51 protein-coding genes and 1 pseudogene (2 of these 52 cut by a window edge) are annotated in these 56,094 nt (G+C 71.3%); 29 read left to right on the top strand and 23 right to left on the bottom strand.

The genetic code is table 11. The annotated features are described in order from the left end of the window. The 3 genes in view from ACGGAQ_RS29625 to ACGGAQ_RS29615 are tightly spaced (at most 44 nt apart) and all read left to right on the top strand, a layout consistent with a single transcriptional unit that may run on beyond the window. Positions 1-592 carry the end of a sensor histidine kinase gene (locus ACGGAQ_RS29625; protein WP_393054903.1) on the top strand. 875 nt of this gene lie to the left of the window's left edge, so 592 of the gene's 1,467 nt are visible here — the last part of the coding sequence; its start codon lies off the left edge, out of view; it ends in the stop codon at positions 590-592. A 44-nt stretch (positions 593-636) separates the two neighbouring features. Further along, on the top strand, positions 637-2,877 hold the full coding sequence (locus ACGGAQ_RS29620) for a glycosyltransferase family 39 protein (protein WP_393054853.1): 2,241 nt from the start codon (positions 637-639) through the stop codon (positions 2,875-2,877). Beyond that, on the top strand, positions 2,874-4,103 hold the full coding sequence (locus tag ACGGAQ_RS29615; RefSeq protein WP_393054851.1) for a glycosyltransferase: 1,230 nt from the start codon (positions 2,874-2,876) through the stop codon (positions 4,101-4,103). Before ACGGAQ_RS29620 ends, ACGGAQ_RS29615 begins: the two co-directional genes overlap by 4 nt. A gap of 12 nt (positions 4,104-4,115) precedes the next feature. Here ACGGAQ_RS29615 and ACGGAQ_RS29610 read toward each other — a convergent pair whose 3' ends face one another. Beyond that, entirely contained in the window at positions 4,116-4,973 is an 858-nt protein-coding gene (locus ACGGAQ_RS29610) for an arginase family protein (protein ID WP_393054849.1), read from the bottom strand. Positions 4,974-5,153: 180 nt separating this feature from the next. Between ACGGAQ_RS29610 and ACGGAQ_RS29605 the strand changes: the two genes are divergently transcribed. The 4 genes from ACGGAQ_RS29605 (at position 5,154) to ACGGAQ_RS29590 (ending at position 10,242) form a co-directional block, all read left to right on the top strand. Then, entirely contained in the window at positions 5,154-5,303 is a 150-nt protein-coding gene (locus ACGGAQ_RS29605) for a hypothetical protein (protein ID WP_007459587.1), read from the top strand. Between the two features lie 14 nt (positions 5,304-5,317). Continuing rightward, positions 5,318-6,748: a methyltransferase domain-containing protein gene (locus tag ACGGAQ_RS29600; RefSeq protein ID WP_393054847.1), complete on the top strand. Its 1,431-nt coding sequence runs from the start codon at positions 5,318-5,320 to the stop codon at positions 6,746-6,748. Next, positions 6,741-8,792, top strand: a complete 2,052-nt coding sequence (locus ACGGAQ_RS29595; RefSeq protein ID WP_393054845.1) for a sulfatase-like hydrolase/transferase — start codon at positions 6,741-6,743, stop codon at positions 8,790-8,792. Before ACGGAQ_RS29600 ends, ACGGAQ_RS29595 begins: the two co-directional genes overlap by 8 nt. A 166-nt stretch (positions 8,793-8,958) precedes the next feature. Next, a complete protein-coding gene (locus ACGGAQ_RS29590; protein ID WP_354862874.1) occupies positions 8,959-10,242 on the top strand; it encodes a citrate synthase in 1,284 nt (427 codons plus the stop codon). 800 nt (positions 10,243-11,042) lie between these two features. Here the strand turns inward: ACGGAQ_RS29590 and ACGGAQ_RS29585 are convergent. Both ACGGAQ_RS29585 and ACGGAQ_RS29580 read right to left on the bottom strand, forming a co-directional pair. Further along, on the bottom strand, positions 11,043-11,687 hold the full coding sequence (locus ACGGAQ_RS29585) for a maleylpyruvate isomerase N-terminal domain-containing protein (RefSeq protein WP_393054843.1): 645 nt from the start codon (positions 11,685-11,687) through the stop codon (positions 11,043-11,045). Positions 11,688-11,834: 147 nt separating this feature from the next. Beyond that, positions 11,835-13,280, bottom strand: a complete 1,446-nt coding sequence (locus ACGGAQ_RS29580; RefSeq protein WP_393054841.1) for a glycosyltransferase family 4 protein — start codon at positions 13,278-13,280, stop codon at positions 11,835-11,837. A gap of 334 nt (positions 13,281-13,614) precedes the next feature. Here ACGGAQ_RS29580 and glgX point away from each other — a divergent pair, with 334 nt between their 5' ends. From glgX to treZ, 3 genes are read left to right on the top strand one after another with little or no spacing between them, the layout of a single operon-like run. Then, positions 13,615-15,732: a glycogen debranching protein GlgX gene (gene glgX, locus ACGGAQ_RS29575; protein ID WP_393054839.1), complete on the top strand. Its 2,118-nt coding sequence runs from the start codon at positions 13,615-13,617 to the stop codon at positions 15,730-15,732. Position 15,733: 1 nt separating this feature from the next. Continuing rightward, the gene (gene treY / locus ACGGAQ_RS29570) at positions 15,734-18,040 is read left to right on the top strand and encodes a malto-oligosyltrehalose synthase (protein WP_393054837.1); all 2,307 of its coding nucleotides are present in this window, start codon (positions 15,734-15,736) and stop codon (positions 18,038-18,040) included. Next, entirely contained in the window at positions 18,037-19,761 is a 1,725-nt protein-coding gene (treZ, locus tag ACGGAQ_RS29565; RefSeq protein ID WP_393054835.1) for a malto-oligosyltrehalose trehalohydrolase, read from the top strand. The genes treY and treZ overlap by 4 nt, the downstream gene beginning before the upstream one ends. A 61-nt stretch (positions 19,762-19,822) precedes the next feature. On the opposite strand, the gene ACGGAQ_RS29560 is transcribed toward treZ, so the two are convergent. After that, positions 19,823-20,224 (bottom strand): hypothetical protein, encoded by a 402-nt coding sequence (locus ACGGAQ_RS29560; RefSeq protein ID WP_393054833.1) that lies wholly within the window; start codon positions 20,222-20,224, stop codon positions 19,823-19,825. 692 nt (positions 20,225-20,916) lie between these two features. Here ACGGAQ_RS29560 and ACGGAQ_RS29555 point away from each other — a divergent pair. Next, positions 20,917-21,779, top strand: a pseudogene (locus tag ACGGAQ_RS29555) (IS5 family transposase). 18 nt (positions 21,780-21,797) lie between these two features. Here ACGGAQ_RS29555 and ACGGAQ_RS29550 read toward each other — a convergent pair. After that, on the bottom strand, positions 21,798-22,040 hold the full coding sequence (locus ACGGAQ_RS29550; protein ID WP_393054831.1) for a hypothetical protein: 243 nt from the start codon (positions 22,038-22,040) through the stop codon (positions 21,798-21,800). A gap of 94 nt (positions 22,041-22,134) precedes the next feature. Then, positions 22,135-26,091 (bottom strand): restriction endonuclease, encoded by a 3,957-nt coding sequence (locus tag ACGGAQ_RS29545; RefSeq protein WP_393054829.1) that lies wholly within the window; start codon positions 26,089-26,091, stop codon positions 22,135-22,137. A gap of 246 nt (positions 26,092-26,337) precedes the next feature. Between ACGGAQ_RS29545 and ACGGAQ_RS29540 the strand changes: the two genes are divergently transcribed. From ACGGAQ_RS29540 to ACGGAQ_RS29515, 6 genes are all read left to right on the top strand, one after another. Next, complete coding sequence (locus ACGGAQ_RS29540) at positions 26,338-27,528, top strand: helix-turn-helix domain-containing protein (protein WP_393054901.1); 1,191 nt, start codon at positions 26,338-26,340, stop codon at positions 27,526-27,528. A gap of 316 nt (positions 27,529-27,844) precedes the next feature. Further along, positions 27,845-29,035 (top strand): helix-turn-helix domain-containing protein, encoded by a 1,191-nt coding sequence (locus ACGGAQ_RS29535; RefSeq protein ID WP_393054827.1) that lies wholly within the window; start codon positions 27,845-27,847, stop codon positions 29,033-29,035. Between the two features lie 126 nt (positions 29,036-29,161). Next, positions 29,162-29,323, top strand: a complete 162-nt coding sequence (locus ACGGAQ_RS29530; RefSeq protein ID WP_393054825.1) for a hypothetical protein — start codon at positions 29,162-29,164, stop codon at positions 29,321-29,323. Next, positions 29,310-30,455, top strand: a complete 1,146-nt coding sequence (locus tag ACGGAQ_RS29525; protein ID WP_393054823.1) for a helix-turn-helix domain-containing protein — start codon at positions 29,310-29,312, stop codon at positions 30,453-30,455. The genes ACGGAQ_RS29530 and ACGGAQ_RS29525 overlap by 14 nt, the downstream gene beginning before the upstream one ends. Before the next feature lie 462 nt (positions 30,456-30,917). Further along, a complete protein-coding gene (locus tag ACGGAQ_RS29520; RefSeq protein WP_393054821.1) occupies positions 30,918-32,480 on the top strand; it encodes an IPT/TIG domain-containing protein in 1,563 nt (520 codons plus the stop codon). A 7-nt stretch (positions 32,481-32,487) separates the two neighbouring features. Next, a complete protein-coding gene (locus ACGGAQ_RS29515; protein WP_393054819.1) occupies positions 32,488-32,673 on the top strand; it encodes a hypothetical protein in 186 nt (61 codons plus the stop codon). A gap of 515 nt (positions 32,674-33,188) precedes the next feature. On the opposite strand, the gene ACGGAQ_RS29510 is transcribed toward ACGGAQ_RS29515, so the two are convergent. From ACGGAQ_RS29510 to ACGGAQ_RS29490, 5 genes are all read right to left on the bottom strand, one after another. Beyond that, positions 33,189-33,611 (bottom strand): hypothetical protein, encoded by a 423-nt coding sequence (locus ACGGAQ_RS29510; RefSeq protein ID WP_393054817.1) that lies wholly within the window; start codon positions 33,609-33,611, stop codon positions 33,189-33,191. A gap of 11 nt (positions 33,612-33,622) precedes the next feature. Then, a complete protein-coding gene (locus ACGGAQ_RS29505; RefSeq protein ID WP_393054815.1) occupies positions 33,623-33,883 on the bottom strand; it encodes a hypothetical protein in 261 nt (86 codons plus the stop codon). Further along, the gene (locus ACGGAQ_RS29500; protein ID WP_393054813.1) at positions 33,880-34,257 is read right to left on the bottom strand and encodes a DUF2089 domain-containing protein; all 378 of its coding nucleotides are present in this window, start codon (positions 34,255-34,257) and stop codon (positions 33,880-33,882) included. The genes ACGGAQ_RS29505 and ACGGAQ_RS29500 overlap by 4 nt, the downstream gene beginning before the upstream one ends. A gap of 196 nt (positions 34,258-34,453) precedes the next feature. After that, complete coding sequence (locus ACGGAQ_RS29495; RefSeq protein WP_393054811.1) at positions 34,454-35,338, bottom strand: S41 family peptidase; 885 nt, start codon at positions 35,336-35,338, stop codon at positions 34,454-34,456. An 89-nt stretch (positions 35,339-35,427) separates the two neighbouring features. Then, complete coding sequence (locus ACGGAQ_RS29490; protein WP_393054809.1) at positions 35,428-36,093, bottom strand: TetR family transcriptional regulator; 666 nt, start codon at positions 36,091-36,093, stop codon at positions 35,428-35,430. 100 nt (positions 36,094-36,193) lie between these two features. On the opposite strand from ACGGAQ_RS29490, the gene ACGGAQ_RS29485 reads away from it, so the two are divergent. Then, entirely contained in the window at positions 36,194-37,108 is a 915-nt protein-coding gene (locus ACGGAQ_RS29485) for an SDR family NAD(P)-dependent oxidoreductase (protein WP_393054807.1), read from the top strand. Positions 37,109-37,188: 80 nt separating this feature from the next. Here the strand turns inward: ACGGAQ_RS29485 and ACGGAQ_RS29480 are convergent, their stop codons facing one another. Together ACGGAQ_RS29480 and ACGGAQ_RS29475 are read right to left on the bottom strand one after the other, a co-directional pair. After that, the gene (locus tag ACGGAQ_RS29480; protein WP_393054805.1) at positions 37,189-37,875 is read right to left on the bottom strand and encodes a DUF4396 domain-containing protein; all 687 of its coding nucleotides are present in this window, start codon (positions 37,873-37,875) and stop codon (positions 37,189-37,191) included. A 145-nt stretch (positions 37,876-38,020) separates the two neighbouring features. After that, complete coding sequence (locus ACGGAQ_RS29475) at positions 38,021-39,112, bottom strand: winged helix DNA-binding domain-containing protein (RefSeq protein WP_393054803.1); 1,092 nt, start codon at positions 39,110-39,112, stop codon at positions 38,021-38,023. A 248-nt stretch (positions 39,113-39,360) separates the two neighbouring features. On the opposite strand from ACGGAQ_RS29475, the gene ACGGAQ_RS29470 reads away from it, so the two are divergent. After that, positions 39,361-39,756: a hypothetical protein gene (locus ACGGAQ_RS29470; protein WP_393054801.1), complete on the top strand. Its 396-nt coding sequence runs from the start codon at positions 39,361-39,363 to the stop codon at positions 39,754-39,756. Between the two features lie 13 nt (positions 39,757-39,769). Further along, positions 39,770-41,413 carry a hypothetical protein gene (locus ACGGAQ_RS29465; protein WP_393054799.1) on the top strand — a complete coding sequence of 548 codons (1,644 nt, stop codon included), beginning with the start codon at positions 39,770-39,772 and terminating at the stop codon, positions 41,411-41,413. On the opposite strand, the gene ACGGAQ_RS29460 is transcribed toward ACGGAQ_RS29465, so the two are convergent. Further along, positions 41,410-42,087: a winged helix-turn-helix transcriptional regulator gene (locus ACGGAQ_RS29460; protein ID WP_393054797.1), complete on the bottom strand. Its 678-nt coding sequence runs from the start codon at positions 42,085-42,087 to the stop codon at positions 41,410-41,412. The genes ACGGAQ_RS29465 and ACGGAQ_RS29460 overlap by 4 nt on opposite strands. Before the next feature lie 75 nt (positions 42,088-42,162). Here ACGGAQ_RS29460 and ACGGAQ_RS29455 point away from each other — a divergent pair, with 75 nt between their 5' ends. The 3 genes from ACGGAQ_RS29455 to ACGGAQ_RS29445 are packed head-to-tail and all read left to right on the top strand — an operon-like array spanning position 42,163 to position 43,845. Further along, positions 42,163-42,681, top strand: a complete 519-nt coding sequence (locus ACGGAQ_RS29455; RefSeq protein ID WP_393054795.1) for a pyridoxamine 5'-phosphate oxidase family protein — start codon at positions 42,163-42,165, stop codon at positions 42,679-42,681. A 32-nt stretch (positions 42,682-42,713) separates the two neighbouring features. Then, positions 42,714-43,313, top strand: coding sequence for a dihydrofolate reductase family protein (locus ACGGAQ_RS29450; protein ID WP_393054793.1), 600 nt, complete (start codon positions 42,714-42,716; stop codon positions 43,311-43,313). Between the two features lie 10 nt (positions 43,314-43,323). Beyond that, positions 43,324-43,845, top strand: coding sequence for a DUF5990 family protein (locus tag ACGGAQ_RS29445; protein ID WP_393054791.1), 522 nt, complete (start codon positions 43,324-43,326; stop codon positions 43,843-43,845). Here the strand turns inward: ACGGAQ_RS29445 and ACGGAQ_RS29440 are convergent. The 3 genes from ACGGAQ_RS29440 to ACGGAQ_RS29430 form a co-directional block, all read right to left on the bottom strand. After that, positions 43,831-44,541, bottom strand: coding sequence for a carbonic anhydrase (locus ACGGAQ_RS29440; protein WP_393054789.1), 711 nt, complete (start codon positions 44,539-44,541; stop codon positions 43,831-43,833). The genes ACGGAQ_RS29445 and ACGGAQ_RS29440 overlap by 15 nt on opposite strands. Before the next feature lie 170 nt (positions 44,542-44,711). After that, positions 44,712-45,530, bottom strand: coding sequence for an alpha/beta fold hydrolase (locus ACGGAQ_RS29435; protein ID WP_393054787.1), 819 nt, complete (start codon positions 45,528-45,530; stop codon positions 44,712-44,714). A 27-nt stretch (positions 45,531-45,557) separates the two neighbouring features. Continuing rightward, complete coding sequence (locus ACGGAQ_RS29430; RefSeq protein WP_393054785.1) at positions 45,558-46,223, bottom strand: DUF4097 family beta strand repeat-containing protein; 666 nt, start codon at positions 46,221-46,223, stop codon at positions 45,558-45,560. A gap of 243 nt (positions 46,224-46,466) precedes the next feature. Here ACGGAQ_RS29430 and ACGGAQ_RS29425 point away from each other — a divergent pair, with 243 nt between their 5' ends. Further along, the gene (locus tag ACGGAQ_RS29425; RefSeq protein WP_393054783.1) at positions 46,467-47,204 is read left to right on the top strand and encodes a helix-turn-helix domain-containing protein; all 738 of its coding nucleotides are present in this window, start codon (positions 46,467-46,469) and stop codon (positions 47,202-47,204) included. Here ACGGAQ_RS29425 and ACGGAQ_RS29420 read toward each other — a convergent pair. From ACGGAQ_RS29420 to ACGGAQ_RS29405, 4 genes are all read right to left on the bottom strand, one after another. Beyond that, positions 47,184-49,247, bottom strand: a complete 2,064-nt coding sequence (locus tag ACGGAQ_RS29420) for a glycogen debranching N-terminal domain-containing protein (protein WP_393054899.1) — start codon at positions 49,245-49,247, stop codon at positions 47,184-47,186. The genes ACGGAQ_RS29425 and ACGGAQ_RS29420 overlap by 21 nt on opposite strands. A 5-nt stretch (positions 49,248-49,252) precedes the next feature. Further along, entirely contained in the window at positions 49,253-49,621 is a 369-nt protein-coding gene (locus tag ACGGAQ_RS29415; protein WP_393054781.1) for an SCP2 sterol-binding domain-containing protein, read from the bottom strand. A gap of 84 nt (positions 49,622-49,705) precedes the next feature. Further along, positions 49,706-50,908 carry a WD40/YVTN/BNR-like repeat-containing protein gene (locus ACGGAQ_RS29410; RefSeq protein WP_393054779.1) on the bottom strand — a complete coding sequence of 401 codons (1,203 nt, stop codon included), beginning with the start codon at positions 50,906-50,908 and terminating at the stop codon, positions 49,706-49,708. Then, positions 50,895-51,473 (bottom strand): RNA polymerase sigma factor, encoded by a 579-nt coding sequence (locus ACGGAQ_RS29405; RefSeq protein ID WP_393054777.1) that lies wholly within the window; start codon positions 51,471-51,473, stop codon positions 50,895-50,897. Before ACGGAQ_RS29405 ends, ACGGAQ_RS29410 begins: the two co-directional genes overlap by 14 nt. A gap of 127 nt (positions 51,474-51,600) precedes the next feature. Between ACGGAQ_RS29405 and ACGGAQ_RS29400 the strand changes: the two genes are divergently transcribed. The 3 genes from ACGGAQ_RS29400 to ACGGAQ_RS29390 all read left to right on the top strand — a co-directional run bounded on the left by ACGGAQ_RS29400 (position 51,601) and on the right by ACGGAQ_RS29390 (position 53,319). Beyond that, a complete protein-coding gene (locus ACGGAQ_RS29400) occupies positions 51,601-52,107 on the top strand; it encodes a DUF6584 family protein (protein ID WP_393054775.1) in 507 nt (168 codons plus the stop codon). Between the two features lie 122 nt (positions 52,108-52,229). Continuing rightward, the gene (locus ACGGAQ_RS29395; RefSeq protein WP_393054773.1) at positions 52,230-52,799 is read left to right on the top strand and encodes a GNAT family N-acetyltransferase; all 570 of its coding nucleotides are present in this window, start codon (positions 52,230-52,232) and stop codon (positions 52,797-52,799) included. 133 nt (positions 52,800-52,932) lie between these two features. After that, complete coding sequence (locus ACGGAQ_RS29390) at positions 52,933-53,319, top strand: DUF2267 domain-containing protein (protein ID WP_393054771.1); 387 nt, start codon at positions 52,933-52,935, stop codon at positions 53,317-53,319. Between the two features lie 14 nt (positions 53,320-53,333). On the opposite strand, the gene ACGGAQ_RS29385 is transcribed toward ACGGAQ_RS29390, so the two are convergent. Continuing rightward, positions 53,334-54,812, bottom strand: a complete 1,479-nt coding sequence (locus ACGGAQ_RS29385; protein ID WP_354863078.1) for a glutamate--cysteine ligase — start codon at positions 54,810-54,812, stop codon at positions 53,334-53,336. Between the two features lie 184 nt (positions 54,813-54,996). Between ACGGAQ_RS29385 and ACGGAQ_RS29380 the strand changes: the two genes are divergently transcribed. Beyond that, complete coding sequence (locus tag ACGGAQ_RS29380) at positions 54,997-55,335, top strand: DUF3817 domain-containing protein (RefSeq protein ID WP_387182454.1); 339 nt, start codon at positions 54,997-54,999, stop codon at positions 55,333-55,335. Positions 55,336-55,364: 29 nt separating this feature from the next. Here the strand turns inward: ACGGAQ_RS29380 and ACGGAQ_RS29375 are convergent, their stop codons facing one another. Beyond that, positions 55,365-55,913 (bottom strand): hypothetical protein, encoded by a 549-nt coding sequence (locus ACGGAQ_RS29375; RefSeq protein WP_355137137.1) that lies wholly within the window; start codon positions 55,911-55,913, stop codon positions 55,365-55,367. A 142-nt stretch (positions 55,914-56,055) separates the two neighbouring features. Between ACGGAQ_RS29375 and ACGGAQ_RS29370 the strand changes: the two genes are divergently transcribed. Beyond that, positions 56,056-56,094: the beginning of a Vms1/Ankzf1 family peptidyl-tRNA hydrolase gene (locus ACGGAQ_RS29370; RefSeq protein ID WP_393054769.1), read on the top strand. The gene runs 1,086 nt beyond the window's last position; only the first 39 of its 1,125 coding nucleotides appear in the window; its start codon is at positions 56,056-56,058; its stop codon lies beyond the right edge, outside the window.

Raw genomic sequence — 56,094 nt, 5'->3', positions numbered from 1 at the left:
CGGCCGCGACGAGGTCCCCGCCGACGTGGCGCACGCGCTGCGCCGCGTCGAGTCGGAGAGCACCCGGATGACCAGTCTCGTCGACGACCTGCTGCTGCTGGCCCGGCTCGACACCGGCCGGCCGCTCGCCGTGGACCCGGTCGACCTGTCCGCCCTCGTGGTGGACGCGGTCAGCGACGCGCACGTGGCCGGCCCCGAGCACCGCTGGCAGCTCGACCTGCCCGAGGTGGTCATCCGGGTGCCCGGCGACGCCGCCCGCCTGCACCAGGTGGTCGCGAACCTGCTGGCCAACGCCCGCGTGCACACCCCGCCCGGCACGACCGTCACCACCACCCTGGCCGTCGAGGCGGACGCCGCCGTGCTCACCGTCGCGGACGACGGGCCGGGGGTGCCGAACGAGTTGCAACCGGAGATGTTCGAGCGTTTCGCCCGGGGCGACAGCTCCCGGTCCCGGGCGCACGGCAGCACCGGCCTCGGCCTGGCGATCGTGGCGGCCGTGGTGGAGGCCCACCACGGCACGGTCACCGTCGAGAGCCGGCCGGGGCGGACCGTGTTCGTCGTCCGCCTGCCGAATCCCACAGCTGACACATAGTCGGCGCACGGGGTCCCGCCAGTCCGGCCGCCGAGGCTGGCCGCATGGACAGAACAGACACCCTGCCGACGACGCCCGCCGAACCGGAGGGGCCGCCCCGCACGACCACGCGCCCCGAGGAACACTCGCCGCCGGCGGGCCGCGCGCCGACCTGGACCCGGCCCGCTCTGGTGGTCCTGCTCCTGTGCACCGGCCTGTTGTACGTCTGGGGCCTGGGCGCCTCCGGCTGGGCCAACTCGTTCTACGCGGCCGCCGTGCAGGCCGGCTCGGTGAGCGGGAAGGCGTTCTTCTACGGCTCGTCGGACGCGGCCAACTCGATCACCGTGGACAAGACGCCCGCCTCGCTGTGGTTGATGGCCCTGTCGGTGCGCGTCTTCGGGCTCAACAGCTGGGCGATGCTCGTTCCACAGGCGCTCTGCGGGGTCGCCTCCGTCGGCGTGCTGTACGCGAGCGTCAAGCGCTGGTACGGGCCGGTCGCCGGCCTGATCGCCGGTGCGGTCCTCGCCGTCACCCCGGTGGCGACGCTCATGTTCCGCTTCAACAACCCGGACGCGCTGCTCGTGCTGCTGCTGGTCGCCGGCGCGTACGCCACCGTGCGCGCGCTGGAGACGGCCAGCACCCGGTGGATCATGCTGGCCGGCGTGCTGGTCGGATTCGGCTTCCTGACCAAGATGCTCCAGGCGTTCCTGCTGGTGCCGGTGTTCGCCGGCGTCTACCTGCTGGCCGCGCCGACCGGGCTGTGGCGGCGGGTGCGGCAACTGCTGCTGGCCGGTCTCGCGGTGGTGGTGTCCGCCGGCTGGTGGGTGGCCATCGTCGAACTCGTCCCGGCCAGCGCCCGCCCGTACATCGGAGGTTCGCAGGGCAACAGCATCCTGGAGCTGACCCTCGGCTACAACGGCCTCGGCCGGATCACCGGCGACGAGGTGGGCAGCGTCGGCGGCGGCGGTGCCGGGCGCATGGGCGGTGGCGGTGGCCCGTTCTCCGGGCAGACCGGCCTGCTGCGGATGTTCGACGGCGAGGTCGGCGGTCAGATCTCCTGGCTGCTGCCGGCCGCGCTGATCCTGCTGGTCGCGGGCCTGCTGGTGGCCGGGCGGGCCGCGCGGACCGACCGCACCCGGGCCGGCCTGCTGCTGTGGGGCGGCTGGCTGCTGGTCACCGGTCTGATCTTCAGCTTCATGTCCGGGATCTTCCACGCCTACTACACCGTGGCGCTCGCACCGGCCGTCGGCGCGCTGGTCGGCATCGGCGTCACAGTGCTCTGGCGGCAGCGCCGACCGCGGCCCGCCCCGGTCGCCGGCGCGCCTGACGAACCGGTGGTGGTGTCCCGATGGCAGCGGTGGCGTCCGCTGGCCGCCACGGTGACGCTCGCCGCCACCCTCGTGGTCACCGTCTGGTGGGCGTGGGTGCTGCTCGGGCGCAGCCCCGACTGGTACCCGTGGCTGCGTACCGCCGTGCTGGTCGCCGGCCTGCTCGGCGCGGCCCTGATCCTGCTGGCCGCCCGACTGCCCCGCTGGCTGGTGCCCGTGGTGCTCGGCGTCGGCGCGGCGGCGGCCCTGGCAGGGCCGGCGGCGTACGCGGCGCAGACCGCGGCGACCCCGCACACCGGCGCGATCCCGAGCGCCGGCCCGGCGGTGGCGGGCGGTTTCGGTCGCGGTGGCTTCCCCGGCGGGCGACCGCCCGGCGGCATGGCGTTCCCCGGCGGCGAGCAGTTCCCCGGCGACGGCCGCAACGGCAACCAGAACGGCGGACAGTTCCCGGGTTTCCCGGGCGGCGGACAGTTCCCTGGCCTCCCGGGCGGCGGGCAGGTGCCCGGTGCTCCTGGCGGCGCGCAGGCGCCGGGCTTCCCGGGCGGTTTTCCCGGCGGCGGTCAGCTGCCCGGCGCCCGTGGTGGTCGGGAGGGTGGCGGCGGCATGGGCGGTCTGCTCGACGCCCGCGAGCCCAGCGCCGCGCTGCGCGAGCTGCTGGAGCGCGACAGCGACGACTACACCTGGGTGGCGGCCACCATCGGTTCCAACAACGCCTCCGGCTACCAGTTGGCCACCGGTGACCCGGTGATGCCGATCGGCGGGTTCAACGGCAGCGACCCGTCACCGACGCTCGCGCAGTTCCAACGTTACGTCGCCGAGCACAAGATCCACTACTTCGTGGGTGGCGGCGGCTTCCGGGCCAACGGTGGCAGCTCCGCCGCGCAGGAGATCTCCACCTGGGTCGCGGAGACCTTCACGGCGCAGACCGTGGACGGGGTCACCGTCTACGACCTGAGCACCGGCGCGGACGCGTCGTGACCGCGCTCAGCGGTCCCCGTGCCGCCGTCCAGACCCGGTCCACCACCGCCGACGCGCTGCTGGACGTGGTGATCCCGGTCTACAACGAGGAGACCGACCTCGGGCCGTGCGTACGCCGGTTGCACGCGCATCTCACCGAGCACTTCCCGTACCCGTTCCAGATCACCGTCGCCGACAACGCCAGCGTGGACGGCACCCTGGCCGTGGCCCAGGCGCTCGCCGCCGAGCTGCCCGGCGTCGGCGTACGGCACCTGGACGCCAAGGGGCGGGGGCGGGCGCTGTCCGCCGCGTGGTCCGCGTCGCCGGCGCCGGTGCTGGCGTACATGGACGTGGACCTGTCCACCGATCTGGCGGCGCTGCTGCCACTGGTCGCGCCGCTCATCTCCGGCCACTCCGACCTGGCGATCGGCACCCGGCTGGCGCGCACGTCCCGGGTGGTGCGCGGCGCCAAGCGGGAGGTGATCTCCCGGGCCTACAACCTGCTGCTGCGGGGCGCGCTGGCGGCGCGGTTCTCCGACGCGCAGTGCGGGTTCAAGGCCATCCGCGCGGACGTGGCCGCCGGGCTGCTCCCGCACGTACGCGACACCGGTTGGTTCTTCGACACCGAGCTGCTGGTGCTCGCTCAACGGGCCGGGCTGCGCATCCACGAGGTGCCGGTGGACTGGGTCGACGACCCGGACAGCCGCGTCGACATCGTCGCCACCGCCCTGGCCGACCTGCGGGGGATGGGCCGCCTCGGTCGGGCGCTGGTGACCGGCGCGCTGCCGCTGGCCGAGCTGCGCGCGCAGCTCGGCCGGGCGCCGCTGGCCGCGCCGCCGGCGCAGGTGCCGGTCGGACTGCCCCGGCAGCTGACCCGGTTCGCCGCCGTCGGGGTGGCCAGCACGCTGGCGTACCTGCTGCTCTTCGTGGCCACCCGGGGCGCGCTCGGGGCGCAGCCGGCGAACCTGCTGGCCCTGCTGGTGACGGCGGTGGCGAACACGGCCGCGAACCGGCGGCTGACGTTCGGCATCACCGGCAGCCGGCACGCCGGTCGCCACCACGCGCAGGGGCTGCTGGCGTTCGCGCTCGGCCTGGCGCTGACCAGCGGGGCGCTGGCGGTGCTGCACGCGCTCATCGCCGTGCCCGCCCGGCCGGTGGAGCTGGCCGTCCTGGTGGCGGCGAACCTGGCCGCGACCGTGCTGCGCTTCGTGCTGCTGCGCCTCGGCATGCACCACCGGCGGGGCTGAGACAGCCGTCGGTCAGCCGTTCAGCACGTCCGCGAGGACCTCGACGACGCGTCGCGCGTGGCGCCCGTCGGGGTCCTCGTCGGCGTTCAGGTCGGTCACGCTCATCCCGAGCAGCCGGTCGGCGCGGGCCAGCGGGGTGACCAGCGCCGCCAGGTCGGGCCAGCGCAGCCCGTCCGGCTCGGGGTAGGTCACCGCCGGCAGGTCGCGCGGGTCCACCGCGTCCAGGTCGAGGTGCAGCCAGGCCGGCCCGTCGCCGCCGGCTGCCAGGGCCGCCCCGACCGCCCCCGCGCCCCGGCGCACCAGGTCGGCGGCGGGCACCTGGTGGATCGCCGCGTCGATCCGGGCCGCCTCGATCCGGCCGTCGTCGTCGGACGGCGGGCGGTGCCCGAGCAGGTGGACCCGTCCGGGGTCGAGCAGGGCCTCGTCGACGCCGATCGCGGCGGTCGGGCCGTGCCCGGTGACCACCGAGAGGTCCATGTCGGCGGCCTCGCCGGTCGGCGAGGTCGCGCCGTCGAGGAAGTCGGGATGAGCGTCGACGAACCACAGCTCGGTCGTACGCGGCAGGCCCCGGCAGATGCCGGGCAGGATCGCGCAGTCCCCACCGAGCACGAGCGGCCGACGCCCGTCGGAGATCAGCGCGGCGACCCGGCTGCTGAGCGCCGCGCCGGCCCGGACCAGGCCGGCGGCGCCGATCACCCCGCTCGCCGAATCACGGGCCGCGTCGCGAAGCCACGCCTCGTCCACCTGCCCGTCGTCGTCCGCGGCGAGCGCGTCCAGCAGGCCGGCCGCGCGCAGGGCGGCCGGGGCCCGCTCCTCGCCGCGGCGAGCGCCGGAGGAGTCCAGTGGCGCGTCCACGACTGTCCAGCGCACCTTCGCAGCGTACCGACGAGGGCGGCTTCCTGTGGCCAGGCTGGGAGTCCTCCGATGTCGCCGCGACGGCGCAGACGAGCAGCGTACGGTGATGGACAAGTCCGGCTTTCTGGGTTAAAAGCCTCACCGCTGTATCCCCGGGACGCCGGCGTCGAGACGGGCGAGGGGAAGGAGCGGTCGGTGATCCATCTGGCCTACCTGGACGCGGGATCCGGCAGCCTGATCGTGCAGGCCGTCGTCGGCGGGGTGGCCGGCGCCGCGGTCGCCGCCAAGCTCTACTGGCGACGGCTTGTCGACCGGTTCCGTCGGCAACCCACCGACCAGCGGTAGCGGTCGCCGCGACCATGACGACCTCGCCCACCGGGGTACGCCCCGAGCCCGCCTCCTTCCGCGACCCCGCCAACCGGGTGTTCCACGTCGGCGACGAGGTGCTGCGCGGGCTCGACGCCCAGGCCGCCGAGCACTGGCGGACCCTCGCGGCCAGCCCGTTCTTTCCCACGCTCGTCTCGGCGGGCAAGGTCTGCGCCACCGAGGACGCCCCGCCGACGCTGGTGCCCGCCGCGGCCGGCACCCCGTGGGCGACGGTGCTGCGCCACGAGCGCATCCCGTTCGTCTCCCACCCGTACGAGTGGTCCTTCGGCATGCTGCGCGACGCCGCGCTGCTGCACCTGGAGATCCTGCGTACCGCCCTCGCCAACGGCTTCACCACCAAGGACGGCTCCGCCTACAACCTGCAGTGGCGCGGCGCGAAGCCGGTCTTCATCGACATCGGCTCCTTCGAGCCGCTGCGCGACGGGGAGCCGTGGGCGGGCTACCGGCAGTTCTGCCAGACCGTGCTCTACCCGCTGCTGCTCACCGCCCACCTGGGCGTGGACTTCCAGCCCTGGCTGCGCGCCCAGGTCGACGGCATCGAGGCCGATCAGCTGCGCCCCCTCTTCGGCGGCGCCCGCCGGCTGCGCCCCGGCGTCCTGGCCCACCTGCACCTGCACGGCGCCATGCAGCAACGCAACGCCGACGCCAGCACCAGGGACGTCAAGGCCCAACTACGCGCCGCCGGCTACTCCCGGGACCTGCAGGCGGCCACCGTACGCGGCATCGAGAAGCTCGTCCGCCGGCTGGAGCACCGTCCGTCGCGCAGCCACTGGTCGGACTACCAGCGCACCTGCGGCTATTCGGCGCGCGACCGGGTCGCCAAGGAGCAGTTCGTGGTCACCGCGGTGGCCGCCGCCGCCCGCCCGCGCCTGGTGCTCGACCTGGGCGCCAACGACGGCCGGTACGCCCGCCTGGCCGCCGGGCACGCCGACTACGTGGTCGCGGTCGAGCAGGACCCGGCCGTGGTCGACGAGCTGTACCGGGCGCTGCGCTCCGAGGGCCAGCAACGGATCCTGCCGCTGGTTGTCGACCTGGCCGACCCGTCGCCCGGTGGCGGCTGGCGCGGCGTCGAGCGCGCCAGCTTCGCGCAGCGCGCGTCGGCGGACGTCGTGCTCGCCCTGGCCCTGGTTCACCACCTGGCGATCGGCCGCAACGTGCCGCTGCCGGAGGTCGTCGACTGGCTGGCCGGGCTGAGCGCACCCGGCGGCACGGTGGTGGTGGAGTTCGTCCACCCGGACGACCCGATGGCCACCCGGCTGCTGGCCAACAAGCCCGACGGCCTCTTCCCGGACTACCGGCGCGACACCTTCGAACGGCTCCTCGCGGCCCGGGGCCGGATCACCGACCGACTGGAACTGCCCTCGGGCACCCGCACGCTCTACCGGGCGGTGATGGGTGGCTGAACCGGCAGTCGCCGACCCGCCGGGACCCGTCGCCGGTCCGCCGACGCCCGGCCGCTGGGACCAGGGCTGGCGCGGCGAGCTGGGCCGGCTGCTGGAGATCGTGGCGCTGGTCGGGCTGGTCGTCACCCAGCCGCTGTTGGACGTACTCGGCCGCAGCCCCGACTTCTTCCTCTTCCACCGTGCCGACCCCGGCCAGATCCTGCTGCTGGTCGCCCTGGTGGCCCTCGCGCCAACCGTGCCCGTGGCGCTGCTCGGCGCACTGAGCCGACTGGCCGGCCGCACCGCCCGCGCGCTCACCCACACGACGCTGGTCGGGCTGCTGCTCGCCGCCCTCGCCGTGCAGGTGGGCCGGCACACGACGCCGCTTCGGGGCGTACCCCTGCTGGTGCTTGCCGGTCTGGCCGGTCTGGGCGGCGCGGCCGCGCACCGGCGGTGGCGGTCGCCGGGCCGGGCGCTGCGACTGGCCGCCGCCGGGCCGGTGGCCTTCGTGGCGCTGTTCCTGTTCGTCTCGCCCACCTCGGCGGTCGTGCTGCCGCGCGGCGACGGCGGCGCGGTCGGCACCGCGCAGGGCGTGGCCGTGCACCCGCCGGTGGTCATGCTGATCCTCGACGAGCTGCCGCTGGTCAGCCTCCTCGGCGGCGACGGCCGGATCGACGCCGCGCGGTTCCCGCACTTCGCCGAGCTGGCTGAAGGCTCGACCTGGTACCGCAACGCCACCGGGGTCAGCGGCTGGACGCCGAACGCGCTGCCGGCGATGCTCACCGGCCGCTACCCGGCGCGGGCGGTCGCGCCGCACTACTCGCAGTACCCGGACAACCTCTTCACCGCCTTCGGCGGCCTGTACGACATCCAGGCCCAGGAGAGCATCACCCGGCTCTGCCCACCCAGCCGGTGCGAGCAGCCCGTCGCCCCCGAACAGGGCCTCGGTGTGCTGGTCCGGGAGACCGGCAAGCTGCTCGGTCAGGTCGCCGGGCCGACGAACGCCCGCGTCGACCCGGAGGACTCCTACCGGGAGCAGACCCGCGTCGAGGCCGGCCTGGACGCCGCCGAGCCGGTCCCGGCCGACCCGAAGTTCCGCTGGGACAGCCTCGACGACAACCAGCCCGCCCGGTTCACCAGCTTCCTGGCCGGGCTGAAGCCGCAACCCCGACCCGCCCTGCACTTCCTGCACCTGCTGATGCCGCACTCCCCGTGGGCGTACCTGCCGTCCGGCGCCCGCTACGACGCCCCGGAGGACCTGCCCAACGACGGCACGGGCTGGGTCGAGCTGGCCCGCCAGCGTCACCTCGCCCAACTCGGCTACACCGACCGGCTGATCGGGGAGACCCTGCGGACGCTGCGCGCCAGCGGCCTCTACGACAAGGCCCTCGTCGTCGTCACCGCCGACCACGGGGTGAGCTTCCATCCGGGCGCGCAGGGCCGGGGCATGGACGCCATCAAGGCCGCTCCCGGCGAGGTCGCCTGGGTGCCCATGTTCGTCAAGGAACCCGGGCAGCAGACGGGCCGGGTGGACGACCGCAACTGGGAACATGTCGACCTGCTGCCGACCGTCGCCGACGAAGCCGGCATCCGCTTGCCCTGGCACGTCGACGGCCGCTCCGCCCGGCAGGCTCCCCGCGCCGACGCCACGAAGCACTTCTACGACACCCCCGGGCAGGTGGTCACCTTCGGAGGCGGGGTGCCCACCGCGCCGCCGCTGCCGCCACCGCACCCCCTGGTGGGCACCGAGGTCCGCGCCGGCCCGACCGGAGGCAGCGCCCAGGTCGCCGACCTGGCCGCCTTCCGGGCGACCGACCCGGACACCGGCACCCTTCCGGCGCTGGTCTGGGGTGACGTGCCGGACGCGGTACCGGACGGCACGCTGCTGGCCGTCGCCGTCAACGGCCGGATCGGCGCGGTCGTCCCGGTGGTGCCGGCCGACCCGGGCGGCCGCCGCTTCGCCGCACTGCTCACCGACGACCGGCTGTTCCGCGCCGGGACGAATCAGCTCGACGTCTACCAGGTCGCGGCGGACGGTACGCTACGGCGCCTCACGTTGTCCTGATCTCCTGTCCTCCGCTGGCGGGAGGGCGGGTTTCCCGGCTGCCCAGTCGGGAATCGGGTGACGCATACCTCACCGCCGAACCACGGCGGGCAGTGTCCCCCGAGCCGCAATTACGGTAGAAGCGAAGGCAATTCAACGTAGATCTGCCGGCGAAGCGAGGAACCACATGACGGAAGTCAAGCTCGATCACCCCGGTGGGCAGCTGTCGATGCCGGTACATCCCGCGGTCGAGGGCCCCGCCGGTATCGGGGTGAGCAAGCTGCTGAAGGAAACCGGGATGACGACGTACGACCCCGGTTTCGTCAACACCGCAGCGGCCTCATCCGCGATCACCTACATCGATGGCGACGCGGGGATCCTGCGTTACCGGGGATACCCGATCGAGCAGCTGGCCGAGAAGTCCTCCTTCCTGGAGGTCTCGTACCTGCTCATCTACGGTGAGCTGCCCACCGAGCAGCAGCTGACCGAGTTCACCGAGTGGATCCGGCGGCACTCGCTGCTGCACGAGGAGATGCGCCGCTTCTTCGACGGCTTCCCCCGCGACGCGCACCCGATGGCGGTGCTGTCGTCGGCGGTGAGCGCCCTGTCGACCTTCTACCAGGACAGCCTGGACCCGTTCGACTCCGAGCACGTGGAGATCTCCACGGTCCGGCTCATGGCGAAGGTCCCCACCATCGCCTCGTACGCGTACAAGAAGTCCATCGGGCAGCCGCTGCTCTACCCGGACAACTCCCTGGGGTACGTGGACAACCTGCTGCGCATGACCTTCGGCGTGCCGGCGGAGCCGTACGTGGTCGACCCGGTGATGTCGAAGGTGCTGGACATGCTCTTCGTCCTGCACGCCGACCACGAGCAGAACTGCTCGACGTCGACCGTCCGGCTGGTCGGCTCCAGCAACGCCAACCTGTTCGCCTCCGTCTCGGCGGGCGTGAACGCGCTGTTCGGCCCGCTGCACGGCGGCGCCAACCAGGCGGTGCTGGAGATGCTCCAGCAGATCCACGCCGGCGACGGCGACGTCCGGTCCTTCGTCCGCAAGGTCAAGGACAAGCAGGACGGCGTCAAGCTCATGGGCTTCGGCCACCGGGTCTACAAGAACTACGACCCGCGGGCGGCGATCGTCAAGAAGGCCGCGCAGGACGTGCTGGGCCGGATGGCCAAGCCGGACCCGCTGCTGGACATCGCCATGGAGCTGGAGGAGATCGCGCTCGCCGACGACTTCTTCGTCTCCCGCCGGCTCTACCCGAACGTGGACTTCTACACCGGCCTGATCTACAAGGCCATGGGCTTCCCCACGAAGATGTTCACGGTGCTGTTCGCGCTCGGCCGGCTGCCCGGCTGGATCGCCCAGTGGCGCGAGATGATCAACGACCCGGAGACCAAGATCGGCCGTCCGCGGCAGGTCTACGTCGGTGCCGCCGAGCGGGACTACCTCCCCTTCGCCGAGCGCTGACCTCCGCTCTTCGCACCACCCGCACCACCGCATCACCCGCAGGCCGCCGACCCGATCCGGGCCGGCGGCCTGCGCCGTACCCACCCGCCCTTTCGCGTGGCGGCCCGGGCGCTTCGGCCGGATCTTCCGCTGGGCCTCGCAGGGCGGTCTGCGGCCCTTCCGCTGGCCTTTCCGGTGGGCTTTCCGGCTTGCGGGTCGGCCGGTCTGCCCCGGCCGGTGGCCCCGCGGGCCGTACCCCGAGTCCCTGGTTCGGCCCCTGTCGAGCTGCCCCACATATGGGGCGTGGCGGGGCGGGGGCGAGGCGGGCCGGCGGCGGGGCGAGGCGGAGGCGTGGCGATGCGGGGCGGGGCGGGGCGGAGGCGGGGCGGGCGTGGCGTGGCGGGGGCGTGGCGTGGCGGGGGCGTGGCGTGGCGCCGGGTTTCAAGCGATCGATTTCCGGCCTGCCACGCCGACGGATGGCTTCGCGGGTTGGGCTGGCTGGACTCACCCCTGATCGACTCCAGTTCGCCGATATCGCGGCATCCACAGCGTTGGGACACCACAAGGTCGGCGAACTGGAGTCGATCAAGGGGCGGTCCCGGCCCCGGGGCTTCTCGGTGACGCTGATCCGCGCTTCGGCGGCGCTGGTCCGCGCTTCGGCGGCGCTGGTCCGCGCTTCGGCGGCGCTGGTCCGCGCTTCTCGCTTCCGGCGGCCCGCCCCATATCTGGGGCAGCTCGACAGGGGACGAACAAGGGACCCAGGGGGCAGGGGGACACCGGGCCCGAGGCGGCGCGGGGTGTCGGGCGCGGCGGACGTCGGGTCAGAAGGCGGAGATGTCCTGGGCTCGCTCGCTGCGACTCAGCGCGCCGATCAGCGCGGACTGGCCGTGCCGGCGGACGGCCAGGCGGACCAGCAGGTCGCGTACGGGGTCGAAGATCTCCGCCGGGAATTCCGGCGTGGGCATGCCGACGCTGACCGCGAGGTCGTCGGAGTGCACGACGATCTCCAGCTGGCGCGTGAGCAGGAAGTCGGCGCGGCGCAGGGACCAGCCCTGCCACGGGATCGGCACGACGTCGACGGCGGCTCCCCGCGACAGCAGGTCAGTGACCTTCGCCAGCGCCGCGCCGGAGCGGGCGTGCAGGTCTGCCGGGCCGCGGAGCGCGTCGGCCTCGTCCGAGCCCGCGGCGACCGTGTCGGCGTCCGGGGTGCCTTCGGTGACCCAGGCGGCCCGCTCGTAATGGCTGTCGGCCGAATCCAGCGTGGGCAGGTCGGCGGGTGTCGGCAGCAGCTCCGCAGCCCGTAGGGCCTGCCGGCCGAGGTGGCACGCCAGGGCGCCTACGGACATGTGCGGCAGGGCGCTCGGCTTCGACCACTGCCCGGAAACCTCGGGGCGCCGGATCAGGTCCAGCGCGATGGAGGCGGCGACCGGAAAGGCGGAATCGAGGGCGTCAACAGGACGAGACATCCGCACATTCTGGCAGGCCCGGCCGACCGGCGCTGAGCAGCGAGACGCGGCCAGCGCGGCTTGATCGACTCGCTTTACGGGAAGTCGGGGCGTCCCCGGCACAGGGACACCCCGACTTCAAGGAAACCGAGTCGATCAAGAGGCAGCTCAGCGCAGGCCGGCGGCGGCGAGCAGGTTGCCCTGGGGCAGCGCCGGGAGGGTCCGGCCCTGGGACATGCGCTGCTCGGCGCGTTCGGCCGTGAACGCGGCGTCGTTGGCGATGGCGGCGGCGTAGCTGGCGGCGGTGCGCTGGGCGATCGCGGTCCAGCCGTACTGGTCGTGGACCATCCGGCGGGCGCGGCGGGCCATGGCGCGGGCCCGCTCGCGGTCGGACAGCAGCTCGTCGACGGCGTCGGCGAGCCCGTCCGGGTCGTGCGGGCGGAACGTCATCCCGGTCGCTCCCGGCTCCACGATCTCGGCGAGACCGCCGGTGGCGGCGACGGCCAGGGGCGCTCCGGCGGCGGCGCCCTCCAGGGCCACCATGCCGAACGGCTCGTAGATGCTCGGCACCGCGAAGCAGTCCGACGCCGCCATCAGCGCCGGCAGGTCGTTGCCGCCCAGGAAGCCCGGCATGGTGATCATGTCGCCCAGGCCGCGGCGGTGCACCTCGGCCTCCAACTCGGCGCGGTACGGGCCGTCGCCGGCGATCACCGCGCGCAGCCCGGGGTGCCGCTCGCGCAGCCGGGGGAGGGCGGCGATCAGGTGCTGCACGCCCTTCTCGTAGACGAGCCGGCCGGCGAAGGTGACCAGTGGGCCGTCCCCCGCGAACCGGGCCCGCGCCCCGGCCACGTCCCGCGCCGGCACCTTCCAGCGGTGCGACTCGACGCCGTTGGCGACCACGTCGACGCGCTCGGCCGGTACGCCGAACAGCGCGCCCACCTCGTCGCGCATGTAGCCGGAGCAGACGATCACCCGGCCGGACTCGCTGCTGAGCCACTGCTCGACGCCGTGGATGGTGCGGTTCATCTCCTCGGGCAGCCAGCCCTGGTGCCGGCCTGCCTCGGTCGCGTGGATGGTGCTCACGAGGGGGATGTCCAGGTGGTCGCGCAACGTCATCGCGGTGTGGGCGACGAGCCAGTCGTGGGCGTGGATGACGTCGTAGGCGCCGGCCTGGGTGGCGCGCAGGGCGGTGCGGGTGAGGGTGTGGTTGAAGGCCATCGTCCAGGCCAGGAGGGAGCTGGTGGCGAGGGGGAAGGTGACGGGGTCTTCGGGGGCGCGCAGGATGCGCACGCCGTCGGCGTATTCCTCCAGGGGTGCGCCCTCGGCGTGGCGGGTGACGACGGTGACCTCGTGGCCGGCGGCGGCGAGGGCGACGGAGAGGGCGTGCACGTGTCGGCCGAGGCCGCCGACGAGCACCGGCGGGTACTCCCACGACAGCATGAGGATGCGACGGGTCTGCGGCGGCACCCCGGGGCCGGAGTGCGCGGGCACGATCGCGCCGGGCTGCGCGGACGGGCCGGGCTGCGCGGGAAGCTGCGGCCGGGAGGTCAGGGTGGGCCGGTGGGTCCGGTCCTTGGTGGCAGCGAGCTGCTCATCGACCCGCAGGGTCGTCACATCAATCTCCGTCCGTGCATGGTGGTGCGCGCCGGCATCAGTGGCGGCGGAGTGAGAGGTGGAAAGGGTGGCCGAGGGCCGAGTGAGGCGCGCGCGGACGCGTGTCCCCCGACAAGCAAAAGGCATCGGGCCCCGGAACGCACCTTGAAAGCGTCCATGGTGACGGACAACACCTGAGGGTGTAGCGCGCATCAGACAGGTGGATTCCGGTCATCGCCTGAAAGGATGGATTGGCGCACCGGGGCGCAGGGCAATACCGGCGTGCGCGCGGGCGGCTCTGTCGTCGGCGCGTTCGTGGCGCGGTGCGCACATGACCATGGTCTGAAGGAGCGACATGCAGGTCTGGCCGGGCGAGCGGTATCCCCTGGGCGCCACCTACGACGGGATGGGCACCAACTTCGCCATCTTCTCCGAGGTGGCCGAGCGGATCGAGCTGTGCCTGTTCGACGAGTGGGACACCGGCGCCGAGCGCCGCGTCGAGCTGCGCGAGGTGGACGCCTACGTCTGGCACGCGTACCTGCCGGGCATCGAGCCGGGGCAGCGCTACGGCTACCGGGTGTACGGGCCGTACGACCCGGCGAACGGGCTGCGCTGCAACCCGCACAAGCTGCTGCTCGACCCGTACGCCAAGGCCATCGACGGTGACGTGACGTGGGACCCGGCGGTGTACGACTACGACATGGCCGACCCGGAGCGGATGAACGAGAGCGACTCGGCGCCGTTCATGCCGAAGTCGGTGGTGGTCAACCCGTACTTCGACTGGGGCAACGACAAGCCGCCGCGTACGCCGTACCACCACTCGGTGATCTACGAGGCGCACGTGCGCGGGCTGACCATGCGTCACCCGGACATCCCGGAGGAGCTGCGCGGCACGTACGCGGGCATCGCCTCCCCGCCGATGATCGAGCACCTGACCCGGCTCGGGGTGACGGCGATCGAGCTGATGCCGGTGCACGAGTTCGTGCACGACCACCGCCTCGTCGACCTGGGCCTGCGCAACTACTGGGGTTACAACACGATCGGCTTCTTCGCACCGCACCACGGCTACTCGGCGCTGGGCCACCTCGGGCAGCAGGTGCAGGAGTTCCGGGGCATGGTCAAGGCGCTGCACGCGGCGGGCATCGAGGTCATCCTCGACGTGGTCTACAACCACACCGCCGAGGGCAACCACCTCGGGCCGACGCTGAGCTTCAAGGGCGTGGACGCGCCCAGCTACTACCGGCTCAGCGAGGAGGACCGGCGCTACTTCGTCGACTACACGGGCACCGGCAACAGCCTCAACGTCCGCAGCCCGCACTCGCTGCAACTGATCATGGATTCGTTGCGGTACTGGGTGACCGAGATGCACGTCGACGGGTTCCGGTTCGACCTGGCGGCCACCCTGGCCCGCGAGTTCTACGAGGTGGACCGGCTCTCCACCTTCTTCGAGGTGGTGCAGCAGGACCCGGTGGTCAGCCAGGTCAAGCTGATCGCCGAGCCGTGGGACGTCGGCCCCGGCGGCTACCAGGTGGGCAACTTCCCGCCGCTGTGGACCGAGTGGAACGGCAAGTACCGCGACACCGTGCGGGACTTCTGGCGCGGCGAGCCCGCCACCCTCGCCGAGTTCGCCTCGCGGATCTCCGGCTCGGCCGACCTCTACCAGGACGACGGCCGCCGCCCGTTCCACAGCATCAACTTCGTCACCGTCCACGACGGGTTCACGCTCAACGACCTGGTGTCGTACAACGACAAGCACAACGAGGCCAACGGCGAGGAGAACCGGGACGGCGAGAGCCACAACCGGTCCTGGAACTGCGGCGTGGAGGGCGACACCGACGACGACGCGGTGCTCGCCCTGCGGGCCAAGCAACGGCGCAACTTCCTGGCCACCCTGATGCTCTCGCAGGGCGTGCCGATGATCGGCCACGGCGACGAGCTGGGCCGCACCCAGCACGGCAACAACAACGCCTACTGCCAGGACAGCGAGCTGGCCTGGATCGACTGGGACAACGTCGACGAGCAGCTGCTGGACTTCGTCCGTACGCTCACCGAGTTCCGCAAGCGGCACCAGGTGTTCCGCCGCCGCCGGTTCTTCACCGGCCTGCCGGTGGGTGGGCGCGGCAGCGACGAGCCGCTGCCCGACCTGGCCTGGCACACCCCCGACGGGCGGGAGATGACCGGCGAGGACTGGGGCAACGACTTCGGCCGCTCGGTGGCGCTGTTCGTCAACGGTGAGGGCATTCGCGAGCGCGGCCAGTACGGCCAGAGACACCACGACGCCTCGTTCCTGCTCTGCTTCAACGCCCACGACGCGCCGCTGGACTTCACGATGCCCGGCAGCGAGTACGGCCAGAAGTGGGAACGGGTGATCAGCACGGCCGAACCCGAGCCCGACGACGCCACGGTGATCAGCGCGGGCGGCACCATCCGGGTGCCGGACCGCTCCCTCGTCGTGTTGGAGAGGATGATCTGACATGCCGGCCACCCCTCCCGAGGCCACCTACCGAATCCAGGTCCGTCCCGGCTACGACCTGGACGCCACCGCCGGCATCCTCGACTACCTCGCCGACCTGGGCGTCAGCCACCTCTACAGCGCCCCGCTGCTGGCCGCGACGCCCGGTTCCGCGCACGGCTACGACGTGGTCGACCACCGCACGGTCAACCCGGAGCTGGGCGGTGAGGCCGCCCGGCAGCGGCTGCTGCGGGCACTGCGCGAGAAGCGGCTCGGCCTGGTCGTCGACATCGTGCCCAACCACGCCGGGGTCGCCGTGCCGCCGGCCAACCCGGCCTGGTGGGACGTGCTGCGCCGGGGGCGCGACTCGTCGTACGCCGACTGGTTCGACATCGACTGGAACCGGGGCCGGCTGCTGCTGCCGGTGCTGGCCGACGACCCGGCCGCCCTGGACGACCTGAAGCTCGTCGACGGCGAGCTGCGCTACCACGAGCACCGCTTCCCGGTCGCCGACGGCACCGGCGACGGCAGCGCGACCGAGGTGCACGACCGGCAGCACTACGAGCTGATCTCCTGGCGGCGCGGGGACGCCGAGCTGACGTACCGCCGGTTCTTCGCCATCGCGGGCCTGGCGGGTCTGCGCGTGGAGGACCCGGCGGTGTTCGCTGCCACCCACGAGCTGATCCTGCGCTGGGCCGCCGCGGGGGAGGTCGACGGCATCCGCGTCGACCACCCGGACGGCCTGCGCGACCCCGGCGGCTATCTCGCGCGGCTGCGCGAAGCCGCGCCGGACGCCTGGCTCGTGGTGGAGAAGATCCTGGAGTACGGCGAGGAGCTGCCGGACTGGCCGGTGGACGGCACCACAGGCTACGACGCCCTCGCCGCGGTCAACGGCCTGTTCGTCGACCCGGACACCGAGGGAGACTTCACGGCGCTGGACACCCGCCTCGCCGGGCGCCACACCTCGTGGCAGGACCTGACCCACACCACGAAGCTGGCCGCCGCCACCACGCTGCTCGCCGCCGAGCTGACCCGCCTCGCCGCGCTCGCGCCCGAGGTGCCGACCGAGCAGGCCCGCGCGGCGCTCGCCGAGCTGGCCGCTGCCTTCCCGGTCTATCGCGGCTACCCGCCGCACGGCGCCCGCTACCTGGCCGTCGCCCGCTCCGAGGCCGGCCGCCGCCGCCCCGACCTGACCGGCGCCCTGGACGCGGTCACCCGCCGGCTGCGCGACCCCGACGACGAGCTGGCCATGCGTTTCCCGCAGCTCACCGGCGCGGTGATGGCCAAGGGCGTGGAGGACACCGCGTTCTACCGCTGGACCCGGTTCGTGGCGCTCAACGAGGTCGGCGGCAGCCCCGCCCACTTCGGCGTGCCACCGGCGGAGTTCCACCGCTTCGCCGCCGCCCGGCAGGTCCGCTGGCCCGCCAGCATGACCACCCTCTCCACCCACGACACCAAGCGCGGCGAGGACGTCCGCGCCCGCCTCGCCGTGCTCAGCGAGCTGCCGGACCGCTGGGCCGAGCAGGTCCAAACCTGGATGGCGTACGCCCCGCTGCCCGACCCGTCGTTCGCCCACCTGCTCTGGCAGACCGCCGTCGGCGCGTGGCCGATCGAGCGGGAGCGGCTGCACGCGTACGCCGAGAAGGCCGCCCGGGAGGCCGCGGCCTCGACCAGTTGGGCGGACCCGGACCCGGTCTTCGAGCAGGCCATGCACGCGGTCATCGACCGGATGTACGACGACCCGAGCCTGCACGACGAGCTGACCGAACTCGCCGCCGCCATCACCCCGGCCGGCTGGTGCAACTCGCTCGGGCAGAAGATGATCCAGCTCACCATGCCCGGCGTGCCGGACACCTACCAGGGCACCGAGCTGTGGGACAACTCCCTGGTCGACCCGGACAATCGCCGGCCGGTCGACTTCGACGTACGCCGGGAGATGCTGGCACGGCTCGACGGCGGCTGGCGTCCCCCGGTCGACACCGACGGCGCGGCGAAGCTGCTCGTCGTGTCGCGGACGCTGCGGCTGCGGCGGGCGCACCCGGAGCTGTTCACCGGCTACCGGCCGGTGCCCGCGCACGGGCCGGCGGGCCGGCACGTGGTGGCGTTCGACAGGGGCGGCGCGATCACCGTGGCGACCCGCCTGCCGCTGGGGCTGGCGCGCGCCGGCGGCTGGCGCGACACAGCCCTGTCGCTTGGTGTTAACGAGGTGAAGGACCTGTTCACCGGCCGGGTCTACAGTGGCGGGGAGACATCGCTGGACACTCTTCTGGCGGACTACCCCGTCGCTCTGCTGGCTCCTCTCACCGCTGCCGAGGAGGCCGTTTCATGACCGAATTCTCCGTCTGGGCGCCGGACGCCAGCCGGGTGCGGCTGCGCCTGGCCGGCGACACCGACCACGAGATGCGCGCCGCCGCCGACGGCTGGTGGCAGGTCGAGGTGCCCGACGCCGGCCTCGACTACTCCTTTCTGCTGAACGACGACGAAACCGCACTGCCCGACCCCCGCTCGCCGTGGCAGCCTGCGGGGGTGCACGGGCCGAGCCGCCGCTACGACCACTCCGCCTTCGAGTGGTCTGACAGCGCGTGGACGGGCCGCCAACTGCCCGGCAGCATCCTCTACGAGCTGCACATCGGCACCTTCACCCCGGAGGGCACCTTCGACGCGGCCATCGACCGCCTCGACCACCTGGTGAACCTCGGTGTCGACCTGATCGAACTGCTCCCGGTCAACGCCTTCAACGGCGAACACAACTGGGGGTACGACGGCGTCTGCTGGTTTGCCCCACACCAGCCCTACGGCGGCCCTGACGGCCTGAAACGGTTCGTCGACGCCGCCCACGCTCGTGGGTTGGGGGTGATCCTCGACGTCGTCTACAACCATTTCGGGCCCTCCGGGGCCTACGCGCCGCAGTTCGGGCCCTACCTCGCCGAGCAGAGCAACACGTGGGGCCGCTCGGTCAACCTGGACGGCCCGCACTCCGACGAGGTACGCCGCTACATCATCGACAGCGTGCACATGTGGCTGCGCGACTACCACGTCGACGGCCTGCGCCTGGACGCCGTGCACGCCCTGCCCGACACCCGCGCGATCCCGCTGCTCGAAGAGCTGGCCATCGAGGTCGAGTCGTTGTCGACGCACCTGGGCCGGCCGTTGTCCCTGATCGCCGAATCCGACCTGAACGACCCGCGGCTGATCACCCCTCGGGAGGCGGGCGGGTACGGGCTGCACGCCCAGTGGAACGACGACGCCCACCACGCGCTGCACACGTTGCTGACGGGGGAGCGGCAGGGGTACTACGGGGACTTCGGCTCCCTGGAGACGCTCTCGGATGTGCTGACGGGCGGGTTCTTCCACGCGGGGACATGGTCCAGCTTCCGCAACCGTCACCACGGGCGACCTCTCGATTCGCGTATCCCCGGTCATCGGCTGGTCGCCTACCTCCAGAACCACGACCAGATTGGGAACCGGGCTACCGGGGACCGGATGTCGGCCTCGTTGTCGCCTGCGCTGCTGCGGGTCGGGGCCACGTTGCTGATGACCGCGCCGTTCACGCCGATGCTGTTCATGGGGGAGGAGTGGGCTGCCTCTACGCCGTGGCAGTTCTTCACGTCGCATCCTGAGCCGGAGTTGGCTTTTGCGGTGCGGACCGGGCGGCGGCGGGAGTTCGCGGCGCACGGGTGGCCCGAGGGGGACGTGCCCGATCCGCAGGACCCGCAGACGTTCGTACGGTCGCGGTTGGACTGGGCGGAGCTGGACAAGCCGGAGCATGCTTCGATGCTGTCGTTTTATCAGCGGTTGATTGGGCTGCGGCGGTCGGTGGCTGACCTGTCGGATCCTCGGATGCACGAGGTTTCTGTGCAGCACGGGGACCAGTACCTGCTGATGCGGCGGGGGGAGACGTTGGTTGTCGCCAACTTCGCTGGGCGGGGGCAGGGGGTGTCGCTGCCTGGGGTGGCGCGGCGGGTGCTCCTGGCCACGGGCGAGGGGGTTACCGTGATGCGGGATCGGATCGAGCTGCCGGCAGAGACTGCGGCGATCGTGGCGCTGTGAAGTTGATGTCAATTCGCTCGAGAAAAAATATACGCGGATTGTGGCAGAAGCGGACGTTCGGTCAGCGACCTCCACGGCACGCCGTGAGGGGCACGAGGACCAGGACGGCAACGCCAAGTGCGGTGGCGCCGACAGCCCACCACCAGAAGAATCCCGAAAAGACCGAGGCGATCAGGAGCCCCATGCCGAGGCCGGCCAGCAGGCCGAGTCCGAACAAGGCCCGTGGGGGCAGGGCGAGGGACGGTAGGCGCCGTACCACGAGCACCTCCAGCCAGGTGCCGCCCAACGCCAGCAGTGTCGCGCCGACCCCGTCTACGGCGGATAGTCCGTGACCTTCGCTGATCGGCACGAGGACCCGGCCCTCGTCACCGGCGGGGACGAAGAGGATGAGCACGCCGACGGCGATGAGCAGAGCGGTGACTGCTACCTGGGTTCGTGGCGCACCCCCGACATCGTGAGACATCGCTCCAGTCTCGGTCATCCGCCATGGTCTCGGCAGGAGCCGAATCGCCGAACATCGAGAAGGCCTGCATAATCGTCGCGTCGTGAGCCCGCCTTCCTCGCCCGACACGGCGCGATCCCTGGCACCGATCAGCGGCAGATCAGTGCACCCGTGCAGCGCTCGTCAACACAGCGGGGTTGGCGACTTGATGTAGCAGGCTAATATGGTCGCCGGACGTTGGGAGCGTCCACTGCGGTAGACACACGCTCGGGTGCGGAGGCATACGTAACTCGACGAAAGGTGCGTATGCCGTGTACCTACGTGAGATCTTGCTGTGGGTTGTCCTAAGCGCCGCCGCTGGCGTGGTAGGCAACTTCGCGTATTACCTCCTCAGCCGGGCTTCGAGCCACTGGCGGAGGAAGTAGCCAGCGCTGCATAGCGCGCGCCTCTTGGCTGCAGCGTGCGATTGGTAACTAGGTGTGGCCAATCGTCGCCGCCCTTGGCCGGCAGGCGCGCGCTACGCGGCAAGGTCCTGCCTCGAGCGTCGCCTGTTACTCAACGTAACGCCCGATCGGCGGGAGATGAGTTCGCCGCTATGCCGTCGCGTTGAAGACTTGGTGCAGGATCCATAGAGACTGGTTGGCTTTGTACCAGTTCGGCTAGGGCGTGTCCTGCCGATCTTGTAGCGGTTGATCGTTGACGATGTGCCGGTGGTGCGTCGTGGCGAGTTAACCGATGAGGCGTGGGCGGTGATCGCGCCGCTGCTGCCGGAGCCGGGTGCTGCTCGGGGGCGGTGGCGGGATCACCGTCAGGTCATCAATGGGATTTTGTGGAAGCTGCGCACGGGTGCACCGTGGCGTGACCTGCCGGAACGGTTCGGGCCGTGGACGACCTGCCACGAGCGGCTGCGTCGGTGGACGGCGGACGGCACGTGGGATCGGATCCTCGCGGCGGCGCAGGTGCATGACGATGGCGCACCGGTGCAGTGGACGATCAGCATCGACTCGTCGATCGTGCGGGCGCACCAGCATGCCGCTGGCGCCCGCAAAAAGGGGGCTCCCCGACAAGTCCGGCGACGCCTGGTACGCAAGATGGCGAGGCCATCGGCCGATCCCGCGGCGAACTGAGCACGAAGATCCACCTCGCCGTCGACGGACGTGGCCGGCCGTTGTCGATCCTGCTCACCCCAGGTCAGGCCGGCGACAACCCTCAACTATTGGCGCTACTGGACGCGATCCGCGTCAACGAGCCCGGCCCCGGTCGACCCCGCAAGCGACCCGATGTGCTGATCGCCGACAAGGGCTAAGCGCACGACTCCACCAGACGTGCGCTACGGCAACGGGGAATCCGGCACGTCATCCCGGAACGCTCGGACCAGGTCGCCCGCCGGGCCGCCAGAGGCAGCACCGGCGGGCGACCACCGGCCTTCGACAAGGCGACCCACCGCAAGCGCAACGTCGTGGAACGCTGCTTCAACCGCCTCAAGCAGTGGCGTGACCTGGCCACCCGATACGCCAAACGCGCATCCCTCTACCGAGCGAGCCTTGTCCTCATCGCCGCCATCATCTGGCTCTGATGACACCGATGACTCGCCTCAAGCAGCGACTTGGGCAGAGCTGACGAACCAGGAACCCGACTCGACATCGATGGGCTCATCGACCCAGGGCTGCACGATGACGGCGAGCTGCCCCGTCATGGGCCACACGTCCACGACCCACCCGTCGGGCGTCACCTCGACAAGCGCGCGCAGCGGCTCGATGACCTCTGACGGCAGGTCCCATGAGCGTTCGAGGAAATCGTCCACGCCGAACTTCTCAACCGTGTTGACCACAACCACGGCGAGACTCTAGCCAAGACGTCCTGCCTCACCGTTCCATGATCGGCAGGACAGGCCCTAGTCGACGTCCAGCCAGCCTGACACCTCACGCTGATCAGTCATCGTTCTCGTCACCTTCGGCAAGAAGCTGCTCGGCATGGGTAGCCGACCACAACTCGGCAGCGGTGAAAGCTGCTTTGAGGTCCGGATCTGTCTCAGTGGCCGCTGCCTGTGCGGCGGCCGCGCGAGCCTTGTTGAGCTCGTCGGACATGCCGTTCGAGAAGCCCCACGAGCGGAGCGTCATGGCGACCGAGATGTCGGCGAGCACGCGCGTCGCCATGTTGCCGTTCAACAGGCGTGCCCTGACGAGTATGTTCCTGGCCAGGTCGGGGTGGCGCAGAGGCCACGTGCCGACGTCTCGGAGCGCCGACACCGTGTCCTCGAGCGCGGCACCGTCGAGCTCATCGACGGCTGCGGCGAGATGTTGGGCCTGAGTAGTCGTCATGCCGCTCCCCATGGCGATCGAGACGACGACCGATGCGTTCGCGGCTTCGCCGTGATGAGCGCGGCCGACCACCCAGTGCGCGAGCGCCTCGGCGTTTCGGTCGAAGGCGTCCGCGAAGCCATCGACGTCTGTCGGCAAGCGGCCGCCGTCGCCGTGCAGGTTCTGGAGATGGTCAAGGACTAGGCGTGGGTAAGTGAGTGCTATGCCGGCGGCGATCTGCTGGACGGCGTAGTCGTCCCATCCTGCGTAGTTGATCAAGTCGAGGATCGCCGAGGCGTCTTCGTCGCTCTGGGTCTGGCCCCAGCTGAGCCCGTCGTAGCCGCATGCGCTCTCGAGTGCATGCGTCAGCGCGTGCGGTGAAGCTTGTTCGCTGAGCAGAAGGCGGGCCGTCGCCGCGGGCGCGGTGGCGAGCAACTTGTGGCTGCCCATGATGAAACGGTTGCGTAGTTCAGGCTCGGCTTCCGCTATGCCCTCGCGGTGGATCTGCTCGAAGGGTGCCCCCCGGTCCGTCCAGGCATACGTGGCGAAGGCGTTGCCGATGGCTAGACGCACGTCCATGCGGCAGCTGGAAGCGTCAGCCAGCCAAGCGAGTAGACCGGTCGCGTCGTAGTCGGCCCAGGCATCCAGCAGCTGATGCAGACTCTGGTCGAGGACAGACGCAGGTCCGTCGGCGATCTCCCGAACCACGTGAGGTATGAGATCGGATCTCTGCTTGGCGAACTCCCGCCAGACGCCCCACAGCGTAGGTGGCCTAGGTGCGGCCAGCTCGGCCTCTACCGCGGAGGTGCGGAGCGCTCGCACCAACTCAGGGATGCTGTCGGACGTAAGCCGCGTGACGACCTGCGCGACTGTGCGCTCCTGCATCGCCGTCCGCTCCTCAATCCTGACTCGGCGCTGCTCGCTGTGTTCTGCATCGATCTCGTCCTGCGGCATGCCGGCTTCACGGGCGGCTCGCGCTGCTTCCGCTGCCCGTAGCTCATCGAGCGTTGCAACCGTCACTCCGCGCCGGGTCGGGAAGCCTCGGAACGTGCTCAGAAGGACCTCTGCCAGGTCGTCGTCCCGGTTGTCGAGCGACGTCACGAGACTCAGAGCAGCATGGCGAACACGTACCGATCGAGCGTGCTCGGCTGTCCAACCGATCTCGTGGCGGATCAGTCGGCGGATCACGGCGCTGCCGGTGGAAACAGCCGCCGTCTCCAAAGTCGTCAGCGTGGCGAGATCGTCCTCTTCCCAACCGAGAACCTCTTCCATGGTCACTTCCCGGTTGGCCGAACCTGCCGGTTGACGGACCGCTGTGCCGAGGAGGCGAACAGCCTCCCCGGCTCGGCGCAGGTCGGTCCCGCTCGCTTGCCGGAGAAGCGTTGATCGGATCGCGTCTCGGATCGGGCGTGCCCATGTCGCCGATACGGCGTACGGGCGGAGTGAAATGCGTCGGCGGGTTTCCGCGACGGTCCGGGTGCCATCCTTCGCGAGCAGGGGACGTAGCGCGAACATCGGCGTCGCGTGCCGCGGGTCGGTCGCCTGGGCGAGCTGCTTGTCGACCCACGCCACGATCCGCGGAGGGAACGACGGGTCCAGCATGTCGCCGATGCTCGCGAGCCGGTCCTCGATGACCCGGACAGCATGGCCCGGGTACTGGTTCGGTGGCCGTGAGTCATCGCGGTACAGCGACCACAGCGCGTCGAGGACCGTCTCGAGTGTCGCTGGGGCGCTGGCGGCGCACTGCCCGTACAGCTCGGGCATGAGCCAGAGAACGTCCCTTGAGTTCTCAGTTCCGTCGAAGAACGGGTGCGCGGCTGCAGCATCGCCGACTGTTCGGTCATGTTCCTGCAGTCGGACCCGGAGTTCCTCGAGCACTGTCAGGAACGGAACTGGCAGAGTGCTCGCCAAGTTGCGAAGCCCACGAAGCGCTCGATGCAACTCGACGGGTTCGGCATTGCGGAGCCGGTCCGCCACCGACTCCCAAATCGGCCCGATGACCGATGGCCCGTGCCGTCGAACGAGCCGCCAGTCGAGTTCCGCGAGCGTGGTCACGAGCCGGTCGTCGGAAGGGCTGCCGAAGGCCTCCCACAGCTGCTGAGCGAAGCCGGTCGCGTGGCGCCCGACTGCGGCCTCGGTCTCCAAGATTTCGTCCGCGAGCACGTCGGGGACTACGCGGGTCAGTCCGCTGCGCGTGACTAGGACACCGCGATCTTGCAAGCTCTGGCAGAGGCGCAGCAGGTCGCCCATGTCCAAGTCGACAAATCGGGCGATGTCTGTGCGGAGTCTGTCGTCGGTGTCGTCGATGGGGCCGAGAGCCGCGATGACGGCGAGTGCTCGTCGCACGGTGCGGTTCGGTACGCCTTCCAGCTCGCCGGTGGCAACCTCCTGGTACCGGGCGAGAACCTGCTGGCGAAGGGCGTCATCGGCCTTCAGGGGCGCTGTCAACCGGCCGCTACGGATCAGGTTGACGCCGATGACCGCCACGTGAGGCGAGTCAACGGCTTGGCCGGCGAAGTACTCCTGCGCCGCCAAGGTCAGATCGAGGCCGTCGGCGATGCTGGCGACCAGCTTGCGTGCGTCCCGCCGGCTCAGCTCCTCGACCGGGATCGTCTCGACCTGAGCCGGCGCAAACCGGGCGTTGATGATCTCGGCCTGCACGGCGGCGACCCCGGACGTCCGGGAGCCGAGGACAACCTGCGTGCCCTCCGTCAGGCGCGCGTAGGTGAGCAGCGCTGCAAGGGCGGCCGGGTCCCGGTGTGCGTCGTCCGCCAGCACGACGGCCGGTGTATGCGGAAGTTCGTCGATTGCTGCTTGGTCAAGGCTGCGTCCGGGCGAAAGGCAGACCACCGGAACCTGAGGGTTGGCCTGCTCGAACTCTGCCAATGCTTCAGTGAGCAAACGCGTCTTGCCGCGGCCTCCGGGGCCGGCAACAACGATGACCGTCGGGAAGTCCGCTGATCGGTCGAGTGCAGTCCGTAGCGCGGCGAGCTCGGCGTCGCGTCCGATGCGGGGTCCACGGTCGTTGAGCGGCGCGTCTTCCTTCATGCGATCTGCAACAAAGGTGTCGAGACTGAGAAATGCGTCGGTGCCGGGAACACCAAGAAGGAACTGTCGGGTCGGCCTGTCCCACGTCGCATCAAGGACGTCCCGTCGCTTATGCAAGGGGAGATCGTCCAACATGCGTCCGAGGGCACGCTGATCAAGTAGCTGCCACTTGGGGTGCTTCTTGATCTCCTTTCTGGCGTCGCGCGATGCCTCGCCGGAGAACACCAGGTAGTACTCGTCAGCCTGAAAGGTGCAGACGCGCACGACTTCCCGGACGTCTGCCGGCGTCAGCTTGTCGTATCGCTTGCACTGCCAAGCGGCGGTCTTTCCGTCGCTGTATTCACCTTCGAAGTCGACGCCGTCCTGAGAGTCGCCTCGCCGGCCCCAACGCTCCACCCGGGTCGCCCGACGAGCCGACCCCGGGCAGAATCTACTCGCACTGAGCAGGCGCTCGGTAAAGTCCTCGAACTCGTACTCTGAAAGGCTGGGCGTCGGGGGCAACCGCGGATTCTTCCCGGGCAGCGGGCCATCCGCGGACATCGGCGCCCACCTCCACTCTGCGTGCATCATTCTCGGACAAGATCGCTATCTCATGCCCCAAGCAGGATATCCCTCATCGCCAGCGCGGCGCCGCACTCGGTGGCGGTGGCCAGGTTCTTCCCGGGGCGAGGCTTCTCGGGGCACTTAGCGCCATCACTTGGACGCTCGGTCGGTGTACCGTCCAATATGCGGGGATAGCAGGGCGTGGCGGCTGTCCCGGTCCTCTACCTGGGAGCGGGCGAAGGCATGGTGACGAAGCCAGACACTATCGGTACCAGGATCCGGTACTGGCGGATGCGCCGTGGCGGCATGACCCAGGCGGTTCTCGCGGGGCTCGCTGGTGTCACCCAGCCGTATGTGTCGCAGGTTGAGTCGGGGCGGAAGACCATCGATCGCCGGTCCACTCTGGTGGCTTTCGCTGGCGCGCTCCAGGTCACTGTGGCCGACCTGCTCGGTCAGGGCAGCGAGTCCGGTGATCCGGCCCGCGAGAGCGCCGCCGAGTGCGTGCCGGCGATCTGGTCGGCTCTGATCGAGATCGAGGACGGCGAGCGCCGCCCGTCGACCTACACGGCCGATCGCCTGGCGGCCGATATCGCCCGCGCCGAGCAACTACGCACCTCGTGCAACTACCCCGCGATGGCTCGTATGCTCCCCGGCCTGCTGCTCGAATCCGCCGCCGTAGGCGGCTCCGTCCTCGTCCAGGTTGCTTACCAAGCCGCCACCTGCCTGCGGAACCTCGGATACCGTCACCTGGCCCTCAACGCCGCCCGGCTCGCCGGAACGGTCGCCGAGGACACCGAAGACTCGGCATGGATCGCGGCCTCCCGCTTCGCCTATGCGCAAAGCCTGCCGATCGAATCCGCATCGGTCGCGGCCCGTGCCGCCGACCGCTCACTGACCGAGCTGCAAGCCGACGCCGCCGACGAGCGGGTGCGACAGATGCTCGGACAACTTCATCTCTCGGCCGCGTTGACATCGACGGTGACCGGTCGTCTGGACGTAGCTCGCGATCACCTTGCGGAGGCGGCCCGCGAGGCGGCAACGCTTGGAGATCCGGTCGACGGGGCTGGCTTTAACGGCTGCGGGTTCGGACCAACCAACGTCGGGCTCTGGAGAATGTCCATCGCCGCTGAGCAGGGCGAATCCGGACGTGTCATCGAGTTGTCTCGGACGGTCCGACCGCAGGCGCTCGCAGCCTCGATTCGCCTGCAGTCTTACTGGCTCGACCTTGGTCGCGCGCTGGCCGACGGCGGTCGGCGGGATGCCGAAGCCCTAGCCGCATTCGTGCAGGCCGAGCGAGCCGCGCCGATTCCGTTCGCTATCAACCCGCTCGCCCGCGACGCTGTGGTGACCCTGGCGCAGCGTGCCCAACGCCGCGCCGTCCCCGACGAGCTGCGCCTGCTTGCCGGCCGCATCGGCATCAACCTGGCGGCATAGCTTCAAGCATTTGCACCCATCGTCATTCAACCTGGCATCTCGGTGCCGAGTTGAAAGCAGCTCGACGCGGTGCAGTTGATGTGTCCGTCTCACGTCACGGCATCCTTCGAAGTGCGCTGAACCGCTGACCCGCCGACAAGAGGGCCAGCGTGGTGCTCACGAGCACGGCGCCGCAGATTGGGCAGCGCCGGCGCGACGAGGACAAGCTAGATGTATCCCCGGCACTCAGCGTCACCGATGCGACGCTCTACGGGTGTAGCGTCCAGCCCTGTGGAGTACGCCGCAATCCGGGCCTCTACGTGGAGGTGGGGTAAGCATGGTGAAGAAGCCGGACACCATCGGTGCCAGGATCAAGTACTGGCGGATGCGTCGTGGTGGCATGACCCAAGCCGTTCTCGCTGGCCTCGCTGGCGTTACCCAGTCGTACGTGTCGCAGGTCGAGTCGGGCCGGAAGCCGATCGATCGTCGCTCCACTCTGGTTGCTCTCGCTGCCGCACTCCAGGTCACGGTGGCCGACCTGCTAGGCCAGGGTACGGAGTCCGGCGACCCGGCTCGCGAGGGCGCCGCCGAGTGTGTGCCCGCGATCTGGTCGGCTCTGATCGAGATCGAGGACGGAGAGCGTCGCCCTTCGACCTACACAGCGGAACGCCTGGCAGCCGAGATCGCCCGAGCCGATCAGCTCCGCAATTCGTGCAACTACCCGGCTATGGCGCGGATGCTCCCGGCGCTGCTGCTCGAAGCCGCCGCCGTGGGCGGGACGACGCTCGCCCAGGTCGCCTACCTGGCCTCTACCTGCATTCGACACCTCGGCTACCGCCACCTGGCCCTCAACGCCGCTCGGGTATCCGTGTCCGCTGCCGAGGACGTCGAAGATCGAGCGTGGCTGGGTGCTTCTCGGTTCGTCTACGCGCAGAGCCTGCCAATCGAGTCCGCGCGCTTGGCGGCCAGATCCGCTGACCGATCACTGGTGGAGCTACAGGGGGACGCCTCCGACATCCGGGTGCGCCAAATGCTCGGTCAGCTTCACCTCATGGCTGCGCTGGCCTCGACCGTGGACGGACGTGCCGATGTGGCTCGGGATCACCTCGCAGAGGCCACGCGTGAGGCCGAGAGCCTGGGAGATCCAGCCGACGGTGGTGGCTTCAACGGGTGTTGCTTCGGGCCGACCAACGTCGGGCTCTGGAAGATGTCCATCGCGGCTGAGCAGGGCGAGCCGGGCAAAGTGATTGAGCTGTCCCGGACGATACGGCCGCAGGTGCTCAAGGCATCGAACCGCCAACTGTCGTACTGGCTCGACATTGGGCGAGCGCTGGCGGACGGCGGTCGCCGGGATGCTGAGGCTCTCGCCGCATTCGTGCAGGCCGAGCGAGCCGCGCCGATTCCGTTCGCCATCAACCCCCTCGCCCGGGACGCCGTGGTGACCCTAGCCCAGCGCGCCCAGCGCCGAGCCATCCCCGACGACCTGCGTCTGCTCGCCGGTCGCATCGGAATCAACCTGGCCGCATAACTGCCAGTAATCACCGCATCACCAATCCGCCCTACTGTCCGGTTTGGGACGTGACCGCGTCCCGATGACCTGGCGCGGCGGTGGTCGATCCCGAGCACGGCCGCGCCCTTACCGGATGAGGCGGGGATGAGCGGCCAGGATGACAACGCTCCGGAGAACAAGGGTGAAGCTGCCGAGCGGGAGGCGGCCAAGCAGCGCCTCCTGGCCCAGGCCGAGGCGGACCGCGTACCCGTGGAGGACACGACCCGCGCGGTCCCGGACCGGCGGTGGCGGCGTGACCAGCGATGACATCCCTATCGGCCGCCGCGTGGCGAGCTGGCGGGTGCGGCGGCAGATGACCCAGCAGATGCTGGCCGACCGGCTGCGTAGGTCGAAGAGCTGGGTCGACAAGATCGAACGGGGTGTCCGCCCCCTGGACCGGTACTCGGTGATCCAGGACCTGGCCCACGTCCTCCGGGTCGACCCGGAGGTGCTACTCGGTCAGCCGCGGAGCACCCCGGCGGGCACGCCGGACGGCGTGGACGACATCCGGGCCGCGCTCGCCCGCTACGACACCCCGCAGGCTCCACCACAGACGGACGAGCTGAGACGGCAGGTCGGGCACGCCTGGTTGACGTACCAGCACGCGCACTACGGGCAGTTGGTGCGCCTGTTGCCGGCTCTGCTCGACGCCGCCCAGGGCGCGCGATCGGCGGAGCTGCTGGTGCAGGCGTACCGGATCGCCTCGTCGCTGCTGGTGAAGCTCGGCGAGGCCGACCTCGCCTGGCTGGCCGCCGATCGGGCGATGGGCGCCGCCGCCGACGACCCAGCGCTCGCGGCGACGGCGGCCGTGTCGGTCGGCCAGGCGCTGCGCGCGTCAGGCCGCGACCGCTTCGCCCTGGCCGCGACGCTCGCCGCCGCGAACCGCGTCCGGCCGCAGCGGTCGCCGGGGGAGTGGGCCGTGGGCGGGACGCTGCTGGTCCAGGCCGCGCTCGCCGCCGGCGGCTGCGGCGAGCACCGCCGCGCCGACGAGCTGACCGAGCGGGCCGCGGGGGTCGCCACAAACCTTCGGGGGTACGACGATCAGCACCGCACCAGCTTCGGGCCGGTCGTCGTCGACCTGGCGCGGGTGCTGCTGGCGGCGCAGCGGGGTGCCTCAGACGAGGCGCTACAACGGCACTCGACTGTGGTGCGGCGGGAGGCATGGCGGCGGCTGCCTGCCGAGTATCGGGGCGCGTACCTGGTGGATGCCGCGCGGGCGTACCTCCAGATTGGCGACCTGCGCGGGGCGGCACGCGCCCTTGTCGACGCGGACAGCGTCGCACCGGCCGAGGTCCGGTGCCGGCCTCTGGCGCGTACCGTGATCGCCGAGGTTGCCCGGGGGCACCCGGCGCCGGCCGGCGTGGCGCGACTGGCGACGCTGGTCGGCCTGACCCGTTGACGGCCGGCGCTCGGCCACCACCTTGCTCGCGCCGGCCTCGCCGGCGGTGCGTGAAGGCGGCCACGCAGATCGCCGCAGCCTGACGGCAGTCGCCAGCAGCACGCAGGGACATCCGGTCCCGCCCGGGCTTGATCAACCAGATCAGACCCACGGCGGGGCCGGATGGCTACACACCGGGGAGCACTTCGGGAGCGTCCGGCTCAAGCCGGGACGGGTCACGCGGGTCCGCTGGCCCTGGCCTCACATCATCCAGCTGCGGACGACTTCGCCGTGATTTCGGTGACGAAGTGTAGTCATCCATGCGCTTTCGGTAGTTCCACCCATGCCGCGCCGCGCTCTGTCTCGTTGCGCCTATGAGTGGCGTGGATCCAGTTTCCGCGCACCGGCACCTGCTTGAGCTGAACGGGGAAAGCGATGGGATCTGTCCGGCGACGACTGTCGGTGGTATCGGTGGGGTTACTGGTGGCTGGCGCGGCCGGTCTGGGGCTGGCGCCGCCGGCGCTCGCGGCCCCGGGCGACGCCGCTGCGCGGGGCGCGGTGCTCGACCTGGTCGGAGACCCCGGCGACGAGTCAGTCCAGGCCCAGGGCACCTTCGGAAGCGTGACCGCCCCACCCAGCGGCGGTACGGACGACGAGACGTCGGTGGACATCACCCTCTCCGATCCGGAGAACGTGGTCGCCACCGGCACGGTCGCGGAGGTCACCGCCACCCGCGGGCCGATCACGTCGTCCGCCTCGTCCCAGCTCGCCAACTTCACGCTGAGCGTCCTCGGCGTCGAGGTGCTGGACGTCTCCCAGTTGGGGGTGACCGTCCAGTGCAGCGCGGGCCACACCAGCGCCGGAGCCACCGGCGAGGACATCGCGGTCTTCGGTCAGCCGATCAGCGTCCGTGACACGGCCCAGGAGTTCACCGCGAACGTCACCGTCGCCGGTCTGACCAACGCCACCTTGCGCGCCGTCGTCGACCGTCAGCTCACCGGCACGCCGAACAACTCGGTCGGGATCAACGTGCGCGCGCTGCTCTCCGTCTCCGGGTTCGATGGCGCTGAACCGGTGCAGTTCTCGCTCGGTCAGGTGATCCTCGCGGAGGCCTCCTGTCAGAGCCCGCCGGCGGTGCCGCCGACGGCGTCGGCGATCTCGCCGAATTCCGGTCCACAAGCGGGTGGTCAACCGGTGACGATCATCGGCACCGGCTTCGTGCCGAATGCCACGTTGGTGACGTTCGACGGAGTGGCGGCCACCAACGTGGTCGTGGCCGCCGACGGTACGTCGTTGACGGCCGTGACACCGCCGGGAACGGTGGGCCCGGCGGCGGTGGTGGTCACCACGGCCGGTGGCTCGACGCCCGCGTTGCCGTACACCTATCTGGCCGACGGCACCGGCGCCGAGGTAACCGGTCTGACGCCGGGCGAGGGGCCGACCGCCGGCGGTACGACGGTGACAATCACGGGTTCCGGGTTCACCGGGGCGACCGGGGCGACCTTCGCCGGGGTGGCCGGCACCGGCTTCACCGTCAACCCGGCCGGCACCACGATCACGGTGGTGACCCCGCCGAACCCGGCGGGTCCGGCGACCGTCGAGTTGGTCTTCCCGGGCGGTACCGCGAACGCCGGCACGTTCACCTACCGCGCGGTCGCGGTCGCACCGAGGATCGAGTCGCTCTCCCCGGACAATGGCAGCACCGCGGGCGGCACCGTCGTGACCGTCCGGGGCAGCGGGTTCGTCCCGGGCCAGACCACGCTCGGTATCTGCGGACGGACGATCGCCGCGAGTGAGGTCACCGTCGCGGCGAACGGCCGCTCGTTGACGTTCCGCACGCCGCCGTGCGCGGCGGGCAAGGCCGAGATCCGGGTGACCACGCCGGGTGGTACGTCGAACGAGGTCGTGTTCCATTACCAGGCGGACCTGCCGGTCACCGGTGCCTCGCTCGGCATGCCCGTCGCGGCCGGCCTCACCATGCTGCTCACCGGTGGGGTGCTGCTCCTGGTGACCCGCCGCCGCAGGCAGTGCGTCTGGCTGGCCTGACTCAGCGGTGCCCCGGCGCCGATGCCGGGGCACGGCCCGAGCCGGTCCAGGTGACCTGGCCCGCGTCCTGCGGGTCGATCCGGAGCTGCTGCTCGGTCAGCCGCGGAGCACCCCGGCGGGCACGCCGGACGGGGTAGACGACATCCGGGCGGCGCTTGCCCGCTACGACACCCCGCACGCGCCGTCGAGCTGACGCGGGTGCTGGTGGCGGCCTCGCGGGATGACGCCGTTGAGGCGCTACGACGGCACTCGACCGTGGTGCGGCGGGAGGCGTGGCGGAGGTTGCCGGCCGAATATCCGGGGCGCGTACCTGGTCGACGTCGCGCGGGCGTACCTCCACAGTGGTGATTTGCGGGGGGGCGGCACGGGCGTTGGTCGACGCGGACAGTGTCGCGCCGGCTGAGGTTCGTGGCGGCCTCTGGCGCGTACTCTCATCGCCGATGTTGCTCGCGCGCAGCCGGCGCCGGCCGGCGTGGCGCGACTGGCGACGTTGGTCGGCCTCAGCCGCTGACCAGGTCACTGCGTCGAACGACAACCACCGTGGCGCGACGCAGCGGAGGGACCGCTCGTCCGAGTGGTCCCTCCGCTGGTGTGCTGGTGAGTGGCTAGACTTCAGGTTGGCAGTTCACCTGTGCTCTGCTGCGGCGGGCGCAGACCTCGGGAGGGTGTTCCAGCACCCTCTCGAGGGGCCGTCCCATCGGACGGCGCTTACTCGCAGAAGACCCGCACGGTGGCATCGGGGGAGTCCACCTCCACGGTCATGTCGTCGAGGTGCTCCACGAGCGCCTCCAACTGCTCGGGCTTGAGCTGGGTCAGGTCGATCGGCACGCCCGACTCGCTGAGTGAGGCGTTGGCCTTGACCAGGGCCTGCGGCGGGACCAGCGCCGCCAGCCGTACGCCGGCCCGCAGCAGTTGCAGTGGCACCCGCACGTTGACCCGCGACGGCTCGCCGTTGTCGGTGGCGTCCACCACCACCCGCAGGTACTTCACCTTGCCCTTCGGCCGGGCGTCGAGACTTGCCGCCGCCGGTGCCTGGTCCCGTTCGAGTGCGGCGATGAGCTGCTCCGCCTCCTCCGCGGTGATCTTGCCGGCGGCCAGCATGTCGAGGATGTCCTTGCGTTGTTCGGTCATTCGAACCTCTCCTATCGGATGGCCACGAGCACGGCCGTGCGGCCCTGCTCGATGTCGAAGCGGGCGCCGGGCAGCGCGGAGATGAGCCGCCAACCGGCGCCGAGTGCCCGCACCGCACCGATGCGGAACACCAGGCAGGCCACGATCGCCGCGAGCACGACCAGGACCACGACCGGGAAGAGCAGCAGCGCCAGCGGGAGCACCGGAACCCAGATGCGGATGGGCCGGTGGTCCGGGCGGTTGACCTTGACGGTCACCAACTGCGGCATCATGGCCGGCCGTCCAGCTCGGCCAACGCCTGCTGGGCGGTGATCTCACCGCGGCGCAACCGGTCGATGACGTCGGCCCGCGACGGCGCCGGGTCGGTCTCGACGAAGTCGAGCATCTGCGTGATCCGGTTGAGTCGTGACTTGATCGTCGGGTAGCTCACCCCGAAGATGCGTTCCATCTCCTTGATCGAGCCGTGGCAGCGCACGAACGCCGTGACGAAGACCTGATCCTCGACGTTGAGCTGAGCCAGTTGCGGTAGCTCGAACTCGCCCTCGATCGCGACGCCGTTGCTCGCCAGGCGCACCCGCTCCACGACGAACGGCTGCCCTCGCGTCAGGCTGGTGAGTTCCTGCCAGTCCATCGCCTGCTCTGTCATACCTGAAGTCTAGGCTTAAGAATCCTCAACTTCCAAGAGCCAAACCTTAACTTTCTTAATTTCGCCTCTCCGGCTGGCGCGATCCGGCTCGCCTTCATCGAAATCGGGGTGTCCCGGCCCTGCGGACACCCCGATTTCATGGAACCCGAGTCGATCTCGCCGAGCGGCGAGACCCGGAGGTCCCGCCGCGCGCGGCCTATGCGCCCGAGCTGGCCTTGAGCGCCGTGTCGAGCGCCTGGTCGGCCGGGACGGGTACGTCGGGGACCACTCCGACGCCCTCCCAGTTGGTGCCGGTGACGCTGTTGATGGTCCGGGCGGTCGGCACGGTCACGAGGATGTGTTCGGTGACCGGGTGGCGGGCCGTCGGGTGCGCGCCGCCGCGGGTCTTCTCACCGACGACGACCGCCCGGCCGTGCGCCTGGAGGGTGTACGCCACGTCCTCGCCCCCGGAGAACGTCATCGCGCTGGTGAGGACATGGACCGGGCGGTCCGCGTAGCGCGGCGCGGGAAGGTGTGCGGTCGTCCAGAACTGACGTGTGGCGCCGGTGGACCGCTCGTAGAAGTCGTTGAGGTGCACCTGGTCGTCGCGGAAGAAGTAGCTGCACCACATCGCGGCTCCCTCCGGTGTTCCGCCGGTGCACGCGCGCAGGTCGAGGATGAGCGCGGAGCTGAGGGCGACCAGTTGCATGGCGGCGCCGATCGCGGCGGCGCCTTCGTCGGCGTACGCGATCCGCCGCACGTCGATGAGCCCGACGTTCCCGTCCAGGTGCTCGACCCGGCGGATCCCCTGGTTCTCCGCCCTGAGCAGCGCGCGGAACGCGGCCCGCCCTCCGTCCTCGTCCGCCGGATCGAGCGACTGCGGCTGGTCCGTCCAGAGCAGCCGCAGATGCTTGTCCGGGCACACCTGCTGAAGGTGAGCGGTCACCGTCGCGCAGAGCGCCGGGCCGTCCAGGTCGTCGTACTCGCCGGCCGCGAGGCGACGCCGGATCGCGGCGTCGATGTCGGCGACCTTCGCGGGAAAGACGTACCCTGCCTCGATCCGGTCCAGGGCCTGTCGGATGATCTGTTCGTTGGAGAGCATGGCGGGCCACGGTAGACCGCGAGCCGCCTCCTGGCCATCGAATTCCGCGCAGCCCCAGGCGCCGCGCTCCCCGGCCGGGCGGGTCGGGCTCAGGGGCGTGGCAGGAAGCCCACGAGCGACGTGATGATCGCGAGCCGCAGGACTGTTTGCAGATCGATGTGGTAGACCGCGAGCGCTGGTTCGGACTCGTAGACGGCGAGCAGGCTCGGCGGCGGCGAGGTGTAGGCGGACACCGCACCCGCCACGAGCAGGGCTTGCAGGCAGAACAGCTCGGCGCGGTCGCCGACCTCGGGCAGGTGCCGCCGGATGAGGTCGGCCATCCGCGCGAGGTTGGCGAGTGAGGCCCGCTTGTGTCGGCGGACCGCCTCGACCGAGACGTTGTGCTCGAGCACTCCGCCCTGCGCGCCGAAGAGATCGCAGAGGACCGTCTGGGCGGCGAGCGACCGGCTGAGCACGTCCGCCGTCTGCTCGGCCCGTTCCCGCGCGGACCGACTGGGGTCGACGCCCTGGCCAAGCTCCTGCTCCAGCTCGGTCAGCCAGGTCGCCGTCCGGTCGTCCAGCAGGTCGAGCAGCACCGCTTCGCGGGACTCGAAATACCGCAGCACCGCCGTCTTGGCCAGGCCCACCCGCCGGCTCAGCTCGTTCAGGGTCACCTCGGCCACCGGCATCTCGTCGAGCATCGCCGAGGTCGTTTCCAGGATTGCCTGGCGTCGGACCGCGCGCTGCTCCTCGCTGCGTGCCCGCTGGAACGTCATAACCCCAACCCTAGCTTAGGTACCGCCGGTCTCTTGACAGTGTACCGGCGGTACTTTACCGTTCAGGCATAACTTACCGGCGGTACATTGGGAGCCTGAGATGAACTGGACCGAGCAGCAGATTCCGCACCAGGACGGCCGGGTGGCCGTGGTCACCGGGGCCAACACCGGGCTGGGCTTCGAGACCGCCCGGCTGCTCGCCGAGCGCGGGGCATCGGTCGTGCTGGCCGTGCGCAACACCGAGAAGGGCAAGCGGGCCGCCGCCCGGATGAACGGCGACGTCTCCGTACAGGAACTGGATCTGACCTCGCTGGAATCCGTGCGCGCCGCCGCCGCCGACCTGCGCGCCGCCCACCCGCGGATCGACCTCCTGATCAACAACGCTGGCGTCATGTACACCCCGAAGCAGACCACCCGCGACGGCTTCGAGATGCAGTTCGGCACCAACCACCTGGGCCACTTCGCACTCACCGGGCTGCTGCTCGACCTGCTGCTGCCCGTGCCCGGCTCCCGGGTGGTCACGGTCAGCAGCGTCGGGCACCGCATCCGCGCCGCCATCGGATTCGACGACCTCCAGTGGGAGCGTTCGTACGGCCGGGTCGGCGCCTACGGCCAGTCGAAGCTCGCCAACCTGATGTTCACCTACGAGTTGCAGCGCCGGCTCGCCCCGCACGGCACCACCATCGCGGTGGCCGCACACCCCGGCGTCTCCAACACCGAGCTGGTCCGCAACTCCCCGGCGGTCGTCCGCGCACCGATCACCTGGCTCGCCCCGGTGATCACCCAGCCCGCAGCGGCCGGCGCGCTGCCCACCCTGCGGGCCGCCACCGACCCGTCCGTCCTCGGCGGGCAGTACTACGGCCCCGACGGCCTGGGCGAGGTGCGCGGCTACCCGAAGCTGGTCACCTCCAGCCCCGAGTCCTACGACGTGACCGTGCAACAGCGCCTCTGGGCCGTCTCGGAAGACCTCACCGGCGTGCGGTTCCCGATCGGCCAGGCGGCCTTCGCGGCGTGACCGTGCCCCGAGGCAGGTGATCGGTCGCGGCGAGACCCGGACGGGTCCCGCCGCGGCCGTCGGCGTGAGGTCTGGCGACGTCAGTGGGGCGCTGCGCGCAGCCCTCGGCCGACCTGCCAGGAGGCGGCGGGCCAGGCCGTGATGAAGCCAGCGATCAGCCCGATCTGAGCGGCGAACCAGAACGTGGGGCTGTCGGGCCGCAGGGGCACCTCCGGAAAGATCATGTGATGCGCCAGCGTCAGCCACGCGAACAGCGCCGCCTCGAACGCGGTGATGGTCACCAGTTCGACAGACACGACTGCCGTCAGCGCCCGCCAGATTCGCGCGACGCTGCGACCGGGCCCCTCCAAGACCCGAAGGAGGACGGCGATCGTCACCGCCGCCACGTAGTCGCCGGCGTAGGTGATCCACAGCGGGTGCTGGGCTGGGTCGAATCTGACGGCGTACAGGGCGACCTCGGCGACGATGAAGCCGAGAGCACAGTGCGCGCCACAACGGGACACCTTGGTCACGGTGATGCCGCGGTGGGGCCGGCGAGGCTGATCCTCCCGCCGCCGTGGCGAGAGCGCCTCGGGTCTGCCCCAGTGCCAGTAGAGGCGGACGGCTGCCGGGCCGACGTAGAGGACGGTTACCAGCCAGACGATCTCCATGACCTTGACCGGCTGGCGGTGCCCGCGGAGATAGGTGTCGGCGAGGACGATCGCGAAGCTGACGACGCCGAGCGCGAGCGAGACCCAGGAGAGCGCCACGAGCCAGGTTGGCTGCATCCCGCCCCTTCCACCTGCCGGGCGCCGGCGCGTGGCGCGGCCGAACGTGGAGGGGGCTCACTGGTGTCGACGGCCGAGGGCAGTCCACAGTCTTTCATGCCGTACTCGTCCGCACCGGCGGATCGGCCGTTCGTCGTGCTGGCCGCTAGCTGGCGAAGTCGACGCCCGCGAACCTGGTGGAGCGGTGCGCGGCGAGGTGTTCGGCCTGTGCGGTGATGGCCTCGCGCGTGCCGGCCGACAGTCTCTGCCAGGGCTGGACCGCGACCGTGAGCGTCCGGCCGGACTTGCGCGGGCGCCAGGTGCCCACCAGGTCGCCGTCGACCAGCACGGCGCCGGGGCGACCCAGCACCGGCCACAACTCCTTGGCGTGGGCGGGGTCGGGCACCAGCGTCTCCCGGTCCTTGGCCTGGAGGAACAGGTCGAACGGGCCGAGGAGGCGGGTGGTGGTCGCGTCGGCCGACTCCAGCGCCTTCTCGTCGGCGGCCAGCAGCCAACGCGCCTCGCCGTCGACCGTCACCTCGGTCACGTCGTCGGGCCAGCGCGCCTTCACATCCTTCACGGGGGCGTCGAGATAGCCGGCCACCTGTTTCGGGGTGGCCGGCCCGAGCAGGCGAAGGTACGCGCGGACCAGGTCGAACCGGTCGCCCGCGGCGGCGGCCCTCGTGAACCCGGCGATGCGGCGCAGGATCGGCGGCGAGGTGTCGAGTTGCAGTTCCAGGCCGGCCCGCGCGGCGGCGAGCCGGAACGGCATCTCGTACAGGTGGGTGGCGTCGCAGACCCGGCAGAACCGCAGGTACGGCTCGGGCAGCACCGTGGCCAGGCGACCCGAGACGTCTCCCTTGACCGTCGGCGTGGTGACGATGGCCCGCATGCGGGCGGCCACCTCGTCGAGGGCGGCGAGGTTGGCGATGCCGGCAGCCTTCAACGGCTTGGCGGCGTCGTAGATGCGCTTGCCCGCGTCGGCATCGGAGAACGGTTCGACGGCGGCCACCACGTGCCCGACGTCGGCCCGGCGGTAGAGGTGCGGGGCGCCGCGCACCGTCCACAGCAGGACCAGGTCCGCGTCGGACAGCGCGGTCACGTCGACCCCACGGATAGCGAGAGCCCACCGGGCGCCGTCCGGGCCGGTGTTCTGCACCCCGATGTCCAGGACGGCGGTGTTGGCGAGCGTGCCCTGACCCCGGTCGAGCTGCTGGGCCCGGACGCGGAAGTTCATCACCTGGCGCCGATCAACCATGTCTGCACCCTAGCCACGGCGGCTCGTGCGGTTGGGCCCAGGCGTGCGGCGCCCGTACCGGAACCGCCGCGCGGCCCACTCCATCTGGGCTTGTCGTGATCCGGACACACCAGACCCGCTCGCCCTCCACGCCCCCGGCCACCTGCGTGGACGGTGGCCGTCGCGCCCGCCGATCTCGACCGGGGAGCCGGCGCGGGTGTCCGCACACGGCGTCCGGATGGTGCAATAGGGGCACGCTGATGGCAGCAATGACGGAGGTACCCGTGGACGGTGTGGAACTGCTTCTCGCCGCCCTGACGTTCGGCGCGTCAAGCGGCGTGGCCGACGCGACCAGCGCCGCGGTCCGCGATGCCGCCGAAAGCTTCCGGGGCCTGGTGCGTCGCCGGCTGACCGGCGAGGGCCAGGAGGCGCTGCGCGCGTTCGAGGCCGGGGGCACCGACTCGGGTGTCTGGCAGGTACACCTCGCCGAGGATCTCACCCGCGCGGGCGTCGACCGGGACGAGCAGATCCTCAGCCTCGCGCGGGAGCTGCTGGCGCGGGCCGAGACGGCCGGCGTGCACACCGAGATCGGGCACGTCGACCTGCGCGGGGCGAAGGGCGTCCTGTTTGGCAACTCCAGCACCCAGCACAACACCTTCAACTGAGGCAGCCGGGCAGATGGGCGACAGCGGGCAGCCGGAGGACGACCGGTCGCGCGGCGTCGACGCCCGCCACGCCCAGGGCGTGCTGTTCGGCGACCACAGCCGCCAGTACAACAATTTCGGCCCGGTCGTACGGTCGGCGTACCTGGCGGAGGTGCACCGCATCGCCCCGGCCGACCTGCTCGACCGGGACGCCGAGCTGGCGCGGCTCGCGGCCTTCTGCACCGGTGACGGGCCGGACGCGTACCTGCGCTGGGAGGCCGCACCGGGCAGCGGGATGACCGCGCTGCTGTCCTGGTTCGTGCTCCACCCGCCGCCGGGCGTACGGGTCGTGTCGTACTTCGTCGTCGCCGGCCGCACCGAGCAGGACACCCGCGACGCGTTCGTCGACGTCGTGTTGGAGCAGTTGGTCGAGCTGACCGACGGGTCCATGCCGGGTCATCTCACCGCGGCCACCGGGCGGGCGCACCTGCTGGGCCGGTACACCGACGCGGCCCAGGCGTGCGAACGGCGGGGCGAGCGACTGGTGCTGGTCGTCGACGGCCTCGACGCCCGTCGCAACGCCTCGGGTGTCGCGACGCTCCTGCCCGACCGGCTGGTCGGTGGGATGCGGGTGGTGCTCGGCACCGACCTCGGGTGGCGGGCCCCTGCCGACCTGCCACCGCGGCACCCGCTACGGGACCGGACCCGGCCCCACCTGCTGCCGCCGTACGTCGGCCCCGAGGAGCGGGCCCGGCGGGAGGCGGACGCCCGGCGTGCCGAGGAGCGGGCCCGGCGAGAGGCGGAGGACGCTCGGCGTGCCGATGAGCGGGCCCGGCGGGCCGAGGACGCCCGGCGTGCCGACGAGCGGGCCCGGCGGGAGGCCGAGGACGCTCGGCGTGCCGACGAGCAGGCCCGGCGGGAGGCGGAGCGACACCGGGCCGCCGACGAGCGCCGCGCCGTGCAGCGGCAGATCGACAGGTGGCAGGCCGCCGAGACGGAACGGGTCAGCCCGGCGGCGCGGGCGGCAGCCGTGCGGCGGGCGCTGACGTTCGTCGCCGGGTGGACGGGGCTTCTCGTCCTTCTCACCTGGCTGGCCCGGGGCTGGCCCGATCCGCGGGTCGCGGGCATCCTGAGCGCCCAGCTCGTGGCCGGTGGGCTGGCCGCCGCGATCGTGCTCGTACCGTCGGCGTTCCGCCTCGGTGCGGCGTACGCGCCGAGGCCGGCCTCGCCGGCCGCCTGGATCGACCGATCCCGGTACGGCCTGCTGGTGCAGGTGATCGCCTACCTGATGTTCGTCGTCCTCGGCGGCGCTGGCGCCGGCGACTACCTCGACGCCCGCCACGACCGGCAGGTGGAGCGGTCCGTCAACCGGGCCGGGGCTCTGCCCTCCTTCGACGAGGTGGTGGCGTTCCTGTTCCTGCTGCTTATCGCGGTCGGCTGCGTCGCGGCCGGCCTGTATCTCGCCGCGCGAGCCGTCCGACAGTGGTACGACCAGCAGCGGGAGCGCGAACGGGCATCCCGGGCACTCATCGAGGCGGCGGCCACCGCTGCCGAGCGGGAGGCGTACGCGGGAATGAGCGCCGACGTGCTGTCCCCGCGAGCGGCCGAGCGGGCCCGGGCGTACCAGGATCTGCTGGCCCGGCTGGCGGGTCCGCGCCGGCGTCCCCCGCGCCGCTAGGCGCCGTCGTCGGCGAAGGCGCGGGGTGTGAACGGAGCCAGGAGGAGATCGGTGAGGCGCTGCGTGGCGTCCGTGTCACCGGTCAGGGTGAGCACGCCCGCGTCCGCTGCCGCCGTCATGGTGATCTGGCGCCCGCAGACGGCTCGGAGGGTGTCGACGTCGGTGGTGAGTGTCGCGTCGGGTTCGGGCGTCGTGCCGCGGCGCAGCTGCACCGAGTCGTCGGCGACCTCGGCGAGGTAGGTGTCGGCGTCGATGTGGAACGCGTAGACGCCGCGGAGGTCGGCCGCTCGCGCCGGATCGAACCCCGCCTTGATGGCGAGCAGCAGCGAGTCGATGCCGAGCGCGCCCTCGGGGAGCTGCGGGGACTGGCTTCCCCAGCGGCCGAACTCCAGCAGGATGGGCTCCAGCGCGCTACCCCATGCGGTCAGCTCGTAGAGGTGGACCCGCGCCGGCGGCCCCAGGTCCCGCCGTCGCACCACGCCGTGCTCGGTCAGCTCGCGCAGCCGCTGGCTCAGCACGTTCGGGCTCACCCCGGGGAGCCCGCCGAGCAGATCGTTGAAACGTCGGGGGCCGAGCAGCAGGTTGCGGACCACCAGCAGCGCCCAGCGCTCGCCGATGATGTCCAGTCCACGTGCGACACCGCACGGATCCCCATAGTTACGCCCGCTGCTCACGATCTCCACACTACACCGCTCCTAATTCAGGAGTAACGCTTGTTTTGTAGGAGTTGGACCTCTAGCTTGGCACTCATGAGCCTGCCCAAGACCGAAACGGCGAGCCTGCCGCAGGGTGATGTGAAGCTGCTCGACACCCCCGTGGCGCGGCGCCTGCTCGTGGCGCCAGTGGCCCGGTTCGCCTACACCAGCGGGGACGGGACGCCGCGGCTGATCCCGGTGGACTTCCTGTGGACCGGCGACGAGCTGGTCGTCGGCGCGTTCGCCGGCACGTACAAGATCCGCGACCTGCGTGCCCGACCGGACGTGGCGGTCTGCATCGACACCGCCGACGGGCTACCCGAGGTGCTCATGCTGCGCGGGAAGGTCACCCTGACGGAGGTCGAGGGCGTCCTACCGGAGTACGCCGTCATCCAGCGCGCGGGGATGGGCGACGAGGTGGGCGACGCCTACCTCGCGGCGATCGACAAGCCGGGCCTGCGGATGGTCCGGATCGGCCTGCGCCCGACGTGGGTCGGAGTCGTCGACTTCCAGGAGCGCTTTCCCGACCGGACCCCGGAACCCGTCCGAGCCGCGCTCGGCGGCGGTCGCTGACCAGCATCAACACACCATGATGGAGGACTGAGATGCCGAAGATCGTCGTGTCGATGTGGATCACCCTGGACGGATTCGTCGCCGGCCCGGACGACGAGATGGACTGGCTGCTGGCCGACGACCAGCTGCAGAAGTACGAGCGGGATCTGGTGGAGAGCGCCGGCAGCCTGATGCTGGGCCGGACCACCCACGCCGACTTCGCCAGCTACTGGCCGGTTGCCGCCCGCAATCCCGACGAACCGGCCGCCGTCCGCGGCTATGCCCAGCGACTCGACGCCCTGGAAAAGATCGTCGTCTCCGCCTCGGGAAACATCGCAGACTGGAAGGGCACCCGGAGGATCACGCGCATCGACCCCGACGAGATCGCCGAGATCAAGCGTGAATCCGGCGGGGACATCGTGGTCTACGGCAGTCTGACGGTGATCCGCTCCCTTGCCGAACTCCGGCTCATCGACGAGATCCACCTCCTGGTGCACCCCCTGTTCCTGCGCCAGGGCAAGGCGCTGTTCGACGCCGGGCGACCGCCCGCACGACTGGACCTGGTGTCCGCCGAACCCTTCGAGTCCGGCGTCGTCCTCATGACGTACCGCCCGCGGGGTGCGGCAGCCGGGCAGCGGACGCCGGGAAACTAGAGTCGGTGGCGTGCGGATCCGGATCGAGGGCAGTGACCTCCCAGGCCGTCGCGCCGGCACGGACGCCGACGCGCTGCGGCTCGGCAACGTGCACGTCGGAATCCAGCGCAAGACCGAGGTGATCGATCGCGTACGGGTCGACGCGGCCACGGCGAGCTGGAACGTCGAGGTGTCCAGCCGGGAGGTCGACGGGGTGCTGGACGTCGGCGGACCATTCGTGCACGGGCGCCCCGGAGCGCGATTTCTGTATCTGAGCTGGGGCGCGCTGACCGAGGACGGGTTCGCGATGTTCCGGCGGGCGAAGCTGATGTTCACCGACATTCCGACCGAGCTGCTGCGCGCCGCGCACGAGGGCGACGGGGTGCTGGTGGGCAGTCTGGGGCTGACCGACGCGACCGGCGGGCCGGTGTGCGCTCGGGTCCACCCACCCGCCATCACCTGGGCGGTGCGACAGCCGCCGGTCGGGACGCCCACCCGGCCGCCCGTACCGGACGGACGGCCGGGGGAGGGGACGTCGTCAGGCCACCAGTGAGACCCGCCCGTTGTCCAGGTCGTACCGGGCGCCCACGACCCGCAGGGCACCCTGGCGTACCTTTTCGGCGATGATCGGGCTACGCGCGGAGAGGGACCGCACCTGCGCCGCGATGTTGGCCCGGACCGCGTTCTCCACCGGGTCACCGGGCTCGTCCAGCACCGGCTCGACCACCGGGCGCAGGCTGTCGACGATGGTGCCGATGTGCCCGGGAGCGGTGCCGCCGGTGTGGATGGCGTCGATGGTTGCGGTGATCGCGCCACAGCGTTCGTGCCCGAGGACGACGATCAGCAGGCTGCCGAACTCCTGCACGGCGAACTCGACGCTGCCCAGCAGCAGGTCGTCGACGATGGTGCCGGCCACCCGGTTGTCGAACAGGTCACCGAGCCCCTGGTCGAAGAGCACCTCGGGCGCCACCCGGGAGTCCGCGCAGCCCACCGTGATGGCGAACGGGTGCTGACCGGCGGCGAGGCGGTGCAGGTCGTCGAGGCCCTGATGCGGATGCCGGCCGTGGCCGGTGGTGAAGCGGTGGTTGCCGGCGAGCAGCCGGCGCAGCGCCTCGGCCGGCGTACCGACCGGGTCGTCGGCCGGTTGTGCGACGGCGGCGGACGGGCTCGCCGCGGCTGCGCCGAGCGCGACGGCGGTCGCGCCACCGGCGGCCAGCAGGGTACGGCGGGACAGGTGGGAAGGTGCCACGATGATCTCCCGAGGGTGAGGCAGTTCCTTCTTCCTACCAGCCGTCCCTCCACAGTGGCGGGCGGCCACTCCGCTGGCGTGCGGCGGGGTCGACGGCCACGACCGCCACCTCGCCCACCGGGCGGCCCCGGCCGCGCGAGGCGACCGGGGACCCGGCGGGCAAAGTGGCGTCAGCGGACCTCGCGGTCGAGGGCGGCGACCTCGCGTACGGCGGTGGCGACCGCCGCGAAGTCCTTCTTGAGGATCGCGCCGTGGTTGCTGGCGACCTTCGCGCCGACCCGGATGTTCGGGTTGCGGACGGTCACCGCGTCGAGGCTGGCACGGATGCGTTCCTGCTCGTCGCCCTTGCTGCCGAAGGACGTCCCCGACGCGACCACGTACCGCACCGGAACGGTGATGGCGTCGAGCACCGGGCCCAGCTCACGCTCGGCGGAGAGCCGTCCCAGCTCGATGTTGCTCTCCGCCTGCTCGTCGGCGTTCATCCGCGGGACCAGGCCCGTCGGGCGCAGCAGCGGCATGAACCAGCGCATCCGCCGGAACAGCTTGCGGATGCGCTGCTCCATGGCCTCGTCCAGCCAATCGTGCGGGAACGCGCCGTCCACCAGCACCGCGCCGACGGTGCGCTGCGGGTTCCGGTTGGCCCAGTGCGCGCCGACGACCGCCCCGTACGACCAGCCCACGAGCACCGCCCGGTCCACGCCCCGGGCGGCGAGAACGGCGTCGACGTCCCGGACGGCTGCCTCGAACGAGTAGTCCGCCGAGCGCCCCGACTTTCTGCCGCGGGCTCGCTCGTCGTAGGTGATGTGCCGCCACCCGGTGCCCAGGTCGGTGATGACCCGTCGCCAGTACCCCTGGGTCGCGAACTGGCCGTTGAGGAAGACCACCGGGATGCCCGGACCGCCGGTGTCGGTGACGGCCAGGGCCGTGTCGTCGACCGGCACCATGCCGGTCCAGGTCGAGCTGGTCGAGGAGGGGTTGTTCGTCGTCATGGTCGTACTCCTTGAGGGGTTGGGGGTTCAGAGGCTGCGGGCGGTGATGTCGCCGTGCGAGGTGGTGGCGTGGATGTCGAGCTCGGCGCTGCCGGTGTTGGTGAGGGCGTTGCTGACGCGGCCGTGACCGGTGCCGGCGTCCAGGGCGGCCGAGACGCCGCTGGCGGCGGCGACCGAGATGTCGCCGGACTGGGTACGCAGCACGACCGCGCCGCGCCGGGCCTCGGCGACGAGGATGTCGCCCCGCGTCGTGCTGATCTCGGCCGGGCCGTTGAGCCGGCCGACCTCGACGTCGCCGTCGATCGCGGTGAGACGCACGCTCGCGGCTTCGTCGATCTTGATGTGGCGGTACGCGCCGTCGACGGTCACGTCACCGAGGCGTCCGACGCCGCGCAGCTCGGCGCTGGCGGCCCGAACCTCGACGCGGGAGTCGGCCGGCAGTTGGACGGTCACCTCCACCGAGCCGGAGGGGCCGAGGAGCTGGTTGGCGGGGGTCGCGGTCGTGACCCGCAGGACGCCGTCGGCGTACGCGACGGTGGTCCGCTCGGCGGCCCGGGTGTCGCGGCTCCGGCCGGCGTCGGTGGGCCGGACCTCGACGGTGGTGTCCGCGCGGTCGGCGGCGATGAACTGGACGCGCCCGGCGGGGATGTCCAGGACGGCGGAGATGGGCGCGGGGGTCGGGAAGCTCTGCATCACGTTCTCCTGGTGCTCGTTCCGGCGTTTCTGATATGGGAAACGCTACGTTGCTTTCCACATACCGGCAACAAGTCTGTTGCGTCAAACCAACCTATTAGCAGCTCACAGGCTTGAAAGTGTTGCAATAGGCCGAGACATAACGCAACGCTACGGCGATGAGCCATTGCAATCGAATGAGGGTGAACGCTATGGTGGGAGCGCGCGGAGGCGCTCCGAAAACCACCAACCGAGGAGATCGCGATGCCCGGAGGCAGACTCACCCAGCAGGAACGCCAGCAGATCGCGCTGGGGCTGGCCGAGAGCCTGCCGTACGCCGAGATCGCCCGGCGGCTCGACCGTCCGACCTCGACGGTCACCCGCGAGGTGCTGCGCAACGGCGGTCCGAACGCCTACCGCGCCGACCTGGCCCACCGCGCGACCGAACGCCGCGCCCGCCGACGCGCGCCCGCCTCCGCCCGAGCGGCCGAGTCGGTCCCGCAGCCGCACGGCCGGGACGCCGAGGCCGTCGCCGAATACGAGGAGACGTTCACGACCGTTCTCATGGCCTCGGGCCTGAACAAGATGTCGGCCCGGGTGCTGACCTGCCTGTTCACCACCGACACGGGCAGCCTGACCGCGTCGGAACTCGCCCAGCGCCTCCAGGTCAGCCCGGCGTCCATCTCCAAGGCGATCGCCTTCCTGGACAGCCAGAGCCTCGTGCGCCGAGAGCGCGACGAGCGCCGCCGCGACCGCTACGTCATCGACAACGAACTCTTCTACCAGGCGACGATCGCCAGCGCCCGCGCCAACGACCAACTCGTCGAAACGGCACGCCAGGGCGTCGCCGTCCTCGGTCCGCACACCCCCGCCGCGGCCCGCCTGGAGAACATCGCCCGCTTCCTGGACTTCATCAGCGAGAGCATCACCCGTGCCGCCGAACAGGCCCGCGACGTCCTGCACGCCAGTGCGGAGGGACCGTCAGGCGGTTCCACCCGTTGACGGCGGCCGGTCGGGCCGGTGGCGGGCGAACGCGTCGACCCGGCCCCACCGGCCGGGAATGTCCAGCAGCGCGACCCGGGCGAAGGCGGCCGGCAACGCGGGATTCACGGCGAGGTGGTCCTCGTGCGGGTCGATGCCGAGCATGGTGCGCAGCAGCAGCATGGGCGCCCCGCTCGACCACGCCTGCGGGCTGCCGGCGGTCGGGTACCGGACCGGGTACCGGGTGGTGCTGCGGTCGTACCCACCGAACGCCTCGGGCAGCCGGCCCTGGAAGAAGGTCGCGGCGGACAGGATGCCCTCCGCGATGCGGCCCGCCTCCGTGTCGAACCCGTACCGGCGCAGGCCCCAGGCGATGAACGAGTTGTCGAACGGCCAGACGGTGCCATTGTGGTATCCGAGCGGGTTGTAGCGGCCCTGCCCCTCCGCGAAGGTCCGCACCCCCCAGCCCGAGAAGAGCGCCGGACCCATCAGGTGCTCGACGACACGTGCGGCCCGCTCGGGTGGCACGATGCCGCTCCACAGCAGGTGCCCGATGTTCGAGGAGAGGCTGTCGACCGGCGTCCCGTCGTGGTCGAGCGCGAGGGCGTAGTAGCCGTGGTCGTCGAGCCAGAAATCGCGGTTGAAGCGGTCGTACAGCGCTGCCGCCTCGCTCTCCAGGCGGTCGGCGTAGTCGGGGTCGCCCCAGAAGGCACGCGCCAGCCGCGCCCCGCGCATCTTGGCGTCGTAGGCGTACCCCTGGGTCTCGCACGTGGCCCTCGGGAACCCGGGCAGCCGGCCGTCGACGTAGGAGATGCTGTCCCAGGAGTCCTTCCAGCACTGGTTGTCCAGGCCGGTGTCGCGGTTGCGTTTCTCGTACCAGACGTAGCCTGTCGACGTCAGATCGGCGTACGTGCCGATCCAGGTCAGGGCCGCGCGAGCCTCCTGCTCCAACTCCATCACCAGCGCGGTGTCGCCGCTCCACCGCTCGTACTCGTCCAGCAGCACCACGAACAGGGGCGACGCGTCGACGGTGCCGTAGTAGGGCGAGTGTGGCTGTTCCTCGAACGCGGCCGACTCCCCGTAGCGCAGCTCGTGCAGGATCCGGCCGGGGTCCTCCTCAAGGACGTCGTCGGTCCGGGCACCCTGCAACGACGCGAGGATCCGCAGGGTCGGTGGGGCCAACGACGGCGTGATGGGCAGGGTCTGCAGGCAGGTCAGCAGGCTGTCGCGGCCGAACAGGGTCATGAACCAGGGCAACCCGGCCGCGGGTACGGTCGCGCCGCCGAGCGAGAGCGGCGCGAAGCGCAGCGCCGCCAGGTCCACCAGGCTGCGGTGGTACACCTGCTGCAGCGCCGCGCTCTCGGTGTCCAGTGTCGGCGCCTGCGCGACCCACTCCCGCACGCTGTCCGGCAGAGTGGAGTCGTCCGGGCGCTGCGCCCGGAGGGCGTCACGCAGGTCGACGCCGTCCGGGCGCAGTGCCCGCATGGCGGCCTGCAACCGGGTGGTCCACTGCTGCCCGGGCTCCAGGCGCACGGCGAACCGGAAGCCGCCCGGGTCGATGGTGGCCGGCTCGCTCGCCGACACGACAACCTCACGCCGGTATGTACCGCGCCGATAGCCCAGCCGCAACTCGTTCGTGTCGACCTGGGTGTAGTAGCTGCCGACCTTGTCGTGGAGGTCGAACTTGATCTCGAAGATGTCGGCGAAGTCGGCCGCCACCTCCAGGCGGACGTCCAGGTCGACGACCGACTGACCGTAGTTGAAGATCGTCAGAGACTCGGTCAGGTCCGGGCCGATGTGTCGTCGCCGGATGGCGGACACGTCCGCCTCGACGTAGTCGACGGCCCCGCCCGGCACGACGAAGAACGTGACCTCGTAGTACTGGCTGTCGTCCACCGACAGGGCGGCCATGCGTTCACCATTGACGGTGAGCACCCAGCGGGACAGGAAGCGGGTGTCGGCGGCGAACAGCCCGACCGGGGTGGCCGGGGAAGAACGCACGTCGCCACTGGCGTCCGACACGATGAACGTGTTCCCGTCGATACACGACACGGTGCCGGGGATGTCCCTCATCGGCTACGTTCCGCTGGCCGGGCCGACTCGGTGGGGCGGTCGGCTGCTCGCGGAAACAGCCGTCCGAGGCGCAACGCCAGGCCGAGATCACCGTCGACCAGGATCTCGCCGCGGGTGATCGCCGCCAGCCCGTTCACCTCACCGCGCGCCATCGCGTCCGCGACCTGCGCGGACACCCTGATGACGGTGGTGGCGGGGTCGCCGCTCCTGGACACCCGCATGTCGCCGTGGTCGATGACGAGGAGCCACTGCTCCAGGTCGTCCCCGCTCCCGATGTCGAAGCGCACGCTTCCACACACCTTCTGGAAACGCGGATCCCGGCAGGCAGCGGCCAGCCGCTCGAAGAAGGCACTGGTCGCCGACATCCCACCCTCCCGGGCGCGCACTGGGTAGAAGCGGGTGGCGGCTACCCGCTGCGGGGCGCTCTTAACGCCCAGGGCGGGCGTCGTTCAGGGCGAGAGCGTGAAGCGGGTCCAGGTGGTCGCGTCCGAGGTGACGAGGAGGTGGTCCGGCTCGCTCATCGGACCGGCGCCGCGCCCGAAGAGCCAGGCGTACCCGGGTGCCACGCTGGCCGTCCCGACGACCGGGCCGTACTCCCGCGCGACAGTGAAGTGTCTCCCGTCGTCCCGGCTGACCAGGAGCCGCGCGAGCCGGTCGGGCTCGGCGCCCCCACCGGGGCTGATCGCCAGCAGGGAGCCGTCCGACCCGACCGTGAGGTCCCAGATCGCCTCATCCGGCAGGTCGGTGCCGGTGTCGGTCCAGGTCTTCGCGCCGTCCGTGGTGCGCAGGAGCCGCGTTCCGCCGCCCGTTCCCGACGGCTCGGTCAGCACGTACCCCTCCCGGTCGTCGAGCCCCACCACCGCCACCACGCTCGCGTCGTCGTCGACCTCCCAGGTGGTCCAGGTCGCACCCCGGTCGGCGCTGCGGGCGAGGGTCGATCCGGAGGCTCTCCCCATCCGGTACGCCGCCCAGATGCTGCCGTCGGCAGCCGGGTAGAGGCTGAACAGGGGACGCCACGAGGGCGCCGTGGTGAGCCGGTACACCGTCCCGCTGGACGGATCCACCGCCAGTGGCTCGGACAGTGGCTCACAACCGAACCCGCAGAAGACCGGCCGGGCCGTTGCCGGGAACGCGGGTACCGCGACGATCGCGGAGACCGCGTCCCGCCAGGTGCGACCGTAGTCGGTGGAGAGACGGGCCACCCCGACGTCGCTCACCAGGTAGGACCGGTCGCTGAGCACGGAGACCTCGATGCGACTGGCCACTGTTCCGGTGGAGGTGGCCGCACACCTGGTGCCGTCGAACACCGCCGCGTCCCAGTCCGACCAGGTCCGGCCGCGGTCGCCCGTGTACGCGAAGCGCACGACACAGCCGTCGCGCCACACGTCGACCCCGGAGTCGGGCCCGGTCAGCGTGAAGGCGTCCCCGTGCGCGGTCGACGGTTGCGTGGGGATCACCCTTTCGGCCCCGCCCGCCCCCGCCACCACCGGCACGACCGCCAGCCCGACCAGCGCGACCAGCGCGGCCGCCACCATCGTGACCGACCGGTGCCGACGGGAACGGGCAGCCGACCGCAGCTCGTCGAAGGGCGGCGGCGAAACGGCCCGGGCGAGGGTTTCCACGTCGAATCCAGAGAACTCACGACCGGACATCGATCCTCCCGGCTTCCGTAGCGTCGGCACCAGCGTCGGTGGCGTTCGACGCGGTGGCGTCGTTGTCGGCGTCGTTGTCGCTCTCGGTGTCGGTGTCGGCGAGCAGCGCGGCCAGGGCGTGTCGACCGCGCGACAGCCGGGACTTCACCGTTCCGGCCGACACGCCCAGCGTGGCCGCGACCTCGTCCACCGGCAGGTCGACGAGATAGTGCAACGCCAGGGCATGCCGCTGCCCCTCCGGCAGCACACGCAGCGCGGCGAGCAGGGCGAGGTGCTCCGGGGAGTGGTCGGCGACGGCCGGCGGCGGGCCGATCCGGCGCAGCAGCCCGTCAAGGACGCGGCGACGGCGGTACCGGCTGCGGGCCCAGTTCACGGCCACCCGACGCAACCAGGCTTCCGGATTCTCCAGCCCGGCGAAGCGCCCCGGCGACACCAGCGCTCGGGTGAACGCCTCCTGGACCGCCTCCTGCGCCTCGTTGAGGTCGCCGGTCACCGCGTACAGCTGGACCACCAGGCGCCGGTAGCAGCCGGCGTAGAGCTCGGAGATCAGATCGCCGTCCGACACCCGTCACCCCCCTTCTCCACCACTCCCACCAATGGGCCGGGAGGAAGGTTCCGGTGGCCGGCCAGAATATGTGGCTCGGCGGAATTCGGATGTCGGAGCGGCAGGCGTACCGCTCACAATGTCCGCCATGGCGAGAGAGCACGTACTGGCGAAGGTCGAGGCCGACCTGCGGCGTGGGCACGTCCACCCCGCGATGCAGCGGCTGGCGAGCCTGAACGCCGCGTACCCCGACGACCTGGAGCTGCGCTCCCGGCGTGCCGCGCTGTACCGGCAGGTGGGCCACGTGACCGAGGCCGGGCGGTGGGGATTCCTCACCGAGGACGCCAGCGCGCCGGAAATCACCGCGTTCGAGAGGTCCTACCCGGGCGCCTGGCGACGTCTGCGCGCGTTGAGGGTGATCGCCGACCCCACCGACCGGCTCGGGCCGCTGGCGGGCGCGCGGTTCGCCCAGCTGGTCCGCCAGGCCGAGCGGGAGGGCCCTGCCCCGGTCGCCTGGACCGAGGTCGGCCCCCGCTCGGGTGAGCCCGACTCATGGCGGGACATGCTGGGCTGCCTGGTGGCGATCGTGATCGGTCTGGTCCTGGTGGCGCTCACCGTCGTCGGCCTGATCACCGTGCTCCGCTGGGCGTGGTAGGAAGACCCGGGTACGCGCGCGATCGGCCGCCGCTGGGCGACCCTCCAGCGCAAGGCAGAGGCGCACTCCCGGCGCGACAGGACGACCCCACCGGGCCGGCGCCTGCGGCTAACGTGTCGACGATGGAGAGTGCGGACACGTCGACAACGACGAGCGACGACCCCACCGTCCGGCTGCGGCCCGTGGGCGAGCCCGACCTGGCGATGTTGCGGCGGTTCTGTGTCGAGCCCGGGCTGATCGGCCTGGACTGGGCGGGCTTTCGTGACCCGGGCGCACCGGCGCGGCGCTTCGCCGTCGACGGCTACCTGGGCGCCGACGACGGGCGGCTCATCGTCGAGGTGGAGCAGGACCAGGCCGCCGGCCTCGTCAGCTACACGTCCGGGCGGTATTCGGGTCTGGCGTCGTACTGGGAGATCGGGATCGTGCTGCTCCCCGAGTGGCGGGGGAGGGGCATCGGCTGGCGAGCCCAGGCGCTGCTCTGCGACTACCTGTTCACCCACACCCCGGCGCACCGCATCCAGGCCGGCACCCATCCGGAGAACGTCGCCGAGCAGCGGGCGCTGGAGAAGGCCGGATTCCAGCTGGAGGGTGTCGTGCGGGCCTGCGAGTTCCGGGCCGGCGCCTGGCGCGACGGATATCTCTACAGCCGGCTGCGCGACGATCCGCCGCCCGCAGCGCTCGTGGAGAGGTGATTTCGGTCCATGGCTACCCAGGCACCGTATGACCGGACGCCGTGCCACCCCGTTTGTGCCCGGCGAGCCGGGGAAACCGGCCCGTTCGCCCGGCGGGCCGCACGGCCGGCCGAGCAGACGGAAGGAGCGGGTCATGGAGTACGACCAGATGATCGCCACGGTGCGCCAGCGTGCGGGCCTCGGGGAGAACGAGGCCGTGCGGTCCGTACAGGCCGTCCTGTCGGTGCTCGGCGAACGGCTCGCCGGACAGGAGGCCGACCACCTGGCGGCGCAGCTACCGGATCGGCTGGACGCGTCGGTCACCCGTAATCCGCAGGGCCGCCGGTGGGACATCGGCGAGTTCCTCAAGCACGTCGGCGACCGGGAGCAGGTCGCGAACGCCGACCAGGTGCGTCTACACGCCCAGGCGGTGCTGCGTACGGTCGCCGAGGCCCTCAACGACGACGAGCGACAGGACCTGCTCGCCCAACTGCCGGGCGGCATCATCGACCTGTTCGGCGTGCCGACACCGCGCGGTTGACCGTCGCCCGCACCTCAGGGGATCGGCCACTCGTGCACCGGCCGGTTGCTGTGCATCAGCGTCACGTAGTGCCGGACCACCTCGCGCAGCGCCTCCGGCCGGTCCAGGTGATCGGCGGACTCCAACCGGTGCAGCGTCTCCACCTGCCAGGTCGCGCCGTTGCGGCTGGTCAGGCAGCGCTGTTCGATGATGCCCAGCAGCCGGTCGCGCTCGGTCGGGTCGAGGCCCCACCGGTCCAGGCCGTGGTGCGCCATCGGCAGCAGCCGGCGCAGCACCAGCTCGGTGACCGGCAGGTAACCGAGGCCGGGCCAGAAGACCTGCGCGTCGATGCCGTGCCGGGCGCAACTGGTGAAGTTCTCCTCGGCGGCGCTGAACGACATCTGTGACCACAGTGGGCGGTCCGACTCGGCCAGGGCGCGGACCAGTCCGAAGTAGAAGGCCCCGTTGGCGATGGTGTCCAGCACGGTCGGCCCGGCCGGCAGCACCCGGTTCTCGACGCGCAGGTGCGGCCGGCCGCGCGACACGTCGTACACCGGGCGGTTCCAGCGGTAGATCGTGCCGTTGTGCAGCCGCAGCTCGGCGAGGTTGGGCACCTCGCCGGCCGCGAGGGTCTGCGCCGGGTCCTGCGGGTCGCACACCGGCAGCAGCGCCGGGAAGTAGCGGACGTTCTCCTCGAACAGGTCGAACACGCTGGTGATCCACCGCTCGCCGAACCAGACTCGGGGGCGTACCCCCTGGGCTTTGATCTCTTCCGGCCGGGTGTCGGTGGCCTGCTGGAACAGCGGGATGCGGGTCTCGCGCCACAGCTCCCGGCCGAAGAACAGCGGCGCGTTCGCGCCCAACGCCACCTGGATGCCGGCGACCACCTGGGCGGCGTTCCAGTAGTCGGCGAACTGCGCCGGGCTGACCTGGAGGTGGAACTGGGTGCTCGTGCAGGCCGCCTCCGGGGTGATCGTGTCGGCGGTGACCGCCAGACGCTCCACCCCGCTGATGGCGATCGGCAGGTCCTCACCCCGGGCGGCGAAGATCTGCTCGTTGAGCAGCTTGTAGCGCGGGTTCGCCGAGAGCGTCTCGGCGGTCAGGTGCTCGGGGCGCAACGTCGGCAGGATGCCGATCATGACCATGTGCGCGCCGATCGCCCGCGCCTTCTCCTCGGCGGCGTTGAGGCTGGCCCGCACGTGCTCCTCGAAGTCGGCGGTGCCGGTGCCGGTCAGCCGCCGCGGCGGCACGTTGATCTCGATGTTGAACTGGCCCAGCTCCGTCTGGAAGCTCGGATCCTCGATGGCCGCCAACACGTCGGCGTTGCGCATCGCCGGGTTCGACGCCTCGTCGACGAGGTTCAGCTCGATCTCCAGCCCGGTCATCGGCCGGTCGATGTCGAACCGCGACTCGCGCAACATCTCGGCGAAGACGTCCAGGCAGTTGCGCACCTTCTCGCGGTACCGGGCCCGGTCCTCCCGACTGAAGGTCCGTACGCCGACATCCTCGCCCATGGTCACCACCCTGTCACCGCTGGTCCCCTCCAACCTCGCACGTGGCCGGCGGGCGGGGGAAGACCCGAGGGTTCTTTCCTACCCAGTCGCGGGCTCCGTGACCCCTGTCGCACGCTGCGTGGCCGACGAGGGTGCGAACGGCCGGCACCGTTAGCATTGCCGCCCGAGAGGTGGTGGCGTCCGGATGCGCGAGAAGGTGACCCGGCTGTTCGTCGCGGCGGCGATCGCCGAGGCCTGCTCCTGGCTGGCCCTGCTGGCCGGAATGGCGGTCAAGTACGGTCCGCCCGGCAACGAGCTGGGTGTCAAGATCTTCGGCCCGATCCACGGCGGCCTGTTCATCGCGTACGGGCTGCTGGTCCTCGCGGTGGCCCGACTGCGCCGGTGGAGCCTGCCGGTGACAGTCGTGGCGCTGGCGTGCGCCGTGCCGCCGTTCGCCACCCTGATCTTCGAGCGCTGGGCCCGTCGCAGGGGAATCCTCGGCGTGGACCGCCGCCCGGCCCGCGAGCCCGCACCCGTCGGCTGACACGCGGCCCGGCCCCCCGGCGGGGCGGGTCAGGTCAGGGCGGAGCAGGCCACCACGCCGGCGAGCAGCAGCGCGCCCAGCGCCGCCTGCAACAGCAGCGGCGGGCCGAGATGCGACCAGAGCGTCGCGGTACGCGGGGTGAGCAGCTGCCCGGTGGTGAGGTTGACGATCCGCTCGATGCGCGGCGGCAACTCCGGGTCCCGCTGCGGGCGCAGCGTGAGCTGCACCTGATCGGCCGGGTGCAGCGCACTCTGCGGCAGGTGCCCGTGCAGCTCCACCTCGCAGAGCTGACCGGCGGTGTTGCGCAGGCGCACCGGGGTGACCAGGTACTCCGGGCCCTGCTTCAGCTCCTTCCAGCGCCGCCGGGTGCCGCCGCCGCCGAACGAGAAGAGCGCGCGCAGCAGCAGGGCCGGCAGCCGGGCGAACGCCGCCGCGGCGAGCACCGCGACCAGCACCGGTTGGCCGACGCGTATCTCGCGGGTGTAGCCGTCGAGCAGGCGGACCAGCCGCCCGGTGACGATCCGCTCCGTCGGGTGCACGATCCGTCGGGTATCGAGTCCGCTGTCCATCCCCACCACCGAGAGTCCGCTTGTGTTCACTGATCGTATCGATGTCCCCGGTTGAACGACGTGAATGAAACCGGGTCACGGGCTCACGGCCACGAGGTGACATCCCGGGCGAGCAGGGTAAGCGGGGGGCCGAGCTGGAAAGGGGTCGAGCATGCAGCTGTCCTTCCTGCGCCCGCTCTACGACCGACCC

The organism is Micromonospora sp. NPDC047557 (assembly GCF_043205095.1).
Taxonomy (GTDB): domain Bacteria; phylum Actinomycetota; class Actinomycetes; order Mycobacteriales; family Micromonosporaceae; genus Micromonospora.
This window is presented reverse-complemented; position numbering and strand designations above follow the sequence as displayed.

What these genes read in the sequence shown, in the direction of transcription:
- ACGGAQ_RS29620 (WP_393054853.1), top strand. Translation starts at nt 637, where the DNA reads ATGGACAGAACAGACACCCTGCCGACGACGCCCGCCGAACCGGAGGGG.
- ACGGAQ_RS29600 (WP_393054847.1), top strand. Translation starts at nt 5,318, where the DNA reads ATGACGACCTCGCCCACCGGGGTACGCCCCGAGCCCGCCTCCTTCCGC.
- ACGGAQ_RS29590 (WP_354862874.1), top strand. Translation starts at nt 8,959, where the DNA reads ATGACGGAAGTCAAGCTCGATCACCCCGGTGGGCAGCTGTCGATGCCG.
- ACGGAQ_RS29585 (WP_393054843.1), bottom strand. Translation starts at nt 11,687, where the DNA reads ATGTCTCGTCCTGTTGACGCCCTCGATTCCGCCTTTCCGGTCGCCGCC.
- glgX (WP_393054839.1), top strand. Translation starts at nt 13,615, where the DNA reads ATGCAGGTCTGGCCGGGCGAGCGGTATCCCCTGGGCGCCACCTACGAC.
- treY (WP_393054837.1), top strand. Translation starts at nt 15,734, where the DNA reads ATGCCGGCCACCCCTCCCGAGGCCACCTACCGAATCCAGGTCCGTCCC.
- treZ (WP_393054835.1), top strand. Translation starts at nt 18,037, where the DNA reads ATGACCGAATTCTCCGTCTGGGCGCCGGACGCCAGCCGGGTGCGGCTG.
- ACGGAQ_RS29560 (WP_393054833.1), bottom strand. Translation starts at nt 20,224, where the DNA reads ATGTCTCACGATGTCGGGGGTGCGCCACGAACCCAGGTAGCAGTCACC.
- ACGGAQ_RS29545 (WP_393054829.1), bottom strand. Translation starts at nt 26,091, where the DNA reads ATGTCCGCGGATGGCCCGCTGCCCGGGAAGAATCCGCGGTTGCCCCCG.
- ACGGAQ_RS29540 (WP_393054901.1), top strand. Translation starts at nt 26,338, where the DNA reads ATGGTGACGAAGCCAGACACTATCGGTACCAGGATCCGGTACTGGCGG.
- ACGGAQ_RS29535 (WP_393054827.1), top strand. Translation starts at nt 27,845, where the DNA reads ATGGTGAAGAAGCCGGACACCATCGGTGCCAGGATCAAGTACTGGCGG.
- ACGGAQ_RS29530 (WP_393054825.1), top strand. Translation starts at nt 29,162, where the DNA reads ATGAGCGGCCAGGATGACAACGCTCCGGAGAACAAGGGTGAAGCTGCC.
- ACGGAQ_RS29510 (WP_393054817.1), bottom strand. Translation starts at nt 33,611, where the DNA reads ATGACCGAACAACGCAAGGACATCCTCGACATGCTGGCCGCCGGCAAG.
- ACGGAQ_RS29505 (WP_393054815.1), bottom strand. Translation starts at nt 33,883, where the DNA reads ATGATGCCGCAGTTGGTGACCGTCAAGGTCAACCGCCCGGACCACCGG.
- ACGGAQ_RS29500 (WP_393054813.1), bottom strand. Translation starts at nt 34,257, where the DNA reads ATGACAGAGCAGGCGATGGACTGGCAGGAACTCACCAGCCTGACGCGA.
- ACGGAQ_RS29495 (WP_393054811.1), bottom strand. Translation starts at nt 35,338, where the DNA reads ATGCTCTCCAACGAACAGATCATCCGACAGGCCCTGGACCGGATCGAG.
- ACGGAQ_RS29490 (WP_393054809.1), bottom strand. Translation starts at nt 36,093, where the DNA reads ATGACGTTCCAGCGGGCACGCAGCGAGGAGCAGCGCGCGGTCCGACGC.
- ACGGAQ_RS29485 (WP_393054807.1), top strand. Translation starts at nt 36,194, where the DNA reads ATGAACTGGACCGAGCAGCAGATTCCGCACCAGGACGGCCGGGTGGCC.
- ACGGAQ_RS29480 (WP_393054805.1), bottom strand. Translation starts at nt 37,875, where the DNA reads ATGCAGCCAACCTGGCTCGTGGCGCTCTCCTGGGTCTCGCTCGCGCTC.
- ACGGAQ_RS29475 (WP_393054803.1), bottom strand. Translation starts at nt 39,112, where the DNA reads ATGGTTGATCGGCGCCAGGTGATGAACTTCCGCGTCCGGGCCCAGCAG.
- ACGGAQ_RS29470 (WP_393054801.1), top strand. Translation starts at nt 39,361, where the DNA reads ATGACGGAGGTACCCGTGGACGGTGTGGAACTGCTTCTCGCCGCCCTG.
- ACGGAQ_RS29465 (WP_393054799.1), top strand. Translation starts at nt 39,770, where the DNA reads ATGGGCGACAGCGGGCAGCCGGAGGACGACCGGTCGCGCGGCGTCGAC.
- ACGGAQ_RS29455 (WP_393054795.1), top strand. Translation starts at nt 42,163, where the DNA reads ATGAGCCTGCCCAAGACCGAAACGGCGAGCCTGCCGCAGGGTGATGTG.
- ACGGAQ_RS29450 (WP_393054793.1), top strand. Translation starts at nt 42,714, where the DNA reads ATGCCGAAGATCGTCGTGTCGATGTGGATCACCCTGGACGGATTCGTC.
- ACGGAQ_RS29435 (WP_393054787.1), bottom strand. Translation starts at nt 45,530, where the DNA reads ATGACGACGAACAACCCCTCCTCGACCAGCTCGACCTGGACCGGCATG.
- ACGGAQ_RS29430 (WP_393054785.1), bottom strand. Translation starts at nt 46,223, where the DNA reads ATGCAGAGCTTCCCGACCCCCGCGCCCATCTCCGCCGTCCTGGACATC.
- ACGGAQ_RS29425 (WP_393054783.1), top strand. Translation starts at nt 46,467, where the DNA reads ATGCCCGGAGGCAGACTCACCCAGCAGGAACGCCAGCAGATCGCGCTG.
- ACGGAQ_RS29415 (WP_393054781.1), bottom strand. Translation starts at nt 49,621, where the DNA reads ATGTCGGCGACCAGTGCCTTCTTCGAGCGGCTGGCCGCTGCCTGCCGG.
- ACGGAQ_RS29410 (WP_393054779.1), bottom strand. Translation starts at nt 50,908, where the DNA reads ATGTCCGGTCGTGAGTTCTCTGGATTCGACGTGGAAACCCTCGCCCGG.
- ACGGAQ_RS29400 (WP_393054775.1), top strand. Translation starts at nt 51,601, where the DNA reads ATGGCGAGAGAGCACGTACTGGCGAAGGTCGAGGCCGACCTGCGGCGT.
- ACGGAQ_RS29395 (WP_393054773.1), top strand. Translation starts at nt 52,230, where the DNA reads ATGGAGAGTGCGGACACGTCGACAACGACGAGCGACGACCCCACCGTC.
- ACGGAQ_RS29390 (WP_393054771.1), top strand. Translation starts at nt 52,933, where the DNA reads ATGGAGTACGACCAGATGATCGCCACGGTGCGCCAGCGTGCGGGCCTC.
- ACGGAQ_RS29385 (WP_354863078.1), bottom strand. Translation starts at nt 54,812, where the DNA reads ATGGGCGAGGATGTCGGCGTACGGACCTTCAGTCGGGAGGACCGGGCC.
- ACGGAQ_RS29380 (WP_387182454.1), top strand. Translation starts at nt 54,997, where the DNA reads ATGCGCGAGAAGGTGACCCGGCTGTTCGTCGCGGCGGCGATCGCCGAG.